This window comes from uncultured Parabacteroides sp. (genome assembly GCF_905196875.1).
In the GTDB taxonomy this organism is placed as follows: Bacteria; Bacteroidota; Bacteroidia; order Bacteroidales; family Tannerellaceae; genus Parabacteroides.
On sequence record NZ_CAJJWO010000021.1, the window covers coordinates 1 to 57671 of the forward strand.

Consider the following 57671-nt stretch of genomic DNA (forward strand, 5'->3'; position numbering starts at 1 on the left):
TTATAAATAGTTTCTATTATTTTACGATTGCTTTTACAGCAGCTTCACCTTCTACAGCTACAACAACTACACCTGCAGGAGCAGCGATAGTAGCGTTATCTGAAGAAAGAACTGTGTTAGCAACTGTCTGACCAAGTACGTTAGTGATAAGAACTGTCTTACCAGCAGCACCCTTGATAGTTACATCACCGTTACCAGCGATTACAGATACTTCGGATGCGTTGATACCTTCGTTGGCAGTCGGGATACGAGTTTCGTCCAGATTAGCCTTGAATACTTCAGCATCTTCGATATCATCAGTAACATATACTACACCATTGTCATAACGCAGGTAGCCACGTCCGTCGATTGTAGCATCTTCGTCCAATGCTTTGTAGCCTGTTTCGATAACAAATGTCTTAGCATCATTATCAACGATACGGAATGCAAACTTAACCAACTGAGGAGCAGGTGTACCAACTTCGATCAAATCAGCTTTACCCTTTTCACCATTCCAGATAGACAATACATCAGCTGTACGGAAACCAGGAACGAAACCAAGTTTAGCCCAGTCACCCTTGCTGTCTGAATACATATATTTGTTTGTGTGAATATCTTCCTTACCTGCAGTAACGATAGCAGAATCAGCGAAGTTAACCAGGAAGCGTCCCTTCGTTGTATCAGCACGGTGGATCAGGTGAGAATGAGAAGGTTCGTCACATTTGTAAGTAGTATCGATACGAGTGATGTTTACACCCAACAAATATTCCCAACGGTTGTTACCTTCACGATTCACATATACAGTGTCTACATACAGAGCCGGGTTGATTGCCGGAGTTTCAACTGCGTTGCCAATTCCCAGGAAGTTATCCTTTTCGTACAGTACGTTAGATTCAGAAGCATATTCAGCACGATACAGTTTGATAATCTCACCCTGAGTCAGTTTCAAGTATTGAGGAGCTTCTTTTTCTTCGATAGTGAACAGGTCGTTCTCTCTCTTAGTATACATACCGCGTTTGTTCAGGATACCCTTATCTGCACTGTCACCAGAGTAAACTTTTTCTGTTGCCAGAACTGTTTTCACTTCGTAAGGAGCACCGTCATATCCGTCTGCATAACCATCAGCAACAGATGCATCTGTGTAAGATACAGGAATCAGGTTATATTTGTCATTACCAGCCATCTTCAGTGCGAAATATTGTGCGTCTGTCAGTTCTTTGAAACCTTCTTTTTCGCCTTCCAGACCTGTTGCATATCTGTCACGACCGTCTGTTGCGTCATATTTCAGATATTCATCGTTGCCGCTATTCTTCAAAGAATATGCAAGAACTTTCAAATAAGCGTTGTTAGCATCAACATCATCGCTTTCAGTATCTTTAAATGCTTTTGCATCAGCATCCCAATAGCCCAGTGCGCTTTCTACACGGATAGTATCAGCTTTATAAGCTACAGGATTGTTCCATGCATCGTTTTCTTCATACATCAAAGCACCCAGACGCCATTCGGTTGAGTTGTCTTTTTCGTTAACCAAACCAACCTGATGGTTGTTCTTATGGCTTTCAGTTACATAAGATACACCTTTTACAGCTGAATAGTAACCGATATTGAACAACTGATCCTTCAATGCGTTAGCATCAAACATCTTATAACCGTCAAATTCAGTAGTTGCTACCGGCGCAATTTCGATTGTATCTACTTTTGTCAGGCTTGTACCATCAATCAAGGCATAAGTATTTGCTTTACCTGCAACAACATATAAGTCGTTAGGATCTAATGTAGTAAATGTTGTTGAAGCAGTATTGTCTGGTACAGCTGTTGGGTTTTCACGATTCTTGATAACCATCTTACCATCAACTACAGTGATAGCCCACTGAGTTTCAGGATAACCTACCAATACTTCATCTTTCTTCATGTAGCTAACTTCGCCATCTTCGTTCAAGCCTAATACCTTGCCGTAGTTAGCACCCGTTCCGGCTGCATAGTCTTTCTTCGTATTTACATTCTTAATAATGAAGAATGACGGAGTCTTCAATACTTCTTTCAGGTTGATCAGTGTGTTCTTTGACAACTTGATAGAGATTGCATCCAGATAATCGTAACCATCATAAGCTTTTTCTGCAGCCAATGTATAGTTATCATCTTTATTCAGAGAGATAGCGCCTAACTGATAAGTGTCAACAATGCCAGAGCCATAAGCACCAGCCACAGTAATACAATCTACCATTTCGTCCGTACCTGCATTAAACAAAGCCGGAGCAAAGATTGAAAACTGAGTAGCATAGTCACCTTTTGTTGTAGCACCTTTCATTGCGGTAGCCAAATCTTTCGGAGCCAAAGCAATTACTTTATACGCATAATCCTTACCACCTGTTGCAGAAGCGTATTTATCAGCCATCTGCATTACGATAATCTTACCGTCGCCATTCTGCAACATGAAATCATATCCGGAAGTTGCAGGTTCCAATGCATAACCTGTGCTCAGGTTTTTCCACTGAACAGGAACCAGGTTTCCTACTGCAAACGGATTGTTTTCCAGAGCCTTATTACCTGCAACTCTCTTCAGTGTTGCGCTAAAGCTTGCACCATAGATACCTTGCAAATCAGATACAGAAAGCTGCAAAGAAGGAGCTGCACCGAAACGAACGGTAACATTTGCAGTTGCATGGTCGTCATTCTTTAATAAAGTAACAACGTTCGATGTATTGTCTAATGTCTTACCATCTGCACTTAACTTAACCACAATCAGATCAGAACCAACCAGTAATTGTTCCTCTGTTCCTACATTCTGTAATGTGGCATAGCCTGTGTTAGCTTCTTTCTTTACATTCCAGTAGAAATCAGCATTATCAGCCTCGAATGCTTTAGCAATAGCAGTTCCATCAGCCTGACCTTCATAAGCTTGACCATTAGCATCCATCAAGACATAGTATTTGCCGAAGTTGAAATCTGCACTCAAGTCGATAGTTGATGTTGCGTCTACAGCTACTAGTTCAGATACATTCACAACTCGTGCCGTAAACGTATTGCTTGCAGAAGCTTCTACAGAGAAAGTTGTACCATCTAATTTTACTGAATTAGTACCATCTCCAATCGTAACAGTTCCATCTACAAATGAACTACCAGCAATCGTGATATCACCTGTTCCCCAATCAGCAGAAGCAAGACCAATGGTATTACCACCTACCTCAATAGTAATATTTGTAGGAGTTGCATCTGCAGTAAATGTCATTTCCGATGTTGAGAGAATTGCATCTGCAAACGGGGTTGCGACCATTCCATGATTTGCATTACCTGTCACCACATAATCTTTACCACCTACAGAAAGTACCATATAGCCGCTTGTCACTGCATTTGAAGTTACTCCCACAGCCTGAAAAGCAGCATCAGCATAACCCACACCAGCCTTATACTTAATAGCTGCCAGCAAATCAGCAGGAGTGACCAACGCACCAGCCAGCAGGGCACCGGCCATTAACGTAGAAATCTTTTTGTTCATAATCTTTAATTTAATATTAATAATAGTGTTACTAAAAAGCCTTTTATAACCAGTCTTCAGGTTGGTCAGTTTCAGCAAATGACTAGCTAAAACGTTCCTTTTTTCTAGTCATTTCTTTGGAGTATATTTGACTTCGTATGAGAAAGAGGCAATTTCATACATATTTCTCTATTCAATTGATAAGAAAGCATATAGGAAGGATAAAATATTTTTGAAAAGAATTGTAGATTAAAAAACAAAGCTTACCTTTGTTGACTAGAAAAAAGGAACGTTATTTATCGTCATTACGTTACTTCCGTAATACTCTATTATTCTGAATTTTACATATCTATATAGCACTTATACCTATTATATAATAACGTACGGACGTACATTATTAAGTGTCTCATTATCAAGAGTCATTTTTCGCAGTTTTCGAAAGCAAATGTTAAAAGAGGTAATCCTGCCTGTTTTTCGGGGAGATAAGTGAGGTATTTCCACCAATGAAAAAGGGCCATCGTTTGAAACGATAGCCCTGATACATTATTAATATAGATAACGATCTTACAGATTATTGATTTCTTCTTCGGAAAGCCCGGTACACTCAGCAATCAATTTAACGGGAGTACCTTTTTCTTTAAAGCTCTTAGCAATAGATATTTTTTCTTCTTCTCGTCCTTGAACACGTCCTTCAGCATGTCCTGCAGCACGCCCTTCGACATTCGCATAATCCACAATATTCTTGCAGTCACGATACACCTTGAGCGCCTCATCGTATTCCAGGCGCTCCTCCTTGGTTAGATTGGCTATACCGGCCATCTTTTCCAGCTTCTCGAATAGTTGTTTTTGTGCCTTGAAAGGCATACGCTCCAGTTTGTCCATATTCTAGTTGATCAATCGTCTCCCAATAAAGAAATAAAAGTATCTATATCAATTAACTCGACTTTGGGGAAGTCGATATTCTTCAAAATATCAAAATGGTGATCCTGGCTGACAATATAAGATGCATTAGCGGCAATTGCACAATCTACAAACTTATTATCATCAACATCCAATTGAATTAAATTGAAACGAAAGTGAGCATCAAGCTTTATTGTATTCTTACGAGTTATAATCGCCTTAATGACATTTTGAGCTATAACAGCCCCCATCTTTAGAGTAAATATTTCCTCATATTCAGTCAGTATTTCATTGGTATAACACAATGTATACTTTTCTGCAAAAAAAACTTTCCAGACTTTATAATAGTCACCCCGCTTAGACAATGAAATCAATAGGCAGTTTGTATCTAAAACCACTCTATCCATCATTTTGTCTTGTAAGATGTACGCAAATGTTCATGCTTCCAGCCTTCTATCACCGTATTGTTTATCTGCCCGCTATCCCATAACTTATCAATCTCTTTTTCCGCCTTTTGGGCAAAATAATTAGACAACATATCTTTTATCTCATTCAGTGTATCTTCACTCTCAACATATGCCATCAAATCCAATATTTGTAGCTGTGCAGCATTAAAAACAGTTCTTTCCATAATACCTCCTTTTATTACTTTATTACAAATATAACTATTTTTCCTATGAAAATGATGCAAGAGCGGGAAACAATAAAAGGATTTATCTGTCCATCCATTCCTTAAACTCAGCAACACGTTCACGACTGACGAGTATATCCTCCTTTTCTTTCCGGTTGCCGAGCACAATCTTTAACCGGTTGGACGAATAAGCAACAATGTCCTGGATCGCATGGAAGTTAACGATGAAATTCCGGTTAACACGAAAGAAGAGCGCAGGGTCTACCAATTGTTCGATTTTATCGAGCGAATGGTCTATGGCATATTCCTTTCCGGTGTCGGTGCGGATAAAGGTGTTCCTTTCCATAATAAAAAAACAGCTAACGGATAACGTTTGCACCGACCTGTAATGCTCGCCGACTTTGATCAGAAACCGTTCCTTTCTTTGGGAATGCAACTGGCTTATTATAGACTCGATCCTGAAATAATCGATCTGCCGCCGATGAAAAGTATTGAATTTTTCCAATGCGGCATTCAAAGCGTCCGGGGCTATCGGCTTCAGAAGATAATCGACACTGTTCACTTTAAATGCTTTCAGGGCATATTCATCGTAAGCAGTTGTGAAAATAACCGGAGTTTGTATTTTACATGTTTCAAAGATTTCGAAACTGATCCCGTCTTCCAGTTGTATGTCCATAAAAATAAGTTCGGGTGCCGGATTTCCAGCCAACCAGTTGATAGCGTGCTCGATCGACCCGAGCACGCCAATAACCTCTATTTGCTTGTCCGCCTCTTCCAATAAACGGATTAGTTTATGGGCCGCCGGACGTTCGTCTTCTATAATCAGTACTTTCATTTCAGATGCTATTGATTGGTAGCTTTACTGTAAACTGGTTGTTATCAGCCTCTATTGTCATTTCTTTTCCCATAATCAGCTTTACCCTTTCTTTCAGATTGGTTAACCCTGTCCCGGGAGTACTTTTCAACGTATTCCTTTTTTGTATGTTATTGGTAATGACGATAAATGAATCTTCTTCATTATGGATAACAATCTTTAGGGGATTCTCTTCAGAAATCGAATTATGCTTGAGGGCATTCTCGACCAATATCTGCAAAGAGATAGGGACTATACTGTACTTTTCAGCATCCCGGATATTCATTTCCAATTGAATCTTGTCTCCGTCGCGTTCCTTCTGGAGATCGAAATACCGGCTGACAAATTTTAATTCGTCTTTCAACGAAATCAGGTCGGTTTCCTCATGGTCCAGGATATACCTGTAAATACCAGCTAGCTGCTGAATATAGTTATCCGCCTTTTTAGTATCCACATAGATGATTTCAGAGAGTGTGTTCAAACTGTTGAACAGGAAATGAGGGTTTACTTGTGTCTTAAGTGTCCGGTATTTATATTTCAGGTTTTCTTCTCTCAGTTGCTGTTCACGATCCACCGCTTGCCGCCAGATACTGTAAAAGAAGAAAGCGGAAGCCATCAAAGCACAGACAGAGTAGTATTTGATGGTCTGCGGAAACTCCACCTCAAACAAGTTGCTCACAAAATGAGTGGTATCCATTCCCATGATCAGATAATACACATAGATCTGCAAACTGATAACAATAAGAGAGACCAACAGGATGATAAGCATGAAAACAATGAATACCGGTATAATGATCTTCTTTACTTTCCTGATAGGCATAGACAGGTAGTAACCAAAAAACCAGTTGCTGATACCCAGCGAGACCCAAACCAGAATAGACATAGTAGCACAGAGGAGTACCGTTGACAGTTGGAATGGATTTCCAGCTGTCAACCATTTAAAAATCAGGGCAAACAAGATGTTAAATACCAGCAGTACCCCAATAAGTGCTTTCAGTTTTTTGTTCTTTTTCATGTTCTTACAAATTTAATCTTTTTTATTCACTTTTCAACGAGTGTAAAGTAAAGGGGAAGAAACCAGTTTATATAATTATAGTTGCGGAGTTGTAGTTTCGTGTTGCCGAACTGTTTTGTGCGGTGTTTGAACCGGAAAAAGACATACCCTGTTTCGCCTAATTCATTTCTTATATTCCAAAATAAATAAACGATATTCTATATTTCATTTATGGGGCCAAAAGCGGCTTTGTCTTTGTGTAATTTGTTTTATAACTGTATCTTGCGCGCCCTAACAACATTTATTAAAGAGTGAAAAACGTTATGAAAAAGAATTTATCTTACTATTTATTGTTACTTTTTTGTGTCTCCGGACTGTTTGTTTCTTGTGGAGACGATGATGATGAAAAAACGACTATCGGTTATTCCGGAAAAGATGTAAGCGGAGACGCCGGGATTACCCGCGATAAAGAAACGAAGAAGGCTGTTTTGAGTGTGACTGCCGATAAGGCATGGGAGTTATATGCCGGCTCTACAGCTGAAGATATCGATATGAACGCACCTTGTCTGACCGGTGAGGGAAAAGGCTCTTTCGATTTGAGTGTCGATGCCACTAAACGACAGATTTTCTTATTCAAGAACTCAGACGGGCAGGCTCTGCTGGCAGAAACACTTTTGCCTGTTCACGGATATAACTTCAGAGATCTGGGTGGTATCAAGACCAGCGATGGCAAATTTGTACGCTGGGGGAAACTGTTCCGTACAGACGAAATGTACAAACTGGATGATGCCGATCTTGCTTATTTCGGAAGTACAGGGGTAAAAACTGTGGTCGATTTCCGTACAGAGGCAGAAAAGGAAGGCGGATTCGGAGGTATTATGCCTGAATCTTACGATGTGCTACCTTCGACAGTAAAAAATGCAAGCGATCTTCCGATCAATGCGGGAAATATCTTTTCCGACGAAATATTGGGAAGTATAAAAGGCGGCGCTACGCTTGACGATATGGCACAGGTAATGATCAATGCGTATATCGAAATGGTAACGGTAGATGAATATGTGGCTCAATACAAAGAATTTTTTAAGCTCGTTCAGGACGAGAATTCCTTACCGCTTAGTTTTCACTGTTCAGCCGGCAAAGACCGTACGGGAGTTGCTACTATGCTTATCCTAACAGCCCTTGGTGTCGATAAAGCGACTATCATGGAGGATTATATGCTTAGTGCAAAGTATGTGGAAGCCAAATATGCAGCTTATGTGGGCATGATCAATGTGATCGCTCCGCTCGTCACTGTCGATGAAAAATATCTGAATGCCGCCTACGAGAAAATAGACGAAAAGTACGGTTCCGTGACCAAGTTCCTTACTGAGACATTAGGTGTGGATCTTGATAAAATGAAACAGTTATACTTATATTGATCACTTATAAATACCGATTATTCCATCTGAGGTGATCGTCTCGGCACTGATACTGAATTTTCTACAACTACCGTTATTGTAGAACCTGATATTGGCCTTACCTTCTTTATCGGGGATAACCGAAGGATTCCAGTAGAGTGTACGACGGTAATCCGGCTCCGGTGGGAGGATCGAATAATCCAGACTATAAAATTCTTTAACCTGGCTGTAACCTTCCAGCCAGGTTTTTCGTACCCCTTTACCAGCATCCGTCGGAATCTTATCTTCCGGAAATGTTTCGATAAAAACAACGCAACTGTAGAACTTATCTACTTCCAACGGTGACATTCTAGGGTCTGCATACCGGCACATGATAGAAAGTTCTTCATTGATGTAGATGGATTTGATGGCTTCGAGCCGTATCAATTTATATTTGTTGTAATCCATTTCAGTAGCCATGGTCGGTTCGTAGTTCACAACAAAAAGAGGCATTCTTCCTTTATATTGCAGGTATTCATCCTGTCGGGAGAAGGCTTTCCTGAAATTATTATTCATGTTTATCATCAACTCATGTATATCTTTTCCGATATACTTTCCCTGATCTGTAATATCGTCCCATTCCGACTGTACATCATAATAGGCGATTGATTTGGAACGGTTGTTGAATATATCCTTTTCCCGCGATCTCTTTTTAGCAGTTACGGTCACTTCATCCAGGCGAAGGACTTTCTCTTTATTACCAGCTTTACTCAAGGAATCCTCGTAAGCTGTCAGGAAAGCATCGATATCTTCTTCCGGCTCCTGAGTGTCAGGGATTTCTTCCGGACCGGATTCTGCCGTTTGTTCTTCTTTTTTATCAGCGAGAGTTACCTGCATGTCTGCATAGCGGTATCTTTTAGGCTCGGGTGTAAAAAGCCGGTCCAATATGATCCGGTAGTCTTTTTTCTTCCCTTTCTCGCTTACAGACAAGATCATATTCCATTTCCCGGTTATATCAGCCCGAAAAGCGAAATGTCCCAGGCTGTCCGTTACAAATACATCGAAGGCACTAGTTGCCTTTTCTTCTTCTCCTCTTTTAAGCAGGAAAGAAGAAACAGTTACGTCGCGTTTAGGTATTTTCCGGACAAAGGAAACCACCTGGCCGTGCATCTCGATACCTTGCTCCGGCCTGTATTTCAAATCCAACGGATCTACTCCCGCCATCTGCTTCCAGGAATAACGTCGCCAACCTTGCACCATCATAAGTAGATCGAGAGACGAGCGATGGATGGAATCATCCGCTTCAAAATAATAAGACGGATTGCGAACGTATCCTTTTACGTCGGACATAAGCAGTAAGTCTGTCAGGATATTGCAGTCCGACTCAACTTCATTCATTCCATCCCTCACCGATAAAGAGAAGGGAGATTGTACCGGGTTCTCTTCCTGATCGGTCACTGTAAACTCCATGTCGACCGGTTCATACGGATCGTATGTTTCTTTTACAGTTTTTGCTTTAATAGCCAGCGGCTTTTCTTTATTATTGAATATCAGCCGGTCACAAAGTATTTCTCCATTACTGTTGAAAACTACTATTTGTGAGACACCAGAAGGTAATATCGTTTTATCTACCTTGAAACGGAGCCGTTCACTGTGAAGCACATTGGCAAGGCAATAGTTATACAGCTTGCCTCTGCAAATGATGACCATTCCCAATATATCGGCGGGCGTCTGTTCATTCTTTTGTAAAGAGATTTCGAGACTGTCAGGGGAAGAAAGGTTGTCTACCTGTAAGCAAAATCCTTGTGGTAGAGATTGGGGGACATCAAACTGGTACTTTTTACCGTTATAGTCAACCATGGCTTTTTGTTTACCCGCACGTGGGGTATAATAAAAGAAGCCTTTCCCCTCGTGCGTTACATTAAAGCCGACGATCTCTTCTTTGTCTTCATTTATAATCTTTCCGGTTGCATCCAGCGGATTACCGAAAGCATCTGTTATTTCAAATGCGATACGGGAAGGGACATCCTGAATCAGGTTTCCTCCCTCCGGATAGAACTTCAAGTTTACCTTTTTCCCTTTTTGGGGCTTTTCCCGCTTCTTCGGATATTTACCGTAGCCGTATTTCAGCATATCCTTTTCCTCGTAATTCCCTTCTGTTTTCGGTTTGTCGAATACCGGCAACAGCCGGGAGAAGAGAGCGTCTTCTCCGAAGTTCAACATATATTTCGTATAGGCACGGACTTCATAGAAGCCGGAATAAAAAGGCAGTTGCCCCAGCGTAAAGTCACCATGACATTGTCCGTTCTCTATTTTCAGTACCCGCTTATCTATGATTTCACCACCGGGGTTTAACAACTCGACATATAAGGTCTTACTTAACAGGGTTGCCTCATGTAGCTCGGAAGTAACCACATAGCATTTAAACCAAATGTTATCGCCCTGATAATAACTGGTATTATCAAAATGCAGGTAGACTTTCTCACGGGGTATGTATTGCGAAAACTGATCCGTGGCACGGATATAACGGGTGAGCTTACTGATCACACTGTCTGTTTCCTGTCCCGAAACCTGAAGGCTAAACAGCAAAAGAAAAATATAACCGATAACTCTCCGGAGTGTTTTCATGCGAACCTCGTATATTCCTTATATATATCACATCAACTTCCCCTGCATTTTCAAAATTATATATTTGTTCTTACCTTCCCAACTCCTTATTATAAACCGCCTCGTCATTAATGATGCGGAGAGCTTCTTTAAAGCTTTCGTTATCGTCGTTTATAACCTGGAAGTACTCAGCCATATCATACAGGTCACGAGCTATCAAGGCTTTTACCTGAAGGGTGATAAGAGGTTTGGAACGATTATACTGCTCTTCGTTAAACTCGATCTTTTCTTCCTTACCCAGGTTGATCAATTCCTGCAAAGTCTCTTCAGGAACGACAAAATCCTTCTTATACTGATTGAACTTAGGATATTTCTTGTTCATCTCGCTACGGTTGCGATCCAGATAATTCATCGCTACGCGGTTTACCAGTCCGGTGGCAACCAGACTACGATGATAATCCGTATAACGGGTCGTATCAACCGGAATAAATACGTCGGGCATAATACCGCCACCACCATAAACGATACGTTTCGTTTCCAGTGTATTATATTTCATTGAATCCGGGAAATGGATACTGTCGGCACTCATCAGCTCACCACGGTTGTAACGATCGATCAGGTCGTGCTGATAGTCTTCCAGTTTACCGTTTTCGTAATGTTTCTGAATGCTTCGTCCGGTGGGCGTATAATAACGTGCTACCGTCAGGCGAATCATAGAACCGTCAGGCATAGGGATTGGTTTTTGCACCAGGCCTTTCCCGAATGTACGACGACCTACTACTACACCGCGGTCCCAATCTTGTACGGCACCGGCCAGGATCTCGCTTGCGGAAGCAGAAGATTCGTCAACCAATACGACCAGACGTCCATCTTCAAATCCGCCACGTACAGTCGACTTGGCCTCGTCACGTGGCTGTTTGTTACCTTCAGTATAGACAATCAGTTTGTCTTTATCGAGGAATTCATCCGCCAGTTCGATAGCGATATTGAGATAACCTCCCCCGTTCCCTTGCAGGTCGAGAATCAGGTTCTTCATTCCCTGTTTTTTCAGTTTGGCAAGTGCCTCACGGAACTCGTCGGCCGAAGAGGCTGCAAAACGGTTCAGTTTGATATATCCGGTCTGTTTATCTGCCATATAAGCGGCATCCATACTGGTTACAGGGATCTTACCGCGGATAATCTTAAACTCGATCAGCTCCGGATTCTTATTACGCAATACTTTTATGCTGACTTCGGTTCCTTTCGGACCACGCAGGCGTTTCATAATGTCGGTAGTCTTCATTTTAACACCGGCTATCAGGGTATCGTCGACCATGATGATACGGTCGCCAGCCACTAACCCTACCTTTTCAGACGGTCCGCCGGGGATTACCTGGATAACATATAATGTATCGGTCAACATGTTGAACTGAATGCCGATACCGTCGAAGTTTCCTTGCAAAGGTTCGGTCATCTCTTTTGTTTCTTCCGGATCCATATAATTAGAATGTGGGTCCAGTTTTTCCAGCATACCGATAATCGCATCTTCCACCAGCTTGGAATCATCCACCGGATCTACATAGAGATTCGAAATAGCATACAATGCCATGGATAATTTGCGGGCATCCTGATTCGGTTTCTGGGCCACTGCCGATGTGATGGCAACCATCGCAACAAGCAGGGAGACTAGGATTCGTTTCATTTTTGATCTTTATTTCGTAAGTTGTCAATATAAGTCCGTCCCCTTTGGTACGAACTGGGAAATATCTTTTCCATAATGCAACAGTTCACGCACAATGCTGGAACTGATATGCGTATGTTCGGGTTCAGTAAACAAGATGAATGTTTCGATACCACTCAGCTTGCGGTTTACATCAGCAATACTTTTCTCATATTCGAAATCGTTAACCGTACGGATACCACGCAGAATGAACTCAGCTCCCATTTCGTCGGCAAAATCTACCGTAAGCGAGTTGTACGACATCACCTTTACCCTGGGCTCGTTTTTATACAGGTGATCGATTGCTTCCAATCGTTTCTCGATCGAGAAATAAGTTTGTTTCTTCTCGTTGATACCTATGGAAATAATGATCTCATCCACCAGAGCCAGCCCACGAGTTACCAGTGATTGATGTCCGATAGTGAACGGATCGAAAGTTCCGGGGAAAAGGGCGATACGCTTTTTCATTCTCAGTGTTTAATTAACCACATCTTCTTCTACAACCAGGTTGTCAATGATAAAGTTCTGTCTTTCCATGGTGTTCTTACCCATATAGAATTCAAGCATATCTTTTACCAGGTCTTCTTTTTTCATTGTAACCGGGTCCAGGCGTATATCTTTACCGATAAAATGCTTGAACTCGTCAGGCGAGATCTCTCCCAACCCTTTAAAGCGAGTGATCTCCGGATTCTTACCTACAGCCTCTATGGCTGCCAAACGCTCTTCCTCGCTATAACAGTAATAAGTTTTCTGTTTGTTGCGGACACGGAAAAGCGGAGTTTGCAGGATATAGACATGATTCCGTTTGATCAGATCAGGGAAGAATTGCAGGAAGAACGTAATCAGCAACAAGCGGATATGCATACCGTCGACATCGGCATCGGTAGCAATGATTACTTTGTTGTATCTCAGTCCATCCAGTCCGTCTTCAATATTGAGGGCCGCCTGCAGGAGATTGAACTCTTCATTTTCATAAACGATCTTCTTCGTCAGGCCATAGCTATTAAGCGGCTTACCACGTAAACTGAAAACAGCCTGATAGTTCGGGTCACGGCTCTTAGTGATAGATCCGCTGGCCGAATCACCCTCGGTGATGAAGATACAACTTTCTTCCGTACGGTCACCTTTCGTATCGTTCAGATGGATACGGCAATCGCGTAATTTCTTATTGTGCAGGTTAGCCTTCTTGGCTCGTTCGCGCGCCAGTTTGGTAACACCGGCAATGGCTTTACGTTCTTTTTCCGACTCCAGGATTTTGCGGAGCAGAGCCTCCGAAGTATCTACATTTTTATGCAGATAATTATCCAGTTCCTTCTTGATAAAGTCACCCACGAACTTAGCAACAGTCGGCCCGTCGGGACCTATATCCTTCGATCCCAGCTTTGTCTTCGTCTGGCTTTCGAACACAGGCTCTTCAACCTTGATACTGATAGCGGCAACAATACCGGCACGAATATCGGAGTATTCGAAGTTCTTGTTATAATATTCTTTGATAACACGACCCAGCGTCTCACGGAAAGCAGAAAGATGTGTTCCTCCCTGCGTCGTATACTGCCCGTTTACAAAGGAATAATATTCTTCACCATACTGGTTACTATGGGTTATAACCACTTCTATATCTTCACCGTTCAGATGGATGATCGGATATAATGGCTCGGTAGTCATATTCTCGTTCAGCAGGTCTACCAGACCATTGCGAGAATGGAATTTCTTACCGTTGAAAAGAATAGTCAGTCCGGAGTTCAAAAAGACATAATTCTTCAACAAACTTTCTATGAACTCGTCTTTATACTGATATTCCTTGAATATTTCACGGTCGGGAATAAAATAGATCGATGTCCCGTTCGCTTCCGTCGTTGGCTGAATACCCGACTCCTCGGTAATGATCGCCTTGCTGTATTCTACCCGCTTACATTCTCCGTCACGGAAACTGGTGATAAGGAAATAGCTACTCAAAGCATTTACAGCTTTGATACCGACACCGTTCAGGCCGACAGACTTTTTAAAAGCCTTACTGTCGTACTTGGCACCCGTATTCATCTTACTGGAAACGTCGACCACTTTTCCCAGAGGAACACCGCGGCCATAGTCCCTGACAGAAACGGTTCCTTCTTCCACGGTCACTTCTATGGTTTTGCCATACCCCATCATGTATTCGTCGATAGAGTTGTCGAGTACCTCTTTCAGCAATACATAGATACCATCATCCGCATAGCTGCCATCTCCCAATTTACCAATATACATACCTGGGCGCCGGCGGATATGTTCCATCCAATCCAGCGTCTTGATATCGTCGTCATTATACGCTGTCGGTTGTTGCATTGTTGAATTCAGTTCTTCCATAGAAAATCCTTATTTTAATTTTTTGATAAAAGCTCTTCTTGTCTTATGGTGTTCACGCTTGAAATAATCCCATTGAGCCTGTACGGCATTGTTGCTTGCCAACTCCGGGTTACTTTCGGCATATTCGACTCCCAGATTGATATATACGGGAATAAGATCGTTGAACAGCAACGCATTTACCCCTTTATTCTGATATTCCGGCAATACGCCTGTCAGATACAGGTCGATCACTTTCGGTTTTGTTTTCAATGCTTTCAGCAGATGTATCCATCCGAAAGGAAACAAATGTCCTTTTGCCTTCTGCATAGCATGCGAGAGACTGGGCAGTGAAATTCCGAAACCGACTACCGTATCATCTTCTTCCCGGATAATAAGAGTCACCAGATCCAGGCGGATCATCGGGATATATTGCTTCACATAATAATCGATCTGCTTCTGTGTCAGCGGAGCAAAACCGTACAATGGAGCATAAGCTGCATTCAAAGTTTCGAATATCTTCTGTGCATACGGCCATATCTCCTTTGTGTTTTTGAACTTCATGGTTTTCAAGCCGTATTTCTTTTTTACGATCTCCCCGATGCGTTGATGTTTTTCGGGAATACCTTCCGGTATATATATCTTGAACTCGTGCCAGTCCTGATCTTTCTCATATCCGATACGCTCCAGATGTTTCGGATAATAAGGAAAATTGTAGATAGCAGCCATTGTCCCGAGTTGGTCGAATCCTTCGATCAGCATCCCTTCATGATCCATATCGGTGAATCCCATCGGTCCGTGTATCTCTTTCATTCCTTGTTCTTTCGCCCATTTTTCAACGGCACTGAACAAGGCATCGACTACCTCGGCATCATCAATGAAATCAATGAAACCGAAGCGGGCACGTTCCTGGTTCCACACTTCGTTACTGCGACGATTGATCATTCCGGCAATACGGCCGACAATTTTATCATCCTTATAGGCAAGAAAATAGATGGCATCACAAACTTCGAATGCCGGATTCTTTTTCTTATCCAGTGTAACCATCTCCTCTTCGATCAATCCCGGTATATGATAGGGGTTACCTTTGTATAAATCAATATTGAACTTAACGAATTTCTTCAGTTCCTTTTTGCTGGTAACTTCTTTAATTACTACGCTCATTGGTTCATTTAATTAGAACGGCAAATTTACATAATTAATTTGTTACTTAATAATCCGCTACTTAGTTAATTTGTTAATTGATTGTTTAAGATCAGACGAACCGGTTTCCCGGCTTTTAGACAGGCTTGACTTCTACCGGCTCATCCGCTCGTTTGCCAATTCAGTTTAGCAAAAGATAACCAGCCAATTACAGTTACTTCGTAGTTTCATGTTTTGGAAACTCCAGTTTCCCACGGAGGAAACTAGAATTCCCCGCGCAGGGAACTGGAGTTTCCTCCCCAGGAAACCTGCGTTTCTTCGATAGGAGACGAAAAATACTCCCGGTATTTGGATAATTTATTGGCTGGAGTTGCCATGAATAGTTAATTTACCATTATATTTGCATACGTAACAGGCAGTGAAATTGTATATTTACCATGAAAAACTTAATAGGACTACTTATGTTGACAATACCTTTTATTACAGGCGGATGTTCATCCGAACCGAAAACTATCGAAGCAAACCTGGCATTTAAAGCCGAAGCAACGACCGGCGAAGGCTCTATCTGGCATCCGGATAGAAATACATTGTTTTGGGTGGACATCGAAGGAAAAACATTATATGAGTATTATCCAGATAAGCAAGACTGTAAAACATGGGAGTTCGACCGTATGGTGTCTACGGTTGTGCCCGAAACAGATAGTACGGTGATCGTATCCCTCCAGGACGAGATCGTAAGGGTGAACCTGAATGACAGTAGCCAGACATCGGTCGCTCCGATACCGGATTATGAAGGAAAGGTCCGCTGCAACGATGGGAAATGCGATCCGGCCGGACGCCTGTGGATAGGAACGATGGGATTCGGTGCACCCGAAGGCGCCGGAACACTGTACACCGTTGTTCCCGATGGAACTGTAACGACCAAACTGAACAAGGTAACGATCTCGAACGGCATCGTGTGGTCTGCCAACAAAAAGTATATGTATTACAACGATACGACAACCGGAAGGATAGCCCGCTACCGGTACGACGAAAAGACCGCCGATATCCTCTTCGACGGAGTAGCCGTTGTCATGCGGCCGGGTACAGGTTCTCCCGATGGCATGACGATCGATAGCAACGATAATCTTTGGGTTGCCCAATGGGGCGGTTACGGTGTCTATTGTTACAATCCCTATACGGGAGAACTGCTGGCAAAAGTAGAGGTGCCGGCTCCTAATGTCGCTTCCTGTGCATTCGGCGGCGAGGATATGAATACGCTCTACATTACAACGGCACGCGCCGGACTATCGGACAAACAGCTGGAAGAATACCCCCTTAGCGGTAGTCTTTTTGTTTGTAACCCAGAGGCAAATGGTCCGGAGCCATACCGGTTCAAATAATAACAAAACAGACAATATAATTTAGCCTGTTTGTAAACAGTATCTCGATTATAATTGTTTATTTTGTAGGGAGATGTTATATCTCTTATTTAATCACGAAAGAAATATATGACAAAAAACAAATCCGGGAAAAAGGATAACAAAGAAAACAAACCGAAAAAGAATAAGGCAAAGCGCATGAAGAAAGAAGCTATGCTTCATTCCGTCATGTCTGTTTTCCAGTCCTCTCCCAAGGAACCATTTAATTATAAACAGATAAGCAAGCTGATCGGTGTGGAAAGCCAGGTTCAGAAGCTCCAGGTGGTGGACCTTCTGTATGATCTTTCAGCCGAAAACTTTATTACGGAAATAGACCGTGGCCGTTATCGGTATAACGGTCTGGGAACAACAGCCATCGGTACATTCGGACGCCGGAGCAACGGGAAAAATTCGTTTATTCCGGAAGATGGCGGAACGCCTGTTTTTGTGGCCGAGCGAAACTCAGGACATGCCATGGACGGCGACAAGGTGAAGGTACAGCTATTTGCTAAACGCAAGGGGGCTGAACCGGAAGCCGAAGTTATCGAGGTGCTGGAAAGCCAGAAAAAGACATTTGTCGGCAAGTTGCAGGTAACGAAAGGTTTTGCCTTCCTGATTACCGAAAATAAGACTTTGGCCAACGATATATTCATTCCGAAAGAAAAACTGAAAGGTGGAAAGAACGGCGACAAAGCGATTGTTCGTATCGTGGAATGGCCGGAAGATGCCAAGAACCCGCTCGGAGAAGTAGTCGATATATTAGGCGTAGCCGGTCAGAACACTGCAGAGATGCATGCGATCCTGGCCGAGTTTGGTCTGCCGTATGTATATCCTGTAAATGTAGAAAAAGCAGCCAATAAAATACCGGATACTATCCCGGAAGAAGAGATTGCCAAACGTGAGGACTTCCGCGATGTCCTGACTTTCACCATCGACCCGAAAGATGCTAAAGACTTCGACGATGCTCTTTCTATTCGCAGGCTGGATAATGAAAATTGGGAAGTAGGCGTACATATCGCCGACGTAACCCATTATGTAAAACCGGAAAGCCTGATCGACCGCGAAGCAGAAAGCCGTGCAACATCTGTCTATCTGGTAGACCGTACGATCCCGATGCTACCGGAACGACTGTGTAACCAGATTTGCTCATTACGACCGGACGAAGAAAAGTTAAGCTTCTCCGCAATCTTCGAACTGGATGAAGATGCCAACGTGAAGAAGTCGCGTATCGGACGTACAGTGATCAAGAGTAACCGCCGTTTTACCTACGAAGATGCACAGCAGGTGATCGAAACAGGTGAAGGCGACTATAAAGACGAGATCCTGAAACTGGATGCACTGGCTAAAAAGCTGCGTGAAAAACGTTTCAAGAACGGAGCCGTCAACTTCGACCGCTTTGAAGTAAGATTTGAAATCGATGAGACAGGAAAGCCGATCAGTACTTATATCAAGGAGTCGAAAGATGCCAATAAACTGATCGAAGAGTTCATGTTGCTGGCAAACCGCACAGTAGCAGAATTCGTAGGTAAAGTACCAAAAGGGAAAACGAAAAAGACGTTCGTTTATCGTATCCACGACCTGCCGGATCCGGACAAGTTGGAAAATTTTGCCGCCTTTATCCGCCGCTTCGGCTACAAGATGAAGACAGAAGGTAATAGCAAGCTGGATATTTCCCGCAACCTGAACCGTTTGCTCGACGAAGTACACGACAAACCGGAAGAAAACCTGATCGAGACACTGGCTATCCGCTCGATGCAAAAAGCCCGTTATACGACAGAGAATATCGGCCATTACGGTCTGGCTTTTGAATATTACACACACTTCACCTCGCCTATCCGCCGTTATCCGGATATGATGGTACACCGTTTGCTGGAACGTTATCTGGCAGGAGGGCGTAGCGTGGTGAAAGCGAAATATGAAGAGATATGCGACCATTGCTCTACGATGGAACAGGTGGCAGCAAATGCCGAACGTGCTTCTATCAAATACAAGCAGGTAGAGTTTATGCAAGATAAATTGGGTATGGTATTCGACGGTGTTATCTCCGGTGTTACCGAATGGGGATTATACGTCGAACTGAACGAGAATAAGTGTGAAGGTCTTGTCCCTATCCGCGACCTGGGCGACGACTTCTACGATATGGATGAAGAAACGTACAGCCTGATCGGCCGCCGCAAGAAACGTCGATTCCGCCTGGGTGATCCGGTGACAGTGAAGATCGCAAATGCGAATCTGGAACGTAAGCAACTAGACTTTATGTTGATGGAATAAGAAGGAATACTTCTGGATAAAATAAAACAGGCAACTGATCATCATTGATTCAATTGCCTGTTTCTTTTTATACCGCAGAGTGATAAAGTCATTTTATACTTCGCATCCCAGATCATATTCAGCGATGATATGTCCTAATTCATTATCACGTTTTTTATCCTGGAAAAGGTATGCATTTCCACTCTCAGATTCTATGTAATAAAGGTTTGTATAGACGAAATCCGGGTCACTCTCTTTTAATCTTTTAACCACATCATCCGGGATAGGAGTGTCTATGCTTAATTCGTATACTGTTCTTTTCCAGAAACCTCTGTCTGTTGCGATATCTCCTCCAAAAAAAACATATTTAACCGTATCATTATGAAGAATGAAATATTCAGGCTCTCCATCATTCACATATCCTCTTATTTCTGCTCCTTTATATCTATTGGTTATGAAATCAAAGTGATCTTCGGGAAGATTTGCAGACCATCGCGGATCGTTGGGCCGGGATCTAAGCGTTGTCAGATACAGTCCGTCATCATTGATATAAACATTATGCTCCATATTGTCAAACCCCTTCCAGAGATATGTAAAGTGTAAGGTATAAAGACTTTTACTCATCCCCTTTCGTTCTGTCTTGGAGATCTCTACGTTTTGAGCATTGCCATATCCCAGAGTATAAAACGTATTTTGTACTTCTGTCGGGAGTTGTTGTAAATCTGGGATCTCTGTATAGGTCATTTTCCAGGTATTATCGAGATACCATGTCGTTGCTTCATTTTGTTCCTGGTCGGCAAACTCTATCACATAAAGAGCATCCGCATATGTTTGTGCTGTCCTGATGTGTGCCGAAGGGTTTCTTTCAGAGAAATCGTTTTTGATAGCTGGGGGGATATCATCTTCAATTTTCGAATTATCTCTATCGCATGCTGTAATGCATATGAGTAGCATACATGCCAAGACGTGGTAAAAACAGGCTGTTCGTTTCATAAGTCTTTATTTAGATAGACAACTAGTGTGAGATACAAAGATACGAAAAACAGGAAATAGAAGTAAATTAAAGGGCTTCTATTTCCTGATGTATTTAAATTATTCTATGTTACCAATAGATCAATCCCAGCACCCCGCACCCGATCAGTGCTAACCCCAGCAAAGCATAAAAGATGCGTGCTCCTTTTCTTCCGAATTTGTTTACAAAGGTAGCAGCTCCGCTGGTTTCGAAATACCAGTCGAAATTGAAGATGGCGGCAATCAGAGAGAAGGCTCCAAGAGCGATGAAAATAGCTAATAGGAAGTAATCGGTCGGCTCCATCTCTATTTACTTTATTTCTACGATTCGCGATCCGTCCGGATTTTCACTGATCGTTACATCTACTACATCACCCGGAAGCAGGTCTTCGATCTTTTCCGGCCATTCGATAAAACAAAGAGCACCGCTATAGAAATAATCTTCCGTACCGATATCCTCTGCTTCACTCAGCTTATTGATACGGTAGAAGTCGAAATGATAGATCAGTTCGCCGGTTTCGTCACTACGATATTCGTTGATGATCGCAAACGTGGGACTGTTGATAACATCCTCTACGCCCAGTTCTTCGCAGATAGCCTTTATGAAAGTAGTCTTTCCCGCTCCCATATTACCGTGGAAGGCAAAAACCGTACGGTCGTCCATGCCGGCAATAAATTCTTTAGCGGCCTGGCAGATCGTATCCAGATTCTCAATTTTGATTATACTCATGATGTCTTTCGATAATGTTCTTTTGTTATGTTCGCAAAGGTATAATTAAATTGACAATTGATAATTCACTATCGATAATTATTTAGGGATCATGGTAATGAACGGCACCATCATTTCCTCCATGGAGATTCCTCCGTGCTGGAATGTATTCTTATAATAGGAGACATAATAATTATAGTTGTTCGGATAAGCAAAGAAATCATCGTTCATAGCGAAGATATACTTGCTACTCAGGTTAGGAGAAGGAAGTCCTACCTTTTCCGGATCGCGCACCTCGAATACTTCTTTCGGGTTGTAGTTCAGGTTTTTGCCTACTTTATAGCGGAGATTGGTGTTTGTATTCCTGTCGCCCACCACCTTTATCGGATTATTTACACGAATCGTTCCGTGGTCGGTCGTCACAATCACTTTATAGCCTTTATCGGATATGCGCTTGAACAACTCCAGTGTTGTAGAATGTTGGAACCAGGAACGGGTCAGGCTACGGTAAGCCGCTTCGCTCTGTGCCAGTTCACGGATCATCTTCATTTCCGTACGGGCATGCGACAGCATATCCACAAAGTTTAGTACTACGACATTCAGCTGGTTATGAGTCAGCGACGAGATCATATTCAATAGCTTTTCGCCATACTGCGAATCGTGCACTTTATTATAAGAAAATGTATATTTCTTACGGAAACGGTCTATCTGCGTCTGGATCAACGGAGCTTCATTGAGGTTTTTCCCTTCCTCGCTCTCTTCGTCAACCCACAAATCCGGAAACATCTTTTCTATCTGCGAGGGCATCAGGCCGGAGAAGATGGAGTTACGGGCATATTGCGTGGCAGTCGGAAGGATACTATAATACAACCCTTCATCGAAGGTGAAATATTCAGCCAGCAGATCCTTTACTACACGCCACTGGTCCAACCGGAAGTTATCGATCAGAATAAAGAAAACCTTCTCATCGTTATCCAGCAAGGGGAACACTTTCTTCTTGAAAAGATCCGGACTCATCAGAGGACGTTCCGCCGGATTCTGTATCCAGTTCACATAATTCTTCTTTACAAACTTACCAAAAGCATTGTTGGCCTCTTCCTTTTGCATGCGGAGCATATCAGACATCTGGGCCTGGCTGCTCTCAAGCTCCAATTCCCAATAAACCAGTTTCTTATATAGCTCCATCCATTCGTCGGCAGTCAACGAGTCGTTGATCTGCATGCCGATACGTCCGAACTCCTGCTGATAGCCGACAGTGGTCGTTTCCGATATGATTACATTCTTATGTACATTCTTCTTGATGGAAAGGAGAAGCTGGTTCGGGTTGACCGGCTTGATCAGGTAATCGGCAATCTTATTTCCTATCGCCTGGTTCATGATGCTTTCCTCCTCACTTTTAGTCACCATCACAACCGGGACGTTGGGGTTGATCTCCTTAATATGGGCAAGTGTTTCCAGACCAGTCAGACCAGGCATGTTCTCATCGAGGAAAATAATATCGAACGATTGTTCCTTGCAACAGTCAATAGCATCCTGCCCGCTGATTACCGGAACTACTTCATATCCTTTATCCTGTAAAAACAAAATGTGAGGTTTCAACAAATCGATCTCATCATCTGCCCAAAGTACTCTGTCTTTCTTTAGTGCCATATCTCTTGCCTTATTAATTCTTACAAATTTAACTGGAATAGTTTACATAATAACGGTCTGTCGGACCGTTTTGTATATTATCCGCTGTTTTTTTACGGTCTTTTATACCCTGTGTATTAAATTTGTGAATTGTACTTCTAATTCTTTTTCATTGTATAGTCTGTAATCCCTAAAGCCTCGTAGGCTTGAAGCAATGCCTCGTCGTTGTCGGAGATCATCAACAGTTTATCGCCCTCCATCAGAACCGTATTTCCTTTGGGGATAAAATAACGCCCGTCGCGCATCACCATTACAGCCAGCGTATGGTCAGGCAGGGTAAGTTCCATCAGCTTGTTGCCATGGGTCAACACTTCCGGTGTTATATCGATCTCGCTCATGGCACTCTTTATACCTTCCGGCAGTTCAATACCGAATACATCCTTGCGCTCGGGTTCATCGATCAATCCCAGCCACTTGGCGGCCTGTGTAACAGTCGTCCCCTGGATAAGGAGAGAAAGGATGGTAATAAAAAAGACTACATTAAAGATCAATCCGGCATGTTCTATCCCAGCAATCATCGGATAAGTAGCGAAGATGATCGGCACGGCCCCGCGAAGCCCTACCCACGAAATATACAATTTTCCTTTTGTCGTAAAATTCTTATAAGGGATCAGGCAAAGGAATACGCTGATCGGACGAGCGAAAAGGATCATAAAGATACCGACTGTCAGCCCGATCGGAGCAACCGGCAACAGTTCGTGAGGGTTAACGAGCAATCCCAACGTAAGGAACATCACGATCTGCCATAACCAGGCAAAACCGTCGAAGAACGTACCAATACTCTTTTTATGAACAATCTTGGCATTTCCAACCACCAACCCTGCAATATAAACGGCCAGGTAACCATTTCCCTTGCACAGCGTAGTTGCTGCGAAGGTGAAAAAAGCGGTGGCCAACAATAAGATCGGATACAACGACTCGTTGTCGATATCGATCTTGTTGATGATAAGTACGGCTAATTTACCCAACAGGAAACCGGCTATAGCGCCGACCGACAACTGGATAATCAGCGATAGAACCGCATCACCCAGGTCCATCCCGGCTGTTTGTATATAGGCGATCAACAGCAAAGTAAGCATATATGCCATCGGGTCGTTACTACCACTTTCCAACTCCAGCGTGGGACGCAAACGTTGTTTCAGATAAACGCCCTTACTCCGGAGAATAGAGAATACGGACGCCGAGTCGGTAGACGACATAACAGCCGCCATCAATAACGATTCGGGAAAGGTCAGGGTTTCATACCCCACAACAAGCTTCGATACATAATAAATGAAACCTCCTGTGATAAACGTAGTAGCCAACACTCCGATCGTGGCCAGGATGACCCCTTGCGACGCAATTGGCTTAATCTCGGATATCTTCGTGTCCATACCACCTGAAAACAGGATGATACTCAACGCCAGCATACCGATAAACTGTGCAATATTCGGGTTACTGAACTGGATTCCCAGCCCGTCACTACCAAACAACATACCGACTCCCAGAAAGAGCAACAAAGCGGGAAGTCCGAAGCGATAACCTGCCTTACCGGCGAAAATACTAAAAAATAAAATGACGGAAGCAATCAACAAGATTCCCTCCGCATTATGAAGAATCTCTAAATCATGGAACATAAGCGGAAACGGTTTACTCTAATTATCCTTCAAAATAACAAAAAAAAGCTGAAACGACAATGGAATGAATGCCGAAATATCTGGCTCATATACTGACTAATAAATATATTACGTATATTTGTCGAGATAAAATTAACACTATGCATAAAACACATTTATTCGCACTATTGTTCATGCTTCTGATAGGGACAGCATGTAACAAACAACAGCACTTCATCTCTGACAATGCATTCAGGGCGGAAGTAGAAAAAGATTTCCAAGCCAAACAGGCAGCTTTGCCTGACGGAGATCTGTTCGCAGTTTTCAATCAGGAAATGACACCGCAGGAGAAGGAAGCACTTACCTTCCTGTATGCCTACATGCCGATCGGTGACATCACCGACTATGACGGAAAACTCTATCTGGATAATATCCGCAGTTCTTTCCAGGCCAAACAGGAAATGCCGTGGGGCGACAGCATCCCGGAAGACATCTTCCGCCATTTTGTCCTGCCGATCCGTGTGAACAACGAGAACCTGGACGAAAGCCGCATGGTCTTTTTCGACGAACTGAAAGACCGTGTAAAAGAAATGTCCCTCTACGACGCCGTGTTGGAAGTAAACCACTGGTGTCACGAAAAAGTAATTTATACCCCTTCCGACGCTCGTACCAGCTCGCCGCTGGCTTCTGTAAAGACAGCTTACGGACGTTGTGGTGAAGAGTCGACCTTTACGGTTGCCGCACTTCGCTCGGTCGGTATCCCTGCCCGCCAGGTATACACTCCGCGCTGGGCACACACCGACGATAACCATGCCTGGGTAGAAGCCTGGGTGAACGGCAAATGGTATTTCCTGGGTGCCTGCGAACCGGAACCGATCCTGAACCTGGGATGGTTTAACGGCCCGGCATACCGCGGTATGCTGATGCACACCAAAGTATTCGGAAAATACAACGGCCCCGAAGAGGTAATGTTGGAAACAGACGGTTACACGGAAATTAACGTGATCGATAACTATGCCCCGACAGGCAAAGCTATCGTAACGATTGTGGATGCAGACGGCAAACCTGTTCCCAACGCCGATGTAGAATTCAAAATCTATAACTACGCCGAGTTCTACACCGTTGCCAATAAGAAAACCGATGCCGAAGGAAAGACCTTCCTGACTGCCGGTAAAGGCGATATGTTCGTTTGGGCTACCAAAGACGGTAAGTTCGGTTTCGATAAAGTATCGTTCGGCAAAGGTGACGTGACTATTAAGCTCGACAAGAAACCGGGTGACGCTATTGAAGCAATCGCTTTGGATGTTATTCCTCCGGTAGAAGGTTCTATCCCTGCCGAAGTAACTCCCGAACAGAAAGAAGCCAATGCCGCACGCCTGTTGGAAGAAGATGCTATCCGTAACAAATATGTAGCAACCTTCTATACCGAAGAAAAAGCAGAGGCACTGGCAAAAGAACTGGGTATCGATCCGCTGAAGACTTCCGACTTTATGATCGGTAGCCGTGGCAACTGGATGGAGATCGAAAAGTTCCTGCGCGAAACTCCGGCCGACAAACGTCCGGTAGCGATGGCACTCCTGGATGTAATTTCCGCCAAAGACCTTCGCGACACACCGGCTTCTGTCCTGGCAGATCATCTGAACAACACCGAATTGGTCAATTCCGACCAATTCAACCGATATGTACTTAATCCGCGTGTTGCCAACGAATACCTTTCACCCTACCGTAGCTTTTTCATTGCCAACGTAGATGCTGAACTGGCAAAACAGGCCAAAGAAGATCCGATGGCTTTGGTCGATTGGGTGAAGAAAAACATCACGATCAAGAACGAACTCAACTCGCAACGCATCCCTGTCATGCCGATGGGTGTGTTTAAATCACGTGTTGCCGATACAGGATCACGCGACATCTTCTTTATCGCCGTAGCCCGCAGCCTGGGTATCCCGGCCCGTATCGAACCGGTAGCCCGCAAGGTTCAATTTATGAAAGATGGCAACTGGATGGACGTAGACTTCGAAGCTGCTGTTCAGACCACAGCAAAGCAAGGAAAGGTAACGGCCACTTATGCCCCGATCAAAGCATTGCAGGATCCGAAATATTACAGCCATTTCACTATTGCCAAGATACTTCCGGATGCTAAATTGCAGACATTGAACTTCCGCAGTGCAAGTACCGATATGGGCGTAGGAACTACCTGGAGTAGCTTGTTGAAGAAACCGCAGCCTATCGACGAAGGTAACTATATGATGGTGACCGGAACCCGTATGGCTAACGGTAGCGTACTGGCCGAAGTATCTTTCTTCAACGTAGAGCCGGACAAGACAACGGATATCAAACTTGAAATGCGTGAGAACCTGGAAGAAGTACAGGTAATCGGTAATTTCAACTCTGAAAATAAATTCAAACGTGCCGACAACGGTGAAGAAACCAGCGTACTGGCTACAACCGGACGTGGTTACTTCGTAGTAGCTATCCTCGGAGCCCGCCAGGAACCGACCAACCACGCTATGCGCGACATCGCCGCTGTTAAGAAAGACCTTGAAGAATGGGGACGCAGCATGGTTCTACTTTTCCCGGATGAAAAAGGTTACAACAGTTTCGATCCGAAAGAGTTCGGCGACCTGCCTAACACAATTACATACGGTATCGACGCAGACAACCATATCCAGAAAGAGATCGCATCAGCCATGAAGCTACAGAATGCCAGCCAGCTGCCGATCTTTATCATCGCCGACACTTTCAACCGTGTGGTATTCGTATCCCAGGGATACACCATCGGCCTGGGTGAACAGTTGATGAAGGTGATACATAAGTTGTAAGATATTTACTGTATAAATAATCAGCCCCGGCTGTCGGTATGTTTCAAGCTACCGGTAGCCGGGGTTTTTATTTGGCATATCAACTATGCTCCATACCGACAATTCGATATCGCTGCTCCTATAAAAAGGTTTTGCCATAGTAGTGGCAGAGTCTTGCCATGCCTTTGGCAGACTTTTGCCACTACTATGGCAAGACTCTGCCAAGCGTATGGCAAAACATTGCGTTTTAAATGACAGAAGATTGCCATTACGTATCCATACGTTCACGTAAACGTACTATATCGACATCACTCCCCGTACTCTTTTATCTTCTCTTCACAAATCCGCTTCGTTATATCCCTAAGTAATTCTACTTTGGGGATAAGTGCATCGATATCCTCTTTAGTCACCACAAAATGAGGATTATACCGGGCATCCACATATGCGGCTTTTAAAAGCTTAAAAAGCCGTTTCTCTTCAGGAGTGTTCTGAGGGAACACAGTGCTCAGATCATCGGAATAACGTCTGGTAGTAGAAGACAACTTGGATAGATTATGTTGCTTGTTATTTCTCAACGCAAATGTCAATCGAATAGCGTAGTAATAATTTTCACAGGCTTGGTGAAGATAAAAAGATGCCATTTGATACCTTTCTCTTTCTTTATTTGTTATAGCATCATCAAAAAAGAAATTCCCTTTTTCAAACTTCTCACCAAAATATTCCTGTGCTTGTCTCTTTATTTCATCAAAATTGAGCTTTCTCCTACGGGATAATTTATATTTTCCACTATTATAAAGTATAACTCCTTCCTGCTTTATTTGTGTATGGAAATAGCGTCCCTCTTCAATGAACTTATTAAGTTGTGCAATATCATCGTTAATAAACTCAACGGGAGTATCACGGTCAAAATCTTTCCCGACAAAAAAGATATCTTCTACGTTATCCAGTATGGTTTCCGCTTTTTTACTGTTTATTCCGCTTGTTATCACATAAATGTCATAATCGGAGATTTTAACGGTAGGAATGCCGCCGTCTTCAATCCTCACGCTACGACGCACATAATTGCCTCTCGCATAGCTTCCATACAGAATAATAAACTCCGTCTGAGGTAAGCGACGAAGTATCTCCGCAACAAGAAAATTCAGTTCTTCCTGTTTGTCTTTGGGCAGATAAGCGATCGAGTCTTTCATATATGCTTGATTATAACAACCAGCACAAAACAAAAAATCCCTCTGAACTTAATCAGAAGGATTTTGCATTTTGTGCGGCTGAAGGGACTCGAACCCCCACGCCGTGAAGCACCAGATCCTAAGTCTGGCGTGGCTACCAATTACACCACAGCCGCATTTGGATTGCGGTGCAAAGGTAATCCTTTTTTATTAATTTGCAAGCTTTTCAAAAGAGATTTTATTTTTATCTGCTCCGAAACGCTTTCATAAGCTATTTGTCAAAAAGTTTCATCTGCCCCGTTATCTCATCTATTATATCCGAATTGCTCTGATCTGAATCTTCGTCATCATCCTCCGGGTCGATATCAATACCTTCCCCGGCCGGTTGTTCCGATGAAGCGAACCGGATCGGCTCCAACTCATTGACAGTTTCAACCTCAAAAGTCGAGATTCGTTTTCCCTTGGCCTTGAAACCTTTTACGCCGATAAATTCTTCTGCATCGAGCACCATCGCTTCACGGAAACTGTCATGCCCACCGAATATGATTTCAATACGAGGATACATTTCGTCGGTAAGCAACAACAGACGGCTCTTGGGGTTTTCTCCCAGGAAATTCTGCTTACGGCTGCCGGCTTCAAGCTGGAAGCGTTTGAGGTAAGGATATTTCTGGTCGGCATCATATAAAGCAGCCGTCCAGACCTTATTGGAGTCGAATTTCTCAATGATCTGTATATTATCTTCATAGTGATTGCTAAGATCGAAGTTGGTCGTATAGAAATCACCGTTACGCAAAACCACCAAGATCATATCGTCGCTCTGGAATTCACCCAGCTCATCGCCACGTCCGTCATAATTCAGGCGCAATACATCCCAGTCGAACCAAACCTGACGCCCTCCGAGGGTCGAACTACCCTTCTGTTTCAGGCTGATCTTATGCACATCGGCTTTCGTCAGGATATTTCCCATCGAACCACGTCCCTTGATGGCGATCTCACTGAAATCTTTCTCAAAGACGAGCAACTTCTGACGGGGTTTCGGTTTCAGTATTACTTTAACCGTTTCTGCTTCACCATTCGGATTGGCGCTGAAATAGAGGACGCGTGATCCTTCCGTCCCCTTCGTTACGTCATATTCCTTATCGCGCGTCACTCCTGTTACCGCAAAACGCTTGATAAAGTTATAACCGACTTTTCCATCCCGGTAAATAACATTATAGATCGTACGGTTATCGTTGCGCTTAAATACATTCAGGTACAATACGTCTTTACCGACAAACATTTTATCGCAGACTTTCACGATCTTATAAGTTCCGTTACGGTAGAACAAGATGATATCGTCGATATCCGAACAGTTACAAACATATTCATCCTTTTTCAAGCTCATGCCGATAAAGCCTTCGGCACGATTGATATATAGTTTTTCGTTTGCTTCCACCACTTTGGTCGCTTCGATCGTGTCGAAGTTACGCACTTCGGTCATACGCGGATGATCCTTACCGTATTTTTCCTTCAACATAACAAACCAGTTGATAGTGTACTCTACGATATTGTCCAGATGATGATTGATCCGTTCAATCTCTTCCCGTATCTGAGCGATCAGGGCGTTACTTTTTTCCGAGTTGAATTTGAGGATACGTCCCATCTTGATCTCCATCAGTTTCAGGATATCTTCGCGGGTCACTTCACGGATAAAGTCTGGCTTAAACGGAGTCAGGCGCAGGTCGATATGAGCGATCGCTTCGTCCATATCTTTCGCATTTTCAAATTCCTTATCTTTATAGATACGTTCTTCGATGAATATCTTCTCGAGAGAGGCGAAAAACAACGTTTCTTCCTGTTCCGATTTATGGATCTCCAATTCGGTACGCAGCAGATGCAACGTATCATCCGTTGAATGGCGCAACACATCACTGACTGTGAGGAAGTGAGGCTTGTTATCCATAATCACACAACAGTTCGGCGAAATACTGATCTCACAATCCGTGAAGGCATACAAGGCATCGATCGTCTTATCCGACGAAACGCCCGGAGCGAGGTGCACCAAAATCTCTACGCCTCTCGCTGTATTATCGTCTACTTTCTTAATCTTGATCTTTCCTTTGTCATTCGCTTTCAGGATCGACTCGATCAGGGAAGAGGTTGTTCTCCCATAAGGAATTTCGCTGATAACTAATGTTTTGTTATCCAGCTTTGTTATCTTAGCACGAACTTTTACGGAGCCACCGCGTTCGCCATCGTTGTATTTCGTTACATCGATGAAACCGCCTGTCTGGAAATCAGGATACAAAGTAAAATCGTCTCCCTTCAGATAGGAAACAGATGCATCGATCAATTCATTGAAATTATGTGGCAGGATCTTGGATGAAAGGCCGACAGCGATACCCTCCACACCCTGCGCCAACAGCAAGGGGAATTTTACAGGGAGAGTGACCGGTTCTTTGTTACGCCCGTCGTAAGAAAGCTGCCAGGTAGTCGTCTTGGGGTTGAATACTGTTTCAAGAGCAAACTTAGAAAGACGTGCTTCGATATAACGGGGAGCTGCTGCACCGTCGCCGGTCAGTATGTTACCCCAGTTTCCCTGACAGTCGACCAACAAATCTTTCTGTCCCAACTGTACCAGGGCGTCGCCGATAGAGGCATCGCCATGAGGGTGAAACTGCATGGTATGACCGACAATGTTGGCCACCTTATTATACCGACCGTCGTCCAGACGCTTCATAGAGTGAAGGATACGACGCTGCACCGGCTTCAATCCGTCGTTGATATGCGGCACGGCACGTTCCAGGATTACATACGATGCATAATCCAAAAACCAATCCTGATACATCCCTGAGAGATGATAGGATACGCGACCTTCCCCTTTTCCGGGTATTTTATATTCCGAATGTGTAGTAGCATCAGACTGCTCATTGGGTTGAGAATCTGTATTTGTTTGCTCTATTTCCTCGTTTTCGTTTTCCTCTGTGAAATCTTCAATATCCTCTGGTTTCATAAACTTATATGGTGCTCTTTCTTCTTTTTCAGCCTCTGACCGGAAAACTATTTCCAGCGTGTAAATATACGAAATATTAGCGAGATAATAAAAATCCACAATTGTTTCAGCGAGATATCTGATTTCTCCCTATATTTGCCCCTTCAAAATTACATTCATGCTCACACTCGATAAGATCTATCAGGCGTCTTTTGCCCTGAAAACGGTTATCCGTCGCACAGACTTGATTAGTGCGCCCAATATCAATCCGGAGTCACATATCTATCTGAAACCGGAGAACTTACAAATCACAGGATCATTTAAAGTCCGTGGTGCCTGCTTCAAAATCTCACAACTTACGGAAGAAGAGAAAGCAAAAGGTGTCGTTGCCTGTTCTGCCGGCAACCATGCCCAGGGAGTAGCATTGGCAGCAACCACTCATGGCATCAAATCTCTTATCTGTTTGCCGGATAATGCTCCGATCTCTAAAATAGAAGCTACCAAATGGTATGGAGCAGATGTCTGCTTGGTAGAAGGCGTGTACGACGACGCTTACCAGAAAGCCTTAAAATTACGAGATGAAAAGGGATATACCTTTGTTCATCCTTTCGACGATGAAGATGTCATTGCCGGACAGGGTACAATAGGACTGGAACTATTGGAACAATTGCCCGATCTGGATGCCGTAATCGTTCCGATCGGTGGCGGCGGACTGATCTCCGGGGTTGCTTTTGCCATCAAGCATTTAAATCCGAATGTAAAAATATATGGCGTACAGGCCAGTGGTGCCCCGAGCATGCTGAACTCGATCGAACATAACAAGATTGAACGTATGGGATTCGTTCGTACCATCGCCGACGGTATTGCCGTAAAAGAGCCGGGCGAACATACCTTCGAGTACTGCCGTAAGTATGTGGATGAAATTGTTACCGTTAACGATGACGAGATATCGACAGCGATTCTTGCCCTGATAGAGCAACACAAGCTGATCGCCGAAGGAGCAGGAGCCGTTGCCGTTGCTGCTGCCATGTTCAACAAAGTTCCCATAAAAGGCAAGAAGGTGATCTGCCTGGTATCGGGTGGCAATATCGACGTAACGATCCTTTCACGTGTGATCGGACGCGGTTTACAGAAATCAGGCCGTTCATACACGATGACGATCGAACTGGTGGATAAGCCCGGACAGTTGCAACATGTATCCGAAATTATTGCTCATACCGGAGCCAATGTCGTATCCGTCCACCATGAGAGGGTCAGCCATACAGCCGATATCAACGGTTGTTATCTGCGTCTGGAAATGGAGACGCGTAATCAGGAACATATCGACCAGATACAGTATGCGCTGACGGCGGCCGGGTATAAGATTATACCAGGGTAACCAGTATTCCCTCGAGCTTGCCTGTGAAAAAAAATAACACAATAGTGTCGGTAAGGCTGACACTATTGTGCTAACAATCCTGACACTACTGTGATGAATTCTCTAATACTACTGTGTCACTTGCGCTTCCTTGCCCATCTCAATGATAATCTTTCCGCCTTTTAATACCTCTTCCTGCGGAATCCGGAAACCCTTGACCGGTTTCCCGTTCAAGGTAACCGATTGAATGTATTTATTATCCTTAGATGCATTCGGTGCTTCTATCACAAAAGTTTCCCCACGGTTATACTTTCCATCTAAACGGATCGTTATTTTCGGATAACGCGGAGAAGCCAATTCATAGAACGGTTTCTCCGAACAACCACCTTCCATCTGGAACAAACCGATGGCACTCATCACAAACCAGCTGCTCATCTGTCCCAGATCCTCATCCCCCGGATAGGCATCATAAGGGGTAGTTCCATAATACTGTTCCTGTATAGCCCGTATCCATTTCTGTGTCAGATGCGGAGCACCGGCCCAGTTAAACAGATAGGCCACTTCCATAGAAGTTTCGTTTCCATGATTGATAGGGAAAGCGGAAAAGTTGTCGCCTGCCGCATTGAAATTAGCATGCGCCGACTGCTCCATTGCTTTATCCAAACGGCTTATAAAACGTTCTTTACCGACCATACCGATCAATTTATCCGGATTATGGGGAACGAACCAGGAATAATTAAATGCATTCCCTTCGGTAAATCCGGGTGTATGATACGGATCGAAAGGCTCTACCCAATTGCCGTGTTCGTCTTTGGGACGTATAAAGCCGGAGTTCGGGTCAAACAAATTAGACCAATTGTTCGAACGTTCATCAAACAATTTAAAATCATCGCTCTTTCCCAATACTTTAGCCATCTGTCCCAGACACCAGTCGTCGTAAGCATACTCCATTGTATTGGAAACAGTTCCTTTTCCTGCGGGAATATATCCATACTTCATATAAGGAACGAGGTTCTCAACTCCGACAGTGCCGCCACCCTCATATTTCTGAGGTGGTGTTGTCATCATCTTTCTCAGACCGTCATACGCGATATTCAAGTCGAAGTCACGTATGCCGCTTTGCCAGGCTCCCAATATCTGAGAGATCGGATGCATGGCAACCATCACTCCAGTATGTTCGATTCCGGCAGGGTCTGTATTAAACCAACCGCTATTCTGATAAAGTTGAATGGCCGAACGTGCCCACTGGCTGGATATCTCCGGAGCCATCAGATTGAATAGCTGTTGATTGTTCCAGAATGTATTCCAATATTCACCGCTTACGATACAATCGTCCGGTTTTTCCAATTGTCTGATCCTTTCATCTTCATCCACAAAACGACCGTCCACATCGCTCCAGGTTGCTTTGGCAGCCAATGCACGATAGAGGTTCGTATAGAATTTCTTCTTTTGCAGATAATCATCCGTTTCAATCGCGATTCTTCCCAGGTATTCATCCCAAACAGTACGAGCGTTGTCTACCACTTTCTCAAAATCCCATCCGAAAGGATCAGACAACTCCTGTTTCAGGTTATTGCGTGCTCCTGCCATATCTACCAGAGAGACACCGGAGCGGACCAGAATTTCTTCATTCTCTTTCGTCTTATAATTCAGAAATATACCGACATCGCCTTTCCCTTCTATCATGGATATATTCTGCTTGATCTCCGCAGGGGTTTCAAACTCGTGGTTCCTGTTCCATCCGGGGATATAACCGGTTACCGGCTGAACGCCTTCGTTCACCCATCCGCCCATCGAGTCGAAAGGCTTGCTGAACTGGAGAACGAAATACAATGTATAACTCTGCTCCAGCGTATACCCGGTAAATGCATTATAATAAGTGGCATAACCTTCTATTTCCGTATCGCTTACTTTCGTTACACGGGCATTGACCAGATTATGCGGATACTCATTGGGCGTAAACATATCGATCAGGATACGCGTGTCTTCCCTGGCGGGGAAAACATATCGCTGCAAAGCAGCACGGCGGGTTGCCGTTATGTCTGCTTGTATCTTCGTATCCGTCATATAAACGGAATATTTTCCTATTTCTGCTTTTTCCGATGATTTGTCGATCCGGGAACGATAGCCTTCATCCGGAAAGTCTTCCCTGCCGGGATTGACTTTCAGTTCGCCGCAGGTCGGTTGCATCAGAAAGCCGGTCATCGTCCAGTCGCTGAAATGGTTGAAGCCCATAATATTCTCAATAGTATATTCGTATCCCGCCTTCCATATCTCGTCCTGGTTATCGGGAGCAATCTGCACCATGCTTAAAGGCAGGCTCGGCCCTGGCTTAAACATCCAACGGGAATTACCCGTACCCATCAACAAATCCACATCATCCGAATAAGTATGGAGAGGCTGCGGGCTACGAATCACTTCACATTTATAAATGACCTCTTTGCCATCCCGGATGGTGAATTGCAGCTTTTCCTGTTTATTTTTTGCCTGTGCGGCCGGTATTAATATCTCCTGAATACTTTCCCCTACTTCGATCGTTCGTGATACGGGAGTACATCCTTCTACCGTGAAAGTCAGCTTTTGGGGTGCATCAAACTGGTTCATATCTACCAGAATTGGCTGCATACGTTCTCCGTTCTCTTTCTGATATTCAAAAGGTGCAGCTTTTACGGAACGTATCAACGAAGAAGACGCTTTTCCAAGTTGAACGGCAGCCGGTGTCTCCAACCGGATACAATCGAAAATAGCCCATGTTCCTTTAATAGTTCCCAACTGAATCTTATTCATACCGGAAGTAAGCCATGAAGCCGGAAATTGTAAATGTATCTCTTTCGCTTTTCCTGTCCCTTTATTTTCCAGGAACTCCTCAGCATTCTCCCCGTTCAGTTCTTCTTCGAACCGATGACCGTTTACCTCGACCCGTATTTTAATCGGTTTACTGTTATGTGCCCCAGTAAAAAAGAAAGTAAGAGAACATTCCCCTTTCCCGGCAGCTTTATCCAGATTAAAATAGATAGAGGGGAAATGCCTGGGATGGAATCCGGCCCAGTATCCGCCACCAGCCCAATCATCCAAGGGTCCAGGCAAAACATACGGCCAATGTTTTTCAGGAGTAGAGTATCCTACATAAAAAGATTTCTCTCCCCCGAAGTTCGCCAGAAAACTTTTGTAATTATCCGGATAGAGGGCAAACTCCGCAGCGGAGTTATCCTGCTTGCCTATTTCGAAAAGGACTTTGTCGGCAGCAAACAAGTTTGATAAACAAAAAAGAGAAATAAAAAACAAGTATATTCTTCTCATGATATTCATTTTGACTAGTTAATAAGAATAGTACAAATATACACCTGCTTTTCAAGGAGATAATTATACTATATATTTATTTTATTGAACAAAATTCTTTTTACCAGACACTTACATCAATGGTCGATACACAATGGAATGTTCATAAAAATGTTCTTTTTCAAAAACAGATGAAGATTAATCTATCTTCTCTATTGTAAATTGATAAGTTAACGATCCCTCATTCCACATACGGAAATTTGTATTCCAAAGATTATTACTCAGATTAAAATGAATACCACCCTTTTTGTCGGGATAGTCCAATGAGTAGTTTATACCTCTCGCCTCACCTACATTAACTAGGAAAGCGGCTTCACTCCATATGCGGATAGTTCCGGATGAAGTCACCAAATCCACATAACGGTCGATACCGTGCTGCTGACGATTCCCTTTTTCTACCATATCGAACAGGTCGACACGCTCACCGACTTTCTCCGCAACGATCGAAAGAATATCATCCGTATTAAAAGACAACCAATACGCTTCCGGCAGGCGGACGGCAGGTTTACCTTTTATTGTCAAAGTGACTTCCGCTTCCTTCCCATTTTTATATTCCAACACATCCACATACATCTTTTCAGGATATACCCGCCGGTCGACTTCCGGACGCTCCGGGAAAACGAGTTCACTCACTGTCCGTATTCCTTTCTTCTCTTTACGAATCTCCTGCTTGATGGTCTGTGCGGGGAGAGACACACTTACGGCTTTCGATTTATCCAGCCCCGGCTTACCGATATCGGCTAAAGCCCATCCGTAATGAGCGCGTAAGTAGTCACCCAGATAATGCTGATAGTCAGCAGCATCATACATTTGGTACGATAACCCTTCTATCTTCAAAATATCATTTTTCAATACAGCTGCTTGCCAAGGTGTCGAAGCCACCGATTTGGATTTTTCCGTAAATGAAGGAACAACCGGCTGATCGATCTCTTTCATTTTAGCCAACGCCTCTACCTGCAAATTCTGAGGCAGGTATCGAATCGCATTATAAATATAATCGTCCAATTCTTTCCACGAGGCTTCCGCTTTCCGGAAAGGAGCGGTAGAACGAGCCGGAAAGAAGAGGTCGGTATCGTATTTGTCCCAATTACGAAGATGTGTTTTCACATCAACACCCTGTGTATGTTCTGCTATCAATCCCAACTCCAAAGCAAAATCGAGTGCGGCATCGCTATTCTTATCTATCTTCTTTTCACGCAACCACTGGGAATAGAGTTCAGACAACGCCCTGAATTTTGCCATTCGCTTCGGAGCACTTCCATAACCGTAAATCCAAGTATCACCTATTTCAGATGTTATTACCGGCAACTGATCCTGCATCGCAATCAACTCTTTCGCTATTTCATTGAAAGAAGAGGCTATCAGACAGGCCTTCGGATAACGCTTATGCAAATCGTCGTAAATCTCCTTCACTTTTTCATAGGTGTGAGGTCCGTGATTATCTCCGGTAAAATTAATCGAAATCACTGCTTTACCTCCCGGAAGTATATTCTCCGAGCCATAATCCTGCTGATAGACCAGAATCAGTTCACTGCCATCCGTATCTCTCCAACGACAAAATTCAGGTACAGCAGGAATAGGGCAAGCCGGATTCACGCCTATATGCAGAAAACGAATCCCAGCACGGCTCATCGGAGCCACGATACTGCGTGTATGCCCCGGAACATCCGTCATCTTAGCAGCAATCGTTTTCTTTCCGTATTTCTCATCCAGCTTATGTGACAAAAGCAGACAAGTCTCAAACAAATCCCGGTTCATGGATTCCGACTCAACGGTATAGGGTACTGAGTTCCAAACAATATCCCCTCTCCGAATAGCCGCTTCCAGGCGTTCTATTTCTTTGGGAGATGCCGTATGGAGATATTTCCAGATCAACCATGCTCCCGTTGTCCAGACATATTTTTCACTTGCATTCTCTGCACGTAACTTTTCCGACACATCCAATGCCTTCGGTATAAATTCCGTTATATAACGCTGGGTTACCACAGAACTCAAATCTGTAAAACCGACATCCAGGTGCGTCTTAAAAACAACATACACTTTCTCGACAGATGTATTTATTTCTTGCCCTTTGAGCTGAACTATCCCTAAAGATATAATTAAGAGAGAAATTAGAATTCGTTTCATGTGTAAATGATAATTATGTTCATAAAAAACAGCATACAGAAACTATGAATAAATAGCAGAATATATTTTCTGAGATCTATCGATGTACCCTGTATGCTGTTCCGATTCTTACAATCAATCTCTAAAATACCAATTCATAATTAGTATCCGGGATTCTGCTTGATTTTCCCCTGAGATTCATCTATAATATTCTGTGGAATAGGGAATAACACCATATGCGGTTGGGCAGTCGTATATCCTTCCTCATGAGCCGTAGAAATAAACTTATCATGACGGATCAAATCCCTACGGCGATGCCCTTCGCAGAATAACTCCCTGGCTCTTTCATCCAACACAAAATCACGGAATGCATCTTTACTTGCTGTTGCAACCGCCGGAATTGAATTAGGTAAACCTACACGGGCACGAATCTGTTCCACGTAAGAGACAGCTTCCGCAGTAGGACCATTTTGTTCATTGATCGCCTCAGCCAATTCCAATAATACATCCGAATAACGATAAACGACCACATCATTGCCGGAATATTCGGTTGTCTGTTTCGGATCTTCAGGATATTTTATCGGCAGTGCCCCTTTCTTCAGATGTTCATAATTTTCACGAGTCGCTAACACAGGTTCAGTAGCCCCTTCAGGCACATATTCGAACTCTCCGACTAAAGAATTCAGACGATCGTCTCCTTTTTCATAATATTTATCATAGAAACGCCACGGCGTATTATGAACGTACCAACGTTGTATCTTATTATTTTTCAAAGGATATCCCGGAGGAGCAATATGAGTTAACCACATATTACCTTCTCCTCCTTCTGCCAAACAAGGTATAGCCCATATAATCTCATTATTCTTAGCATTTTCAACAGAGAATACAGAAGAATAACTCGGCTGCAAATCATAACCTAATTTCAATATCTCCCGACAAATGGCTTCAGCATCCTGCCAACGTTTTTCCTGCATATAGAGCTTCACCAATATAGCATACGCGGCACCTTTAGTAAAACGCCCCCAATCACTCGATGCATAGGTAGACGGCAATACGGCTGCTGCACTTTTCAGGTCACTTTCAATCAGTTTGACAAACTCTTCTTTAGGCATACGCTCCAATACCACTTCTTTTTCCGGGTCTCGTAATATACCCGGATCGGTTACTACACCGGCTGTGCCATAAAAGTCATACAACATAAACATATATAAACCGCGTGCACATTGCACTTCTGCAATTAGTTCTTGCTTGCGAGTTTCGTTCATCGGGGTAAGTCCCAAATCATCCATCAGAAGGGTGGCTCTACTAACATGCTTAATGAAGTTAGTATAATGCTTCGTTACATTACTTTCCGTAGAAGTCCATAAAAAACGTTCAACAACCTCCAGGTCATTTCTGGTTAACCCCATATCGTCTGAACACAAATTGGATTCCATAAAATAGCTAGCCACATGAGCAGAAAATATACTTCCGCCCCAACCCGCAACAAACGGATGATAGATTGCTGTCACAGCCGCACGGGCATCATCTTCATTCTTAAAATAGTTCTCCGGAATAATCTTATCATTAATGACAGGATCTAAATCCAAACAAGATGTCAGCCCTAAAGAACAAACAGCTAACAATGATATTACATTTTTTAAAATAAGTCTTTTCATACTCTGCAATTATTAGAAAGTTATATCTACTCCAAAAGAAACTGTCAATTGAGTCGGATAAGCAGCCATGCTATCCATTTCAGGGTCAACACCACTATATTTCGTGATTACGAACGGATTTTGAACATCTCCATAAACACGCAGGCTCTGTATAACCTTATCCAGGTTCTTGATCTTAGGCAATGTATACCCTAATGTAATATTTTTACAACGCAGGAAGTTTGCATTCTCTAACCAGAAATCAGAACTTCTGTCGTACGGATTCATAATACTGTTCGGGTATTTACCGGTAGGATTATCATGTGCCCAACGGTTCTTTACATCTACAGCCATATTGACGCCGTTCTTCAGAAACCAGGAACGCTTCAAATACCAGTCATAAGCCGGATTTTCCAACTGTCTGCCGAAGTAACCATAGAAGAATACATTCAAATCGAATCCTTTATAAGTGAATGTATTACCAAAACCGAGATAAAATTTAGACGTTTTCGTTCCCAGATAAATAATATCCGCATCATCCAGTTTTCCATCAGGACCTTCTATTAGATTTCCATCCTCATCCCGACCATTCAAATCTTTATACTTGATCATACCCGGTTTTGCATTCGGCATATGGGCGAGTTTACATGTTCCATCCGGATTCATATCTTCAGGTTGAATCAATCCGTCCGAGATATACAGATAATAAGGATCCAACATATCTTTCTCATGTTCATAAATAGCCTTCTTCCATTGTGGGTTTCTTTCCAGCCACTTATCACGATATAAAGAGAATACGAAATCGGTAGACCAGGTAAACTCACCGATCAGATTGCGAGTATTAATTCCCAATTCAAAACCCTTACTACCTTTCGCGCCGATATTGGCCATTACCTTACTGATCGGATTATATTGCATGAGGACCTTTTCATCCAACAAATCAGATATACGACGGGTAAAGAATTCCATGGAACCGGAAATCCTGTTCTGGAAAAATCCAAAATCAAGACCGATATTCAATTCCGTAGTTGTTTCCCATTTCAGGTTCGGATTTGCCAGCTGGCTTTGTGCAACACCGATAGACTGCTGGTCACCGAAATTATAATGATTATCTTTCGTTGCATAAAGAGCTAAAGCGTTATTTCCAATATTCGAGTTACCAGTCTGTCCCAGGCTGACACGCCATTTCAAATCGGAAACAATTTGTTGTTCAGACATAAATTGTTCATTGATCATACGCCATGCTAAAGCAACTGAAGGGAAATATCCCCATTTATGATTTTCCGCAAATTTAGAAGACGCATCACCACGCATAGTAGCGGAAACCAGATAACGATCATCATAATTATAATTCAAACGAGCAAAAACAGAGCCTAACACCTCTTCAGTACCATAGGAACCGACAGACGGTTTAGAGTTTTCGCCGGCTGCCAGATTATTCCACTTAAAAGCATCCGTAATAAAGCGGCTGTTGCCTGCATTAAAACCATTTGAAACAAAATGTTGATAAGAATATCCAGCCATTGCCGAGAAATTATGCTTCTCATTAAATGTCTTTGCGTAGGATGCTGTCAGATCGAATAATTTACTTGAACGATTCGAAAAAGATTTAGAAGCTTCACCACCCGCTTTCTGTCCATATAATGTTGTTTTAGGCACGTATGTATTACGTTCACCTTTTTCCTGCTGGAAACCGGCATTCATTTTCAGATCCAATCCTTCGAACGGAGTAAGAATCAGATAGAAGTTCCCTAATAATTGGTTAACCGTACTTTCATCAGTCATATCCAACAGAGAGACTGCATTTGCCAGATAAGGCTGATCCGGATCCAATGTATAGTTACCCTCTTCATCATAAATAGGAAGGGATGGATTGGCATTCATTGCAGCCCTGATAACTCCGGCATTCTCGTTCTGTCCATCACCCAATGCCACATTATCACTCTTTACCTGACTGACATTAAAGTTAATACCTGTTTTAATATACTTTCCTAATTTCTGATCAAAATTTGCACGACCGGAATAACGTTGAACGCCATTATTCTTAACCACACCCTGATGATCATAATAGTTTCCGGAAATATAATAAGAGGTCTTATCCGTACCTCCGGTCAGAGATAAATTATGCTGTGTGATAACACCATTTCTTTCTACAGCTCCCAGCCAATCCGTTGTTTGTGCATTCGCAATCTGGTCTTGCGAATATTTAGATTCGAAAGGTGCTATAGTCGACGGATCCGTACTTCCATAAGGAGCTATCTTATTATCAGATAAATAATCTTCATAAAGAACCCGATTTGTTTCCGTCATGAAATCCCGGGCATTAAGCATATCCATTTGTTTTACTTTTTTCTGGAAAGAGACTGATCCGGAATACTGCACTTTCGGTTTTTCACCCTCTTTGCCACGTTTAGTGGTGATCAATACGACACCATTGGCAGCCCTGGCCCCATAGATGGCAGTAGCAGAAGCATCCTTCAGGATTTCAATAGAAGCAATATCTGCGGGGTTCAGATTATTCAAAGGCGATTTTTTGCCGGAATTATATCTGTTACCGCTTTCCGGTTCCATGTTATCTGTGGAAATAGGGAACCCGTCAATTACATAAAGAGGACCGCTATTTCCTGCACCTCCGGAGGCGTTGCCACGAATCTGCATCCAAACACCACCACCGGGTTGTGCACTTTGAAGAGAAACCTGCATACCGGCAGCTTTTCCCGTTAACATCTGTCCCAAAGACATATTTCCTGCCTGAGGCAAATCTTCAGCTTTTACCTGTGTGATCGCACCGGTCAAGTTACTTTTCTTTACCGTACCATAACCGATAACGACAACTTCTTCCAGGCTTTTACTGTCTTCTTTCAATATTACATTGACAACCGCCTTATCCTTAACCGCTATTTCCTGGGTCAAGTAACCAATATATGAAATTTGAAGAACTGAATTTGCCGATGCTTCCAATGAAAAATTACCATCCAGATCAGTGGTCGTTCCGACAGACATTCCCTTGATAAGGATATTGGCACCGATAATTGGTTCTCCCTTTGAATCTACAATCACACCTGATACCTTCTTTCCCTTTTGAGGTTCAACCTTGCCAACAGAATTAGTCACTTTCCGTAAAGAGATGTAATTGTTGGCAAATTCATAAGTAATCCCAAGACTCTCTAAGGTATTATCTAAAATTTCAGAGATTGGTTTGTTCTTTGCATTTACTTTTACTACCTGGCTTAAATCAATATCATTTTCACCATAGATAAATAAATAATTTGTCTGCTTTTCTATTTCATTGATTAATTTATCCAATGAAAGCGTCTTCTCACTAATAGTAACCCTTATATTTTGGGAACTGGAAGTCGTTGCATGTGAGCAGAACACAGCTACGAGAACTAAGAAAATGGATAATCTCATAATACGAATAAAATGCTTTATTTCAATATCTTCACATACACTAAAGAATAGCAATAAGTTTTTTTTCATAACTTTGCTTCTAATTTAAAGTTTATACTGTTTTTATCTGAGTGCAAAAAAGAAAGAATAGTTTAACTTGGGGACGGATGGTGGAACATCCGCCCCTTTTACTATTCCTGAGGAATAATTTTTCTTATTTCATAGGCATATACGTGTTTTTAATGGTGAAACATGTTAGTAAATCTCTATCCGGTTATCATTCTCATGCATTTTGAATTTGAATTTATGTACACCTTGAAGAGCTTTCAGTATATATTGTATTTCATCACTCTGACGGAACTTTCCTGAAACTTTACGATCCAGATTTGTCGCCCGGGCTAATTCAAATTCAACGTTATACCATAAGGATAGATAATTCAATATCTCAGAGAACGGAACTCCCGTAAACCTGAATATTCCATTTTTAAGGAATTCTTCGTTGTCGAAAATATGCGGTATTTTAACAAGGCTATTATTCTCTAGATAAGCTTTTTCATTGGGTTTGAGAATCAATCCGTCATCCTGATTATCCTTGTTATATACATGTACCGAACCTTCTACCAAATCCGTTTCAAAACGGGGAGACTTAGAATAAGAAAATACATTAAACTTAGTTCCCAACACTTTCACATTATATTTCTGTGTTTTAACAATAAATGGTCTTTTAGGATCTTTGCTGACAGAAAAATAACCTTCTCCATCTAATTCTATAGTACGGTTATCCTCATTAAACCTATTCGGAACATTCATTTTTGTCCGAGGACTAAGCCATACATTTGTCCCGTCCGCCAATGTCATATGAACACGCTGACCGGCCGGTACGTCTATTTGTGTATAAGAAGACTGATCATTTCCTGAATCATACGTTGTAATGAACCACGTTCCAATAACGGCCAGAAGAATAACTGATGCATATTTCAACGTACTAAAAATGAGCCTCCGGTATCTCTTCTTATTTACTTGTCCATATAATTCATTCATTTTTAGGGAACTCCATTCTTCATCACCGTTTTGAGACGTCATAGACGACAAAGCAGTCAGGATCTGTAACCGGGCATATTCCTGCCTGTTGTCCTCATTGGCATTAATCCGGTCAAAGAGTTCGTCTTTTTCGGTTACAGATGTTTCGCCTGTCAGATATTTATATAGTTGTTCTTCCATAAAAATGAGCTGTTTTAAAGTATAACGAAATAATTCAAAAACACCCCTAGAAGAAAATTGAAAAAAATGAGTCCGGGAAGAAAAATATTAAATAACAAATATAAATAAGGGCAGATAATCCTTCAATTCAACTTTCAGTTTCTTGATAGCAGTTGTCATTTGATTCTCGACCGTCTTCGCAGAGATATTCAGTCTCTCAGCAATTTCCCTGTTTTTCAATCCTTCCATCCGGCTAAGGATAAATACCTCCCGGCATTTTTCCGGCAGAGAATTAATTGCTTTATTCAGTATGATTTCTATATCTTCATTCGAAAGTGCATTTTCATCGAATTGCTGCAAAGCGTATATTTTAAGTTCTACCTCTTTATCAAAAACGGTTTTAAACTCTTCTCGTCTGATTTCGAGACGTTTCTGTTGTCTCAACTGATCAATACACTTATTTTTTACGAGGGTGAACAGAAAAGCATTTAAGTTTGTCAGCGTATTCAATAGTTCCTGACGTTCCCATAGATAAATAAATATATCCTGTATTATATTTTCCGCATCTTCCGTAGATAACACGAACTCACGGGCAAAACGTACCAGTTTGGGAAAGTATATGGAATATACTCTTGAAAAGTCCAACTTATTATTATTTTGCATACGTACATTCATACATCCATCTGAAGATATCCCGATAATACTGGCAAAAATATAGAATTATTCTATCATTAATCTATTTTAGCGTATTATTTTAAAAAAACAAAAACAGATATTGTATTTTATGAAAAATAGTATGCAATACTAAAAAGCAGACTGAATAAACAAGAATCCCTTTATCTTTGTTTCATTGAAAAACATTTACATTTCAAGACGTGAAAATATTAATAGTATGCACAGGCAATAGTTGCCGCAGCCAGATGGCACAAGGCTGGTTACAATCTTTCGACAAGAATCTGATTGTTCGTTCAGCCGGAACAGAACCGGCAGAAGAAATAAATCCGCTGGCAATTAAGACAATGAAGTCGTCAGGGATCGATATTAGTCATCAAACACCCCAATCGATTAATGAATATCTGAACGAACCCTGGGACTATGTCATTACCGTTTGCGGCGAAGCAAACGAGAACTGCCCGGTCTTTAAAGGAAAAGTAAGACACCGCATGCATATTGGTTTTTATGATCCTTCAAAAGCTAAAGGGACTCCCGAATTCATAGAAAGCGAATTCCGCCGGATATGCAATCAGATCAAGACAAAAATGTATGATTTCTATTCCGACGAAATACTTAATGGCGACAACGGCCCTACTTGCACCTGCGGGGCAAACAGGTTTTGCAGATGTAACTAATAGAACAAAAGTGTTTCACCATACTGAAACTGTTGTTTCACTTAGGAGAAACACTTGTTTCACTACTATGAAACTGTTTCCACTAAGCATTCGGAAATTATTATTATTTGTTTGCCGAACAACATATTTGACATTAATAAATGAGGGTGTACGAAAGCTATGAAAAACTCTCAATACACCCTCATTCAGAGATATTATCCGGAAATAGAAGTTCAATTATACATTATAATACTCTTCCCATCCTTTACGTGGCGGTTGTCCGCTCAACATTTGATTGGCAAAGTCATCGTTCACGATCTCTTTGGTCGTGCGGTCTAGAACCAGCTTACGGTTCAGGCGCTGTGCCAATACACCCAGACAGAATACCTGACTTAACGGACCGGCAATAGAAAATGGAGAGCGGGTCTTTTCCTTACCCTGGCAAGCCAGCAGGAAGTTTTCATAATGATTAGACGGGCTCTTTTCGTACTCAGGCAACTTCGGATTCATGTCCTTTGCTATCTGATCAGGAATAACCGACAGTGTACTACCATGAGAACCGCCTTTAAAAGTCAGTGTCTTTGAATATATTTCCTTACCCGGATTCAGTTTCATCAATTGCAGTTTACCACCGGCTACAGTCGGGATATTCGGATCGACATCCGACGAACCGAAGTTCTCAGGAACAGGAGGAATATTATCCAAACCGTCGTACCAGGTAACATCTATTCCCGGCATATTTCCTCTTTCCGGGAACCGGAACAGAATAGTTGACGACATCGGGTAGAAGAACGGATTATGATCTTTCAAATACAGCGGATTGATTTCTGTAGGCAATCCCATATCCAGAAATTCGTGTGCCGTATCCAGAATATGTGCTCCCCAGTCACCCAATGCTCCCATACCGAAATCATACCAACAACGCCATTGTCCCATGTGATAATCATGGTTATAATCATGATGTTGCACTACGCCCAACCAGGTATCCCAATCCAGTGTTTCAGGAACCGGTTCACCCATCGGCATGTGCTTGATATTTGGATTCCATCCGTGCCAGCGACGCGGAGAGTTCATGTGAGCTGTTATAGCTGTCACATCTTTAATAAGTCCGGCTTCTTTCCAGGCTTTAAACTGGAAATAGTTGGCTTCAGAGTGTCCCTGGTTACCCATTTGAGTGACTACACCATATTTCTTTTCAGCTCGCATCATCACTTCTATCTCTTGAAAAGTACGAGCCATCGGTTTCTCTACATATACATGCTTACCGTGAGCCATCGCTTCGATCGTGATCGGGAAATGAGCATGATCAGGAACTCCAACCGTCACAGCGTCGATCTTATCAGCCATCTGGTCGAACATCTTACGGAAATCCTGAAAACGAGGAACTTTCGGGAACATAGATATAAGTTCCTGCGTATGCTTGGCTCCCATATCCACATCGCAAAGAGCAACTACATTACATAAACCTGTTTTATACAACTCCTTGGCAATCTCACCTCCCCGGTTACCAATTCCAATAAACGCAATATTTACTTTTTCGTTAGGACTAACGAAAGGTACGCCAGGAAAGGCATTAGCCTTTGAAGGTATCCAAAACGACGGGATCGCCGTAGCTGCAGAAAGAGCCAATGCCCGCTTCAGAAACGAGCGGCGTGAAATGTCTTCTGATCTCATGGTATTTTATATTAGATAAATTAAGTCTGTTTGCGCAAACATCAAAAACATCAACTGTGCAAAAATAAATATTTTTTGTTGATATGAAAGGATTTATAGAAGAAAGTTACTAAATTTATTCGAATACAGCAGAGCAATTTCATGATTTTATCCATACACCGAGGAAGGACAATCCCCCTTTTTTAATATAAATAACAATCCGCTTTACATTATATAGAAATTTTTCTGTTTCCACTTAAAAAACAATCATCTTCTGAAAATTGATTTTTGAAAATACGAAGAGTTAGACGATATGCATGTATTTAACGTTAATAAACATATATACTTCTATATGCAGCTCTGATTAAAATTCAATACAAATCAATGATCTACAAATATATAGTTGCTTTTTGACAATTTTACAAATGATATTGTTCTAGTAGAACTAAGTCCAAATTCTCTTAATAATAGACTTTAGATTAACATTCATACTCTTGATTCTCTTGCGTTGTAAACTAATTACAACTAATTTGTTACAAAATTAACGCTTTTAGCGCACACACCTCTCTCATTAACATAATTAAAATTGATTTAATCTATTTTGGGTATTGTAAATTGCTTTCATTTTGATAGAATTCCATAGTTCTACTAGAACTACAACAACTTTAAATATGCTGAAACAAATATACACACATCTATTTTTCACCTATAAATCAAACGCTTATGTCTAAAAGATTAAAATTTCCAAGCTTAATTTTGCTTGCCGGTGCATTAGCTTCTCCATTAGGAGTCTATGCAGACGTATTACCCGACAAGCAAAGTGTAAACATTTCCCAACAAAACGGGAAAATAACCGGAGTTGTAGAAGATTCAATGGGACCGGTTATTGGAGCGTCTATTGTTATTAAAGGAACCACAAGTGGAATCATGACCGACCTTGATGGCAAATTTACGCTAAACGATGTCAAAAGAGGTCAAGTGTTGCAAATCTCTTTCGTAGGATACAAAACGAAAGAAATAGCCTACACAGGTCAAACAACGCTGAAAATATTTCTGGAAGAAGATTCACAGGCTTTGGATGAAGTTGTAGTAACTGCTTTGGGTATGTCACGTGATAAAAAATCATTGGGATACGCCATGACCGAACTGAAAGGGGATGAAATCGCGAAAGTAAACTCTCCTAACCCTATCAACGGTTTGCAAGGTAAGGTTGCCGGTGTACAGATCAACATGGGTAACTCAGGTCCGCAATCTTCACAACGTATCATTATCCGTGGTAACACTTCTTTGGGAGGAAATAACCAGCCGATCTTCGTGATCGACGGTATTATCATCGACAATGAAGTAACAAAAACAGGAGCAGGACAAGACTGGGGTAACGACCTGAAGAACCTGAATGCCGATGACTTCGAATCGATGTCTGTATTGAAAGGTGCTGCGGCAACCGCTTTGTATGGTTCGCGTGCATCCAACGGTGTGATCCTGATCACCACCAAAAAAGGCCGTAAAGGCGAAGGTATAGGTGTATCCGTTTCACATACGCAGCAATGGGAAAATATCTATGCAACGCCGGATTTGCAAAACGAATTCGGTTCCGGTTCTTCTCCGGTATGGGCGCTGAATGATGACGGTAGTGAAAACCGATACACTTCGGCTGGTCGTAGCTTCGGTCCCCGTTTCGACGGCAAACCGTTCTATGTGGATGGCCAGGAAATGATCTATTCTGCCAAAGACAACAACTTGAAAAACCTTTATCAGACCGGACACTATATGAACACTAACGTTGCTTTACAAGGTGGTTCCGAAAAAAGTGCATTCCGTTTCTCTTATTCAAACCTGCAATCAGAAGGTTTGACTTTCAACAATGAGTTCAAACGTAATTCATTCAGCTTAAACGCATCCCACGATATCAGTTCCCGCCTGAAGGCAGAAGGTGGATTCTCATACATCGAATCGACTGCCCAGAACCCGACAAGACAGGGAGGTTCGGGATCTCCGATCTATGACTTCATGTATAGCATCGCCCGTGAATATGACACGGATTACTGGTTGAATAACAAAAACTATATCAGTCCGGCCGGCGACGGTTACAACTCATTGGACCCGTATGGTTATTCCAAAACGATCTACGACTACCTGGAAAACATCTATACACAGGATGAAATGAGTGTACGTGCTTTCTTGAACCTGGATCTTAAAATATTGGATTGGTTGTCATTGAAAGTGAAAGGCGATATTTACAAGCTATACACGACCAACGAATCAAAAGTAATGGCTACAGGTGCCAGCAAATACGACGGTGCAGCCTACAAAATTCATGAAAACAAGAAAGACCAGTACAAAATTACCGGAATGTTGACAGCGAACCATTCTTTCGATGATTTCAATATCAGCGGTAGCATGGCAGTAGAACAGTGGGATACCAAAAGAGGTTACCACAAAACCAATTCGGAAAATGGCTTGCGTGTTCCCGGCTTGTTCGATATGACAAACTCCGTTAATAAAGCGACAACCGAAGTCAGATACAATACTGACAGAAAACGCATCAACTCCATCTATGCTTTTGCCAATATGGACTATAAAGGCGTTTACTTCCTTGATATCACCGGGCGTAACGACTGGTCGTCTGCATTGATCTACGAAAACGGAACAGGACACACCTCTTATTTCTACCCGTCGGTCGGTGCCTCCTGGCTATTCGCCGAAGGGTTACGCGATGCAATACCCGAATTTATCTCTTTCGGTAAACTGAGAGCCTCTTACGCTATCGTAGGTAACGACTGTGCTCCTTATCTGACTACCGGTACCGGTTATTATTCATTCGACAACACATTCGACAACCAGCTCAACGGCGGAACTTATCCTTACTACAAATTCGACAAGGACGAATTACCGAACTTGAATTTGAAACCGGAAAAACAGCACTCCATCGAAATCGGTTTGGATATGCGTTTCCTGAAAAACCGTCTCGGCTTCGACTTTGCCTGGTATAAGACCAATACAAAAAACCAGATCCTGGCATTGCCGATAGCATCTGAATCCGGTGTTTCAAAACGTTGGATCAATGCCGGAGACATTGAGAACAAAGGTATCGAATTATTGATTACCGGTACTCCGATCGAAACGAGAGACTGGCGCTGGGATTTGTCATTCAACCTGACACGCAACAGAAACAAGATCGTATCTTTGTTCGAAGGCGTTGAGAAATATCAATTAGTAGGAGGTGGTACGGACACACAGGCATGGGCTACCGTTGGCGGTGCTTATGGTGATATCTATACATCTTATGCCTATACACTCAATGACAAAGGCGAAAAGCTGTTGAACGCAGACGGTTCTTATCCCCGTTCGAATAAAAGTGAGAAAATCGGTTCTTTGCAGCCTAAATTTTTATGGGGAGCCAATACTTCCGTAAGCTGGAAAGGCATTACGCTGAATGCTGTCATCGATGCTCGTTTCGGCGGCGATGTCTTCTCGGCAAGTTACTACTATGGTATGAATTCGGGTAACGTTAAGTCCTCATTAGCCGGTCGTGATACACAATACGGCGGTTTGCCCCGCACATTGGCCGATGGAAGAACCGTTAACGACGGTGTCATTCCGGAAGGTGTATTTATGCCCGGAACAGAGATCAAAGGGGTAGACGTTTCCGGCATGAGCTATCAGGCTGCTTACGAACAGGGGTTGGTTGACCCGCTGTCGGCTTACAAATACTACGACAATGTGTACAGCTGGTCGGGCGGTATACGTTCGGAAGGTATCCACAAATGTTCCTGGGTCGCTCTTCGCGAACTGTCAATACACTGGCAACTGCCTAAAAAATGGGTGAACAAAGCTTACATCCAGAATGCAAGTGTCGGTCTGATGGCCCGTAACCTGGGATTCCTGTACAACAGTCTGCCGGATAATATTCACCCAGAAGGTTTGAATACATCTTATAGTTCTGAATATATGGAAAGCGGTGGTGCCGTATTCTCACGCAACATCGGTTTCAGTGTGAATGTTTCGTTCTAATAACTTATATACAATAAAACAAGATGAAAAAAATTAAATATTATATTTTCGGAGCGTTGGCTTCTATGGTTGCATTGACCTCCTGCGATGCCGATTTCGTCGAAATCAACAAGAATCCTGATACAGTATACGAGGTTGACCCGGAAGTATTCCTTTATCAGATTGAAAATGTAATGTGCAACGCCGGTGAGACATGGGCCGATTCGTACGCTTGCCGTCTGAGATGGATGCAATATTGTGCCGGAATCTGGGGATATAGCACGACCAACTTCACCGAATGTGCCGGTTGGGCCGGCTCATTATACAGCAACTATGTAAATGCCGGTAAATATGCCCGCCATATTCCTTATTATGTCAAAACGCATATGCCGGAACAGGAAGCTGCTTACAGCGACTTGACCGAAGTAGCCCGCATCCTCCTGATTACAAAAGGAATACAGGCTTCCGACACATATGGTTCTTTGGTATACACCGACGGTTGGGGTACACGCAACGGTAACGTAGAAGTTCTCGAACCGGCTTTCCAAACCCAGGAAGAGCTATTTACGATCTGGAACCAGGAATTGAAGGAAGCCGCCAATAAACTGGCGACTTCCAGCAATCAAGTAACCTTTAAGAATTACGACCTGGCTTATAGCGGCGACATGTCGAAATGGGTGAAAGCGGCTAATGCCGTTCGTCTGCGTATCGCTTTGAGATTATTGAAACAGAAACCGGAAGAAGCGAAAACGATTGCCCGCGAAGTTCTGTCTTCCGGCAATATTTTCAGCAGTATCGACGATAGCTTTATCCTTTATTTCGATAATTACTGGACAACATTGGGCGATTGGCACTCTGTGATCGACATGGACCGTGCTTCTTCTGCTTTCATGGCTTACCTACTGAAGTATAACGACCCGAGAAAACGCCTGTTTTTCCAGATCAACAATTTGACTCCTGAGAATGTAGCCGAATTCAATGCCAAAGAAACAACGACTCCTGCGCAAGTCATCCCGACCCACCTGGGTCGGTGGACCGGCGGTAGCGTAAGTTACGACAAATGGGCAACCGACTCGTGCCGTACATCCCGTTATCTGGACGATATCGACATGCGTCCGATGAACAGACCTCAGACTCGTCTGTGGAAAGGTGCGCAAGACAACGGTAGTGCCGGTGGCTGGATTCCGCTGGTAACATACGCTGATTTCTGTTTCATGGCTTCCGAATTTACGCTGGAGGGTGTAGCCAATAGCAAGACAGCTCAGGAATGGTATGAAGAAGGAGTAAAAGCCTCTCTGAGACAATGGAGCAAAATTGCCGACTACTGCAAAATCAACGATTACGAAGCTGTCACAGAAGCAGAAATAGAAGCATTCCTGGCACAAGAAGGTATCGCCTGGAACAGTGCCATGGCCAAAGAACAGATTTATTGCCAGACTTGGGTAGAACACTTCAAAAACAACAACGAATCATGGGCCATGTACAAACGTACCAATTATCCGAGCACTACATCTACATTGGTTACCTGGGAACCGATCAATGTATACGGAGAATTGCAGCAAGTACCGCGCCGCAAGAAATTCACCATGCCTGCCGATGGTTCTGCCAACTATGCCAATCAGGTAAAACGTCTTGAAGACATGCAGAAAGAATCGAATTTCGGTCGTCTGGACAGCGAGTTCGGTCGCGTATGGTGGGATAAAGAATAAACCCAGAACTAAATTTTCAACATAATTTTTGATGGTGAAGGGTGGCCCCGATGGTCACCCTTCTTTATATGTATTAACGAATAAGCCGCTGAAAATGCTGTAACTTACAGAAAAAATCATTTACTTTGCAGGTTCAATAATGTGTCAATATGTCAATGTGCTAATATGCCAATAAAAAAACGCATATTATCCTATTGACACATTGGCAAATTAACAAATTGGCAAATTATTATACTTATGGCACAAGAAGATGTTTTCAAGAAATTAGTTTCACACTGTAAAGAATACGGATTTGTATTTCCCTCTTCGGAAATATATGACGGTTTAGGAGCAGTATACGATTACGGACAGTATGGCGTCGAGCTGAAAAACAATATAAAGAAATACTGGTGGGACAGTATGACACTGCTTCATGAAAATGTAGTAGGTCTCGACTCTGCTATTTTTATGCATCCGACTATCTGGAAAGCATCCGGCCATGTGGACGCATTCAACGATCCTTTGATCGACAATAAAGATTCAAAAAAACGTTATCGTGCAGATGTATTGATTGAAGATCACCTGGCAAAGATTGACGAAAAGATCCAAAAAGAAGTAGACAAGGCAGCCAAAAAGTTCGGTGATGCATTCGACGAAACTCAATTCCGTGCCACCAACGGCCGCGTATTGGAAAATCAGGCTAAACGCGACGAGATACATACCCGTTTCGCCAAAGCACTGAACGACTCTAACTTCGAAGACCTCCGTCAGATCATCATCGATTGCGAAATAGCCTGTCCGATCTCAGGAACACGCAACTGGACAGAAGTACGCCAGTTCAACCTGATGTTCTCTACAGAAATGGGATCTACAGCCGATGGCGCTTCTAAAATATACCTGCGTCCCGAAACGGCACAGGGAATTTTCGTAAACTTCCTGAATGTACAGAAGACAGGCCGTATGAAGATTCCTTTCGGTATCGCCCAGATCGGTAAAGCATTCCGCAACGAGATCGTTGCCCGTCAGTTCATTTTCCGTATGCGTGAATTCGAACAAATGGAAATGCAGTTCTTCGTTCGTCCGGGTGAAGAAATGGAATGGTTCAAGATGTGGAAAAAGACCCGTCTGAACTGGCACAAGGCTATGGGACTGGGCGAAAAGAAATATCGTTATCACGACCACGAAAAACTGGCCCACTATGCCAATGCAGCAACAGATATCGAATTCGAAATGCCGTTCGGCTTCAAGGAAGTGGAAGGTATCCACAGCCGTACAGACTTCGACCTGAGCCAGCACGAAAAATTCTCCGGTAAGAAAATGCAATACTTCGATCCGGAACTGAATAAGAGCTACACTCCGTATGTTATCGAGACATCTATCGGTGTAGACCGTGTATTCCTGAGCGTTATGGCAGGTTCATATTGCGAGGAGACACTCGAAAACGGCGAAACACGCGTTGTATTGAAATTGCCGACAGCCCTGGCTCCTATCAAACTGGCAGTTCTGCCTTTGGTAAAGAAAGACGGGCTTCCGGAAAAAGCCGAAGAGATCATCAACATGCTGAAGTTCGACTTCCGTTGCCAGTATGATGAAAAAGATTCTATCGGTAAACGCTACCGTCGTCAGGATGCTATTGGAACCCCGTACTGTATTACAGTTGACCATGATACTTTAAAGGATAATTGCGTAACGATCCGTTTCCGCGACACGATGGAGCAGGAACGTGTAAGCATTGACAAGTTGCACGACATTATCTCTGAAAAGGTAAGTATGAAGACGTTATTAAAAAAGATAATTGAATAAGTACATGAAGAAGTACCTGCAAATCGCGTTGATGATTTTTTGTATATCGGCTGTTTTTACCTCCTGTAAAGACGACGATAATAATGATGATGCACTTGTCGAGGCATATAAGTTGGAAAACGAACAGGCTTTCCAGGCAAAAGCCAATGATCCGGATTACATACAAGTAAAAATAACTGGCAGTGGAGACGGCTTTGTTTATGCTAAAAAATTAAAGAGCGGCGATGGTCCGGCAATCTATTTTAATAGTCGCGTTACCGTTTACTATAGAGGTTGGTTAGCAAACAGTACTCCTGCCGATTACTTTGATAAACGAGAGTATGAAGACGGAGCTCCTTCTAAATTTGCTGTAAGCTCCTATTCGGCGAACTATAGTAGCTATAGCAATCCTAACGGCTATTCTGCACCGATAACAGGTTGGACAATTGCTTTGCAAAACATGGTTGTAGGTGATAAATGGGAAGTATGGATTCCTTATGGACTAGCTTACGGGACAAGCGACCGGAAGGATAATGCCGGAAATGTTACGATTCCTGCATACTCCACTTTAGTTTTTGAAATTGAAGTAATAGAACGGACTGCTGAAGCGGCTGGTACTACAGATTCCCAAACTTAATAAAAGTTCTAATGACAATATAAAAAGGGTGTTTCATTGATGGTGAAGCACCCTTTTTCTCGTTTTTGTTGGGTGCTATATTTTTTTTCATCATCTTTGTAAGCGGAACACACAATATATCAGAGATCGACCATATGAGGAAACCCATTCTATATCTTCTGCTTATGATTTTCTGCCTGTCGGAGCTTAATGCAGCCGATAGAAAACCATTCAATTATTACTTCTCACATATATCGAGTAAAGACGGCCTGTCGGAAAGCCAGGTCAAAGTAATATTGCAGGACAGCTATGGATTTATGTGGTTCGGAACAAAGAACGGATTGAACCGTTACGACGGGACCTCCATACAAACAATCAATTGCAACGATTATATAGCCGGAAAAGGCGACCACAACATCTCTGCCCTTTTTGAGGATGAAAACAAAAAGCTTTGGGTAGGAACCGACCGGGGAGTCTATATCTACGATCCGATATATGACCTGTTCACTTTTATAGATATGAAAACCGAAAATGGAGAGCAGATGGATAACTGGGTAGCCAGGATCATCTCCGACCATTCAGGAAACATCTGGATACTGATTCCCGACCAGGGCGTTTTCCGCTACAAAGACGAAAAGTTATCTTATTATGCCATCACCAACAAAGATAATATCAAACGGGAAAGTCCCGGAGCCATCTGTGTAAGAGAAAACGGAGACGTATGGATCGGGACAGCCGGCGTCGGCATTTTCCGTTACGACCCGGAAACGGATTCGTTTACCCAATATCATACCGACAAAGAGGGAAATACCCTGATGGGAGAATATATCTTTGCCATGTGCGAATACGGCGACTGGATCGCTCTGGCTATCCACGACGGGGAACTCAAGAAATATAATCCGGCGACCAACGTCCTGCAAACAGTAAAAGCACCAGGCGTACATCATACGATACTGCGTGATGTAGTTTGCTTTGACAAAGAAAAGCTTTGGGTCTGTTCGCATGCAGGACTGTTCATTGTCGATGAAGCCCATGGAGAAGTAACCCACCTGAAGGAAGACCTGATGCATTCATACAGTCTTTCGGATAACATCATTTTCTGCATCCATAAAGACAGGGAAGGCGGGATTTGGCTCGGCACTAAGTTCGGAGGTGTCAACTACCTGCCGAACAATAAACTACTGTTTGAGAAATATGTACCTTCCAGCTCAGAAAAATCTCTCAACACGCGACGTATGCATGAAATCGTTGAAGCGCCCGATGGAAAAATATGGATCGGAACAGAAGATAACGGCATTAATATTTTGGATCCGGAAACCGGAGAAGTAACACAACTGCAATATCCCGCAGCTGAACGGCAAAATCATCTGATGACCCACTGTATGACTATACATGGAAATCAGTTGTATTGCGGTCTGTTCAAACAAGGTTTCGACATCATCGACTTATCCACACAATCGATAAAACATTACAGTCCTCAAAAACTGAACATTGACGAAGAAAGCGTCTATGCCCTTTTGGTCGACAGCAAAGGACAAACCTGGCTTGGTAACGGATGGGGATTATACCGATCGGCTCCCGGATCCCTGAATTTCAATAAAATAAATGAAGTTGGGCTCGACTGGATCTTTCACATAATGGAAGATAGTAAGGGACGAATATGGATCGCTTCCATGGGAAGCGGTATCTGGAAATATACTCCGGATGATAATTCCTACAAAAAATACATTCATGACCCGAAAGATGCGAATAGTCTGAGTTCAAACTCCGTCAGTTCGGTTATGGAAGACAGCAAAGGACAAATATGGTTGTCTACCGACCGGGGCGGTATCTGCCGATATAATGAAAAGGATAATAACTTCACCGCTTTCTCCAAAAAACAGGGATTGCCCGATGATGTAGCTTATAAGATTCTGGAAGACAATAATCATAATTTCTGGTTCGGGACAAACCAGGGACTTGTGAAGTTTAAACCGGAAACCGGAGATATCCGTGTATTCACCACCCGAGACGG

36 protein-coding genes and 1 tRNA gene (1 of these 37 running past the window's edge) are annotated in these 57671 nt (G+C 42.8%); 11 read left to right on the top strand and 26 right to left on the bottom strand.

Annotation, left to right across the window (positions count from 1 at the left end; genetic code table 11):
• Positions 1–16 precede the first annotated feature (16 nt).
• The 6 genes from QZ076_RS09305 to QZ076_RS09330 all read right to left on the bottom strand — a co-directional run bounded on the left by QZ076_RS09305 (position 17) and on the right by QZ076_RS09330 (position 6853).
• Complete coding sequence (locus tag QZ076_RS09305; RefSeq protein WP_293712717.1) at positions 17–3475, bottom strand: DUF6383 domain-containing protein; 3459 nt, start codon at positions 3473–3475, stop codon at positions 17–19.
• Positions 3476–4018: 543 nt separating this feature from the next.
• Positions 4019–4336 carry a hypothetical protein gene (locus QZ076_RS09310; RefSeq protein WP_293712719.1) on the bottom strand — a complete coding sequence of 106 codons (318 nt, stop codon included), beginning with the start codon at positions 4334–4336 and terminating at the stop codon, positions 4019–4021.
• Between the two features lie 11 nt (positions 4337–4347).
• Complete coding sequence (locus QZ076_RS09315; RefSeq protein WP_293712721.1) at positions 4348–4761, bottom strand: putative toxin-antitoxin system toxin component, PIN family; 414 nt, start codon at positions 4759–4761, stop codon at positions 4348–4350.
• Positions 4761–4985, bottom strand: coding sequence for a hypothetical protein (locus tag QZ076_RS09320; RefSeq protein WP_293712723.1), 225 nt, complete (start codon positions 4983–4985; stop codon positions 4761–4763). Before QZ076_RS09320 ends, QZ076_RS09315 begins: the two co-directional genes overlap by 1 nt.
• An 82-nt stretch (positions 4986–5067) precedes the next feature.
• Positions 5068–5820 (bottom strand): LytTR family DNA-binding domain-containing protein, encoded by a 753-nt coding sequence (locus QZ076_RS09325; protein ID WP_293712725.1) that lies wholly within the window; start codon positions 5818–5820, stop codon positions 5068–5070.
• Between the two features lies 1 nt (position 5821).
• Entirely contained in the window at positions 5822–6853 is a 1032-nt protein-coding gene (locus QZ076_RS09330; RefSeq protein ID WP_293712727.1) for a histidine kinase, read from the bottom strand.
• A 302-nt stretch (positions 6854–7155) separates the two neighbouring features.
• Between QZ076_RS09330 and QZ076_RS09335 the strand changes: the two genes are divergently transcribed.
• A complete protein-coding gene (locus tag QZ076_RS09335; protein WP_293712729.1) occupies positions 7156–8250 on the top strand; it encodes a tyrosine-protein phosphatase in 1095 nt (364 codons plus the stop codon).
• Here the strand turns inward: QZ076_RS09335 and QZ076_RS09340 are convergent, their stop codons facing one another.
• From QZ076_RS09340 to QZ076_RS09360, 5 genes are all read right to left on the bottom strand, one after another.
• The gene (locus QZ076_RS09340; protein WP_293712731.1) at positions 8251–10836 is read right to left on the bottom strand and encodes a hypothetical protein; all 2586 of its coding nucleotides are present in this window, start codon (positions 10834–10836) and stop codon (positions 8251–8253) included.
• Between the two features lie 70 nt (positions 10837–10906).
• Complete coding sequence (locus QZ076_RS09345) at positions 10907–12496, bottom strand: S41 family peptidase (RefSeq protein ID WP_075559476.1); 1590 nt, start codon at positions 12494–12496, stop codon at positions 10907–10909.
• A 24-nt stretch (positions 12497–12520) separates the two neighbouring features.
• Positions 12521–12982, bottom strand: coding sequence for a pantetheine-phosphate adenylyltransferase (coaD, locus tag QZ076_RS09350; RefSeq protein ID WP_293712735.1), 462 nt, complete (start codon positions 12980–12982; stop codon positions 12521–12523).
• Positions 12983–12991: 9 nt separating this feature from the next.
• Complete coding sequence (locus QZ076_RS09355; protein WP_293712737.1) at positions 12992–14857, bottom strand: DNA topoisomerase IV subunit B; 1866 nt, start codon at positions 14855–14857, stop codon at positions 12992–12994.
• 9 nt (positions 14858–14866) lie between these two features.
• Positions 14867–15997, bottom strand: coding sequence for a hypothetical protein (locus QZ076_RS09360; protein ID WP_293712739.1), 1131 nt, complete (start codon positions 15995–15997; stop codon positions 14867–14869).
• A 440-nt stretch (positions 15998–16437) separates the two neighbouring features.
• On the opposite strand from QZ076_RS09360, the gene QZ076_RS09365 reads away from it, so the two are divergent.
• Positions 16438–17358 carry an SMP-30/gluconolactonase/LRE family protein gene (locus QZ076_RS09365; RefSeq protein WP_293712741.1) on the top strand — a complete coding sequence of 307 codons (921 nt, stop codon included), beginning with the start codon at positions 16438–16440 and terminating at the stop codon, positions 17356–17358.
• Between the two features lie 108 nt (positions 17359–17466).
• Positions 17467–19647: a ribonuclease R gene (gene rnr / locus QZ076_RS09370; protein WP_293712743.1), complete on the top strand. Its 2181-nt coding sequence runs from the start codon at positions 17467–17469 to the stop codon at positions 19645–19647.
• 93 nt (positions 19648–19740) lie between these two features.
• Here the strand turns inward: rnr and QZ076_RS09375 are convergent, their stop codons facing one another.
• The 5 genes from QZ076_RS09375 to QZ076_RS09395 form a co-directional block, all read right to left on the bottom strand.
• On the bottom strand, positions 19741–20619 hold the full coding sequence (locus QZ076_RS09375) for a PepSY-like domain-containing protein (RefSeq protein ID WP_293712745.1): 879 nt from the start codon (positions 20617–20619) through the stop codon (positions 19741–19743).
• Between the two features lie 109 nt (positions 20620–20728).
• Positions 20729–20941 (bottom strand): immunity 17 family protein, encoded by a 213-nt coding sequence (locus QZ076_RS09380; RefSeq protein WP_075559483.1) that lies wholly within the window; start codon positions 20939–20941, stop codon positions 20729–20731.
• Positions 20942–20947: 6 nt separating this feature from the next.
• Positions 20948–21367, bottom strand: a complete 420-nt coding sequence (tsaE, locus tag QZ076_RS09385) for a tRNA (adenosine(37)-N6)-threonylcarbamoyltransferase complex ATPase subunit type 1 TsaE (protein WP_293712747.1) — start codon at positions 21365–21367, stop codon at positions 20948–20950.
• 78 nt (positions 21368–21445) lie between these two features.
• Positions 21446–22996, bottom strand: coding sequence for a PglZ domain-containing protein (locus QZ076_RS09390; protein ID WP_293712748.1), 1551 nt, complete (start codon positions 22994–22996; stop codon positions 21446–21448).
• Positions 22997–23133: 137 nt separating this feature from the next.
• Positions 23134–24651, bottom strand: a complete 1518-nt coding sequence (locus QZ076_RS09395) for a potassium/proton antiporter (protein WP_293712750.1) — start codon at positions 24649–24651, stop codon at positions 23134–23136.
• Positions 24652–24791: 140 nt separating this feature from the next.
• Between QZ076_RS09395 and QZ076_RS09400 the strand changes: the two genes are divergently transcribed.
• The gene (locus tag QZ076_RS09400) at positions 24792–27449 is read left to right on the top strand and encodes a transglutaminase-like domain-containing protein (RefSeq protein WP_293712752.1); all 2658 of its coding nucleotides are present in this window, start codon (positions 24792–24794) and stop codon (positions 27447–27449) included.
• A 287-nt stretch (positions 27450–27736) separates the two neighbouring features.
• On the opposite strand, the gene QZ076_RS09405 is transcribed toward QZ076_RS09400, so the two are convergent.
• From QZ076_RS09405 to QZ076_RS09415, 3 genes are all read right to left on the bottom strand, one after another.
• Positions 27737–28618 carry a HEPN domain-containing protein gene (locus tag QZ076_RS09405; protein ID WP_293712754.1) on the bottom strand — a complete coding sequence of 294 codons (882 nt, stop codon included), beginning with the start codon at positions 28616–28618 and terminating at the stop codon, positions 27737–27739.
• A 73-nt stretch (positions 28619–28691) separates the two neighbouring features.
• Positions 28692–28773 (bottom strand) — tRNA-Leu (locus QZ076_RS09410).
• Positions 28774–28868: 95 nt separating this feature from the next.
• Positions 28869–31589, bottom strand: a complete 2721-nt coding sequence (locus QZ076_RS09415; protein ID WP_293712756.1) for a DNA gyrase/topoisomerase IV subunit A — start codon at positions 31587–31589, stop codon at positions 28869–28871.
• Positions 31590–31746: 157 nt separating this feature from the next.
• Here QZ076_RS09415 and ilvA point away from each other — a divergent pair, with 157 nt between their 5' ends.
• Complete coding sequence (gene ilvA / locus QZ076_RS09420; RefSeq protein WP_293712758.1) at positions 31747–32946, top strand: threonine ammonia-lyase; 1200 nt, start codon at positions 31747–31749, stop codon at positions 32944–32946.
• A 108-nt stretch (positions 32947–33054) separates the two neighbouring features.
• Here the strand turns inward: ilvA and QZ076_RS09425 are convergent, their stop codons facing one another.
• The 6 genes from QZ076_RS09425 to QZ076_RS09450 form a co-directional block, all read right to left on the bottom strand.
• Positions 33055–36225, bottom strand: a complete 3171-nt coding sequence (locus tag QZ076_RS09425; RefSeq protein ID WP_293712760.1) for a GH92 family glycosyl hydrolase — start codon at positions 36223–36225, stop codon at positions 33055–33057.
• 177 nt (positions 36226–36402) lie between these two features.
• Positions 36403–38391, bottom strand: coding sequence for a DUF5054 domain-containing protein (locus QZ076_RS09430; RefSeq protein WP_293712762.1), 1989 nt, complete (start codon positions 38389–38391; stop codon positions 36403–36405).
• 140 nt (positions 38392–38531) lie between these two features.
• On the bottom strand, positions 38532–40028 hold the full coding sequence (locus tag QZ076_RS09435) for a RagB/SusD family nutrient uptake outer membrane protein (RefSeq protein ID WP_293712764.1): 1497 nt from the start codon (positions 40026–40028) through the stop codon (positions 38532–38534).
• A gap of 12 nt (positions 40029–40040) precedes the next feature.
• Positions 40041–43487, bottom strand: coding sequence for a TonB-dependent receptor (locus QZ076_RS09440; RefSeq protein WP_293712766.1), 3447 nt, complete (start codon positions 43485–43487; stop codon positions 40041–40043).
• Between the two features lie 165 nt (positions 43488–43652).
• Positions 43653–44618, bottom strand: coding sequence for a FecR family protein (locus QZ076_RS09445; protein ID WP_293712768.1), 966 nt, complete (start codon positions 44616–44618; stop codon positions 43653–43655).
• Between the two features lie 87 nt (positions 44619–44705).
• A complete protein-coding gene (locus tag QZ076_RS09450) occupies positions 44706–45260 on the bottom strand; it encodes an RNA polymerase sigma-70 factor (RefSeq protein WP_293712769.1) in 555 nt (184 codons plus the stop codon).
• Between the two features lie 212 nt (positions 45261–45472).
• Here QZ076_RS09450 and QZ076_RS09455 point away from each other — a divergent pair, with 212 nt between their 5' ends.
• Positions 45473–45946 (top strand): arsenate reductase ArsC, encoded by a 474-nt coding sequence (locus QZ076_RS09455; RefSeq protein WP_293712771.1) that lies wholly within the window; start codon positions 45473–45475, stop codon positions 45944–45946.
• 216 nt (positions 45947–46162) lie between these two features.
• Here the strand turns inward: QZ076_RS09455 and QZ076_RS09460 are convergent, their stop codons facing one another.
• Positions 46163–47599 (bottom strand): Gfo/Idh/MocA family oxidoreductase, encoded by a 1437-nt coding sequence (locus QZ076_RS09460; RefSeq protein WP_293712773.1) that lies wholly within the window; start codon positions 47597–47599, stop codon positions 46163–46165.
• A 702-nt stretch (positions 47600–48301) separates the two neighbouring features.
• Between QZ076_RS09460 and QZ076_RS09465 the strand changes: the two genes are divergently transcribed.
• The 5 genes from QZ076_RS09465 to QZ076_RS09485 form a co-directional block, all read left to right on the top strand.
• Entirely contained in the window at positions 48302–51592 is a 3291-nt protein-coding gene (locus QZ076_RS09465) for a SusC/RagA family TonB-linked outer membrane protein (protein ID WP_293712775.1), read from the top strand.
• Positions 51593–51615: 23 nt separating this feature from the next.
• Positions 51616–53280 (top strand): SusD/RagB family nutrient-binding outer membrane lipoprotein, encoded by a 1665-nt coding sequence (locus QZ076_RS09470; RefSeq protein WP_293712777.1) that lies wholly within the window; start codon positions 51616–51618, stop codon positions 53278–53280.
• A gap of 237 nt (positions 53281–53517) precedes the next feature.
• Positions 53518–55062 carry a glycine--tRNA ligase gene (locus QZ076_RS09475; RefSeq protein ID WP_293712779.1) on the top strand — a complete coding sequence of 515 codons (1545 nt, stop codon included), beginning with the start codon at positions 53518–53520 and terminating at the stop codon, positions 55060–55062.
• 4 nt (positions 55063–55066) lie between these two features.
• Positions 55067–55678, top strand: coding sequence for an FKBP-type peptidyl-prolyl cis-trans isomerase (locus tag QZ076_RS09480; protein ID WP_293712781.1), 612 nt, complete (start codon positions 55067–55069; stop codon positions 55676–55678).
• Positions 55679–55842: 164 nt separating this feature from the next.
• Positions 55843–57671 carry the 5' portion of a two-component regulator propeller domain-containing protein gene (locus tag QZ076_RS09485; protein WP_365325203.1) on the top strand. Its footprint extends 2131 nt past the window's final position, so only the first 1829 of its 3960 coding nucleotides appear in the window; its start codon is at positions 55843–55845; its stop codon lies off the right edge, out of view.

Bases quoted from the DNA above. Each gene is read 5' to 3' on its own strand.
- QZ076_RS09305 (WP_293712717.1), bottom strand. From the start codon at position 3,475: ATGAACAAAAAGATTTCTACGTTAATGGCCGGTGCCCTGCTGGCTGGT.
- QZ076_RS09310 (WP_293712719.1), bottom strand. From the start codon at position 4,336: ATGGACAAACTGGAGCGTATGCCTTTCAAGGCACAAAAACAACTATTC.
- QZ076_RS09315 (WP_293712721.1), bottom strand. From the start codon at position 4,761: ATGGATAGAGTGGTTTTAGATACAAACTGCCTATTGATTTCATTGTCT.
- QZ076_RS09320 (WP_293712723.1), bottom strand. From the start codon at position 4,985: ATGGAAAGAACTGTTTTTAATGCTGCACAGCTACAAATATTGGATTTG.
- QZ076_RS09325 (WP_293712725.1), bottom strand. From the start codon at position 5,820: ATGAAAGTACTGATTATAGAAGACGAACGTCCGGCGGCCCATAAACTA.
- QZ076_RS09330 (WP_293712727.1), bottom strand. From the start codon at position 6,853: ATGAAAAAGAACAAAAAACTGAAAGCACTTATTGGGGTACTGCTGGTA.
- QZ076_RS09335 (WP_293712729.1), top strand. From the start codon at position 7,156: ATGAAAAAGAATTTATCTTACTATTTATTGTTACTTTTTTGTGTCTCC.
- QZ076_RS09340 (WP_293712731.1), bottom strand. From the start codon at position 10,836: ATGAAAACACTCCGGAGAGTTATCGGTTATATTTTTCTTTTGCTGTTT.
- QZ076_RS09345 (WP_075559476.1), bottom strand. From the start codon at position 12,496: ATGAAACGAATCCTAGTCTCCCTGCTTGTTGCGATGGTTGCCATCACA.
- coaD (WP_293712735.1), bottom strand. From the start codon at position 12,982: ATGAAAAAGCGTATCGCCCTTTTCCCCGGAACTTTCGATCCGTTCACT.
- QZ076_RS09355 (WP_293712737.1), bottom strand. From the start codon at position 14,857: ATGGAAGAACTGAATTCAACAATGCAACAACCGACAGCGTATAATGAC.
- QZ076_RS09360 (WP_293712739.1), bottom strand. From the start codon at position 15,997: ATGAGCGTAGTAATTAAAGAAGTTACCAGCAAAAAGGAACTGAAGAAA.
- QZ076_RS09365 (WP_293712741.1), top strand. From the start codon at position 16,438: ATGTTGACAATACCTTTTATTACAGGCGGATGTTCATCCGAACCGAAA.
- rnr (WP_293712743.1), top strand. From the start codon at position 17,467: ATGACAAAAAACAAATCCGGGAAAAAGGATAACAAAGAAAACAAACCG.
- QZ076_RS09375 (WP_293712745.1), bottom strand. From the start codon at position 20,619: ATGAAACGAACAGCCTGTTTTTACCACGTCTTGGCATGTATGCTACTC.
- QZ076_RS09380 (WP_075559483.1), bottom strand. From the start codon at position 20,941: ATGGAGCCGACCGATTACTTCCTATTAGCTATTTTCATCGCTCTTGGA.
- tsaE (WP_293712747.1), bottom strand. From the start codon at position 21,367: ATGAGTATAATCAAAATTGAGAATCTGGATACGATCTGCCAGGCCGCT.
- QZ076_RS09390 (WP_293712748.1), bottom strand. From the start codon at position 22,996: ATGGCACTAAAGAAAGACAGAGTACTTTGGGCAGATGATGAGATCGAT.
- QZ076_RS09395 (WP_293712750.1), bottom strand. From the start codon at position 24,651: ATGTTCCATGATTTAGAGATTCTTCATAATGCGGAGGGAATCTTGTTG.
- QZ076_RS09400 (WP_293712752.1), top strand. From the start codon at position 24,792: ATGCATAAAACACATTTATTCGCACTATTGTTCATGCTTCTGATAGGG.
- QZ076_RS09405 (WP_293712754.1), bottom strand. From the start codon at position 28,618: ATGAAAGACTCGATCGCTTATCTGCCCAAAGACAAACAGGAAGAACTG.
- QZ076_RS09415 (WP_293712756.1), bottom strand. From the start codon at position 31,589: ATGAAACCAGAGGATATTGAAGATTTCACAGAGGAAAACGAAAACGAG.
- ilvA (WP_293712758.1), top strand. From the start codon at position 31,747: ATGCTCACACTCGATAAGATCTATCAGGCGTCTTTTGCCCTGAAAACG.
- QZ076_RS09425 (WP_293712760.1), bottom strand. From the start codon at position 36,225: ATGAGAAGAATATACTTGTTTTTTATTTCTCTTTTTTGTTTATCAAAC.
- QZ076_RS09430 (WP_293712762.1), bottom strand. From the start codon at position 38,391: ATGAAACGAATTCTAATTTCTCTCTTAATTATATCTTTAGGGATAGTT.
- QZ076_RS09435 (WP_293712764.1), bottom strand. From the start codon at position 40,028: ATGAAAAGACTTATTTTAAAAAATGTAATATCATTGTTAGCTGTTTGT.
- QZ076_RS09440 (WP_293712766.1), bottom strand. From the start codon at position 43,487: ATGAAAAAAAACTTATTGCTATTCTTTAGTGTATGTGAAGATATTGAA.
- QZ076_RS09445 (WP_293712768.1), bottom strand. From the start codon at position 44,618: ATGGAAGAACAACTATATAAATATCTGACAGGCGAAACATCTGTAACC.
- QZ076_RS09450 (WP_293712769.1), bottom strand. From the start codon at position 45,260: ATGCAAAATAATAATAAGTTGGACTTTTCAAGAGTATATTCCATATAC.
- QZ076_RS09460 (WP_293712773.1), bottom strand. From the start codon at position 47,599: ATGAGATCAGAAGACATTTCACGCCGCTCGTTTCTGAAGCGGGCATTG.
- QZ076_RS09465 (WP_293712775.1), top strand. From the start codon at position 48,302: ATGTCTAAAAGATTAAAATTTCCAAGCTTAATTTTGCTTGCCGGTGCA.
- QZ076_RS09470 (WP_293712777.1), top strand. From the start codon at position 51,616: ATGAAAAAAATTAAATATTATATTTTCGGAGCGTTGGCTTCTATGGTT.
- QZ076_RS09475 (WP_293712779.1), top strand. From the start codon at position 53,518: ATGGCACAAGAAGATGTTTTCAAGAAATTAGTTTCACACTGTAAAGAA.
- QZ076_RS09480 (WP_293712781.1), top strand. From the start codon at position 55,067: ATGAAGAAGTACCTGCAAATCGCGTTGATGATTTTTTGTATATCGGCT.